The organism is Variovorax sp. SPNA7 (genome assembly GCF_033807855.1).
GTDB classification, from domain to species: Bacteria; Pseudomonadota; Gammaproteobacteria; order Burkholderiales; family Burkholderiaceae_C; genus Variovorax; species Variovorax beijingensis.
The window spans coordinates 5,587,765-5,640,732 of sequence record NZ_CP138513.1 but is presented as its reverse complement, the minus strand read 5'-3'; the positions used below and the strand labels follow the sequence as shown (position 1 = coordinate 5,640,732).

At 67.6% G+C, this 52,968-nt stretch carries 62 protein-coding genes and 1 tRNA gene (2 of these 63 cut by a window edge); 43 read left to right on the top strand and 20 right to left on the bottom strand.

The window, feature by feature from the left end; translation table 11 throughout:
- The 6 genes from RZE77_RS26510 to pyrF all read left to right on the top strand — a co-directional run.
- Window positions 1–668, top strand: the 3' portion of a protein-coding gene (locus tag RZE77_RS26510) for a DeoR/GlpR family DNA-binding transcription regulator (protein ID WP_319439952.1). It extends 97 nt beyond the left edge of the window; only the last 668 of its 765 coding nucleotides appear in the window; its start codon lies off the left edge, out of view; it ends in the stop codon at window positions 666–668.
- A gap of 77 nt (window positions 669–745) precedes the next feature.
- Window positions 746–1,762 (top strand): DMT family transporter, encoded by a 1,017-nt coding sequence (locus RZE77_RS26505; protein WP_319439951.1) that lies wholly within the window; start codon window positions 746–748, stop codon window positions 1,760–1,762.
- Window positions 1,755–2,474, top strand: coding sequence for a tRNA (adenosine(37)-N6)-threonylcarbamoyltransferase complex dimerization subunit type 1 TsaB (tsaB, locus tag RZE77_RS26500; RefSeq protein WP_319439950.1), 720 nt, complete (start codon window positions 1,755–1,757; stop codon window positions 2,472–2,474). Before RZE77_RS26505 ends, tsaB begins: the two co-directional genes overlap by 8 nt.
- Window positions 2,471–3,013 (top strand): ribosomal protein S18-alanine N-acetyltransferase, encoded by a 543-nt coding sequence (gene rimI, locus RZE77_RS26495; RefSeq protein ID WP_319439949.1) that lies wholly within the window; start codon window positions 2,471–2,473, stop codon window positions 3,011–3,013. Before tsaB ends, rimI begins: the two co-directional genes overlap by 4 nt.
- A complete protein-coding gene (locus tag RZE77_RS26490) occupies window positions 3,010–3,798 on the top strand; it encodes a uracil-DNA glycosylase family protein (protein WP_319439948.1) in 789 nt (262 codons plus the stop codon). Before rimI ends, RZE77_RS26490 begins: the two co-directional genes overlap by 4 nt.
- Before the next feature lie 33 nt (window positions 3,799–3,831).
- Window positions 3,832–4,656 (top strand): orotidine-5'-phosphate decarboxylase, encoded by an 825-nt coding sequence (pyrF, locus tag RZE77_RS26485; protein ID WP_319439947.1) that lies wholly within the window; start codon window positions 3,832–3,834, stop codon window positions 4,654–4,656.
- Window positions 4,657–4,668: 12 nt separating this feature from the next.
- Here pyrF and RZE77_RS26480 read toward each other — a convergent pair whose 3' ends face one another.
- Complete coding sequence (locus RZE77_RS26480; RefSeq protein ID WP_021012950.1) at window positions 4,669–5,403, bottom strand: helix-turn-helix domain-containing protein; 735 nt, start codon at window positions 5,401–5,403, stop codon at window positions 4,669–4,671.
- 138 nt (window positions 5,404–5,541) lie between these two features.
- On the opposite strand from RZE77_RS26480, the gene RZE77_RS26475 reads away from it, so the two are divergent.
- The 7 genes from RZE77_RS26475 (at window position 5,542) to RZE77_RS26445 (ending at window position 11,909) form a co-directional block, all read left to right on the top strand.
- Window positions 5,542–6,402, top strand: coding sequence for a hypothetical protein (locus RZE77_RS26475; protein ID WP_319439946.1), 861 nt, complete (start codon window positions 5,542–5,544; stop codon window positions 6,400–6,402).
- A gap of 14 nt (window positions 6,403–6,416) precedes the next feature.
- Window positions 6,417–8,375 carry an MFS transporter gene (locus RZE77_RS26470; RefSeq protein WP_319439945.1) on the top strand — a complete coding sequence of 653 codons (1,959 nt, stop codon included), beginning with the start codon at window positions 6,417–6,419 and terminating at the stop codon, window positions 8,373–8,375.
- A 126-nt stretch (window positions 8,376–8,501) separates the two neighbouring features.
- The gene (locus RZE77_RS26465; protein ID WP_319439944.1) at window positions 8,502–9,005 is read left to right on the top strand and encodes a YiaA/YiaB family inner membrane protein; all 504 of its coding nucleotides are present in this window, start codon (window positions 8,502–8,504) and stop codon (window positions 9,003–9,005) included.
- Between the two features lie 41 nt (window positions 9,006–9,046).
- A complete protein-coding gene (locus tag RZE77_RS26460) occupies window positions 9,047–9,505 on the top strand; it encodes a hypothetical protein (protein WP_319439943.1) in 459 nt (152 codons plus the stop codon).
- The gene (locus RZE77_RS26455; RefSeq protein ID WP_319439942.1) at window positions 9,502–10,299 is read left to right on the top strand and encodes a DUF2145 domain-containing protein; all 798 of its coding nucleotides are present in this window, start codon (window positions 9,502–9,504) and stop codon (window positions 10,297–10,299) included. Before RZE77_RS26460 ends, RZE77_RS26455 begins: the two co-directional genes overlap by 4 nt.
- 28 nt (window positions 10,300–10,327) lie before the next feature.
- A complete protein-coding gene (locus RZE77_RS26450; RefSeq protein WP_319439941.1) occupies window positions 10,328–11,440 on the top strand; it encodes a serine endopeptidase in 1,113 nt (370 codons plus the stop codon).
- A gap of 91 nt (window positions 11,441–11,531) precedes the next feature.
- The gene (locus RZE77_RS26445; protein WP_015867813.1) at window positions 11,532–11,909 is read left to right on the top strand and encodes a DUF3597 domain-containing protein; all 378 of its coding nucleotides are present in this window, start codon (window positions 11,532–11,534) and stop codon (window positions 11,907–11,909) included.
- A gap of 133 nt (window positions 11,910–12,042) precedes the next feature.
- Here RZE77_RS26445 and RZE77_RS26440 read toward each other — a convergent pair whose 3' ends face one another.
- From RZE77_RS26440 to queA, 4 genes are all read right to left on the bottom strand, one after another.
- A complete protein-coding gene (locus RZE77_RS26440) occupies window positions 12,043–12,825 on the bottom strand; it encodes an SDR family NAD(P)-dependent oxidoreductase (RefSeq protein ID WP_319439940.1) in 783 nt (260 codons plus the stop codon).
- A gap of 134 nt (window positions 12,826–12,959) precedes the next feature.
- Window positions 12,960–14,159, bottom strand: a complete 1,200-nt coding sequence (gene tgt, locus RZE77_RS26435; protein ID WP_319439939.1) for a tRNA guanosine(34) transglycosylase Tgt — start codon at window positions 14,157–14,159, stop codon at window positions 12,960–12,962.
- Complete coding sequence (locus RZE77_RS26430) at window positions 14,156–15,409, bottom strand: PQQ-dependent sugar dehydrogenase (RefSeq protein WP_319439938.1); 1,254 nt, start codon at window positions 15,407–15,409, stop codon at window positions 14,156–14,158. Before RZE77_RS26430 ends, tgt begins: the two co-directional genes overlap by 4 nt.
- A complete protein-coding gene (gene queA / locus RZE77_RS26425; protein WP_319439937.1) occupies window positions 15,406–16,449 on the bottom strand; it encodes a tRNA preQ1(34) S-adenosylmethionine ribosyltransferase-isomerase QueA in 1,044 nt (347 codons plus the stop codon). The genes RZE77_RS26430 and queA overlap by 4 nt, the downstream gene beginning before the upstream one ends.
- Window positions 16,450–16,533: 84 nt before the next feature.
- Between queA and recG the strand changes: the two genes are divergently transcribed.
- The 5 genes from recG (at window position 16,534) to RZE77_RS26400 (ending at window position 21,852) form a co-directional block, all read left to right on the top strand.
- Entirely contained in the window at window positions 16,534–18,663 is a 2,130-nt protein-coding gene (gene recG, locus RZE77_RS26420) for an ATP-dependent DNA helicase RecG (RefSeq protein ID WP_319439936.1), read from the top strand.
- A 101-nt stretch (window positions 18,664–18,764) separates the two neighbouring features.
- A complete protein-coding gene (locus RZE77_RS26415) occupies window positions 18,765–19,730 on the top strand; it encodes a LysR substrate-binding domain-containing protein (protein WP_124959023.1) in 966 nt (321 codons plus the stop codon).
- Between the two features lie 140 nt (window positions 19,731–19,870).
- Complete coding sequence (locus tag RZE77_RS26410; RefSeq protein WP_319439935.1) at window positions 19,871–20,446, top strand: Dps family protein; 576 nt, start codon at window positions 19,871–19,873, stop codon at window positions 20,444–20,446.
- 58 nt (window positions 20,447–20,504) lie between these two features.
- Window positions 20,505–21,365: a 4-hydroxybenzoate octaprenyltransferase gene (ubiA, locus tag RZE77_RS26405; RefSeq protein WP_319439934.1), complete on the top strand. Its 861-nt coding sequence runs from the start codon at window positions 20,505–20,507 to the stop codon at window positions 21,363–21,365.
- Between the two features lie 19 nt (window positions 21,366–21,384).
- The gene (locus RZE77_RS26400) at window positions 21,385–21,852 is read left to right on the top strand and encodes a MaoC/PaaZ C-terminal domain-containing protein (protein ID WP_319439933.1); all 468 of its coding nucleotides are present in this window, start codon (window positions 21,385–21,387) and stop codon (window positions 21,850–21,852) included.
- A gap of 6 nt (window positions 21,853–21,858) precedes the next feature.
- Here RZE77_RS26400 and proC read toward each other — a convergent pair whose 3' ends face one another.
- Complete coding sequence (proC, locus tag RZE77_RS26395; RefSeq protein WP_319439932.1) at window positions 21,859–22,716, bottom strand: pyrroline-5-carboxylate reductase; 858 nt, start codon at window positions 22,714–22,716, stop codon at window positions 21,859–21,861.
- On the bottom strand, window positions 22,713–23,855 hold the full coding sequence (locus RZE77_RS26390; protein WP_319439931.1) for an esterase-like activity of phytase family protein: 1,143 nt from the start codon (window positions 23,853–23,855) through the stop codon (window positions 22,713–22,715). The genes proC and RZE77_RS26390 overlap by 4 nt, the downstream gene beginning before the upstream one ends.
- Window positions 23,856–24,116: 261 nt before the next feature.
- Here RZE77_RS26390 and rplN point away from each other — a divergent pair, with 261 nt between their 5' ends.
- From rplN to RZE77_RS26300, 18 genes are all read left to right on the top strand, one after another.
- On the top strand, window positions 24,117–24,485 hold the full coding sequence (gene rplN / locus RZE77_RS26385; RefSeq protein ID WP_009124801.1) for a 50S ribosomal protein L14: 369 nt from the start codon (window positions 24,117–24,119) through the stop codon (window positions 24,483–24,485).
- A gap of 13 nt (window positions 24,486–24,498) precedes the next feature.
- Window positions 24,499–24,831: a 50S ribosomal protein L24 gene (gene rplX / locus RZE77_RS26380; protein WP_319439930.1), complete on the top strand. Its 333-nt coding sequence runs from the start codon at window positions 24,499–24,501 to the stop codon at window positions 24,829–24,831.
- 11 nt (window positions 24,832–24,842) lie between these two features.
- Entirely contained in the window at window positions 24,843–25,382 is a 540-nt protein-coding gene (gene rplE / locus RZE77_RS26375; protein WP_013544114.1) for a 50S ribosomal protein L5, read from the top strand.
- 8 nt (window positions 25,383–25,390) lie between these two features.
- On the top strand, window positions 25,391–25,696 hold the full coding sequence (gene rpsN, locus RZE77_RS26370; RefSeq protein ID WP_021012929.1) for a 30S ribosomal protein S14: 306 nt from the start codon (window positions 25,391–25,393) through the stop codon (window positions 25,694–25,696).
- 20 nt (window positions 25,697–25,716) lie between these two features.
- The gene (rpsH, locus tag RZE77_RS26365; RefSeq protein ID WP_021012928.1) at window positions 25,717–26,112 is read left to right on the top strand and encodes a 30S ribosomal protein S8; all 396 of its coding nucleotides are present in this window, start codon (window positions 25,717–25,719) and stop codon (window positions 26,110–26,112) included.
- Window positions 26,113–26,136: 24 nt separating this feature from the next.
- Complete coding sequence (gene rplF, locus RZE77_RS26360) at window positions 26,137–26,670, top strand: 50S ribosomal protein L6 (RefSeq protein WP_013544111.1); 534 nt, start codon at window positions 26,137–26,139, stop codon at window positions 26,668–26,670.
- Window positions 26,671–26,684: 14 nt separating this feature from the next.
- Window positions 26,685–27,050: a 50S ribosomal protein L18 gene (gene rplR, locus RZE77_RS26355; protein ID WP_021012927.1), complete on the top strand. Its 366-nt coding sequence runs from the start codon at window positions 26,685–26,687 to the stop codon at window positions 27,048–27,050.
- Window positions 27,051–27,068: 18 nt separating this feature from the next.
- On the top strand, window positions 27,069–27,587 hold the full coding sequence (gene rpsE / locus RZE77_RS26350; protein ID WP_015867795.1) for a 30S ribosomal protein S5: 519 nt from the start codon (window positions 27,069–27,071) through the stop codon (window positions 27,585–27,587).
- Between the two features lie 35 nt (window positions 27,588–27,622).
- The gene (gene rpmD / locus RZE77_RS26345) at window positions 27,623–27,808 is read left to right on the top strand and encodes a 50S ribosomal protein L30 (protein ID WP_009124818.1); all 186 of its coding nucleotides are present in this window, start codon (window positions 27,623–27,625) and stop codon (window positions 27,806–27,808) included.
- Between the two features lie 11 nt (window positions 27,809–27,819).
- Window positions 27,820–28,251, top strand: a complete 432-nt coding sequence (rplO, locus tag RZE77_RS26340) for a 50S ribosomal protein L15 (RefSeq protein WP_015867794.1) — start codon at window positions 27,820–27,822, stop codon at window positions 28,249–28,251.
- A gap of 26 nt (window positions 28,252–28,277) precedes the next feature.
- Window positions 28,278–29,591, top strand: coding sequence for a preprotein translocase subunit SecY (gene secY, locus RZE77_RS26335; RefSeq protein ID WP_319439929.1), 1,314 nt, complete (start codon window positions 28,278–28,280; stop codon window positions 29,589–29,591).
- Between the two features lie 74 nt (window positions 29,592–29,665).
- Window positions 29,666–29,779: a 50S ribosomal protein L36 gene (gene rpmJ, locus RZE77_RS26330; RefSeq protein ID WP_013544106.1), complete on the top strand. Its 114-nt coding sequence runs from the start codon at window positions 29,666–29,668 to the stop codon at window positions 29,777–29,779.
- Between the two features lie 23 nt (window positions 29,780–29,802).
- A complete protein-coding gene (gene rpsM, locus RZE77_RS26325; protein ID WP_013544105.1) occupies window positions 29,803–30,168 on the top strand; it encodes a 30S ribosomal protein S13 in 366 nt (121 codons plus the stop codon).
- A 12-nt stretch (window positions 30,169–30,180) separates the two neighbouring features.
- A complete protein-coding gene (gene rpsK / locus RZE77_RS26320) occupies window positions 30,181–30,585 on the top strand; it encodes a 30S ribosomal protein S11 (protein ID WP_009124825.1) in 405 nt (134 codons plus the stop codon).
- Between the two features lie 130 nt (window positions 30,586–30,715).
- Window positions 30,716–31,339, top strand: coding sequence for a 30S ribosomal protein S4 (rpsD, locus tag RZE77_RS26315; RefSeq protein ID WP_013544104.1), 624 nt, complete (start codon window positions 30,716–30,718; stop codon window positions 31,337–31,339).
- Between the two features lie 128 nt (window positions 31,340–31,467).
- Complete coding sequence (locus RZE77_RS26310) at window positions 31,468–32,457, top strand: DNA-directed RNA polymerase subunit alpha (protein WP_009124827.1); 990 nt, start codon at window positions 31,468–31,470, stop codon at window positions 32,455–32,457.
- Between the two features lie 81 nt (window positions 32,458–32,538).
- On the top strand, window positions 32,539–32,937 hold the full coding sequence (gene rplQ / locus RZE77_RS26305) for a 50S ribosomal protein L17 (RefSeq protein ID WP_015867792.1): 399 nt from the start codon (window positions 32,539–32,541) through the stop codon (window positions 32,935–32,937).
- An 18-nt stretch (window positions 32,938–32,955) separates the two neighbouring features.
- Window positions 32,956–33,032 (top strand) — tRNA-Met (locus RZE77_RS26300).
- Between the two features lie 143 nt (window positions 33,033–33,175).
- Here RZE77_RS26300 and RZE77_RS26295 read toward each other — a convergent pair.
- The 6 genes from RZE77_RS26295 to RZE77_RS26270 all read right to left on the bottom strand — a co-directional run bounded on the left by RZE77_RS26295 (window position 33,176) and on the right by RZE77_RS26270 (window position 40,168).
- Window positions 33,176–33,574 (bottom strand): RidA family protein, encoded by a 399-nt coding sequence (locus RZE77_RS26295; protein ID WP_015867791.1) that lies wholly within the window; start codon window positions 33,572–33,574, stop codon window positions 33,176–33,178.
- Window positions 33,571–35,202: an AMP-binding protein gene (locus RZE77_RS26290; RefSeq protein ID WP_319439928.1), complete on the bottom strand. Its 1,632-nt coding sequence runs from the start codon at window positions 35,200–35,202 to the stop codon at window positions 33,571–33,573. The genes RZE77_RS26295 and RZE77_RS26290 overlap by 4 nt, the downstream gene beginning before the upstream one ends.
- Before the next feature lie 5 nt (window positions 35,203–35,207).
- The gene (locus RZE77_RS26285; protein WP_319439927.1) at window positions 35,208–36,401 is read right to left on the bottom strand and encodes an acyl-CoA dehydrogenase family protein; all 1,194 of its coding nucleotides are present in this window, start codon (window positions 36,399–36,401) and stop codon (window positions 35,208–35,210) included.
- A gap of 4 nt (window positions 36,402–36,405) precedes the next feature.
- On the bottom strand, window positions 36,406–37,260 hold the full coding sequence (locus RZE77_RS26280; protein ID WP_018905174.1) for an enoyl-CoA hydratase family protein: 855 nt from the start codon (window positions 37,258–37,260) through the stop codon (window positions 36,406–36,408).
- Window positions 37,257–37,733, bottom strand: coding sequence for a MarR family winged helix-turn-helix transcriptional regulator (locus tag RZE77_RS26275; protein WP_015867787.1), 477 nt, complete (start codon window positions 37,731–37,733; stop codon window positions 37,257–37,259). The genes RZE77_RS26280 and RZE77_RS26275 overlap by 4 nt, the downstream gene beginning before the upstream one ends.
- An 86-nt stretch (window positions 37,734–37,819) precedes the next feature.
- Complete coding sequence (locus RZE77_RS26270) at window positions 37,820–40,168, bottom strand: bifunctional salicylyl-CoA 5-hydroxylase/oxidoreductase (RefSeq protein WP_319439926.1); 2,349 nt, start codon at window positions 40,166–40,168, stop codon at window positions 37,820–37,822.
- 155 nt (window positions 40,169–40,323) lie between these two features.
- Here RZE77_RS26270 and RZE77_RS26265 point away from each other — a divergent pair, with 155 nt between their 5' ends.
- Both RZE77_RS26265 and RZE77_RS26260 read left to right on the top strand, forming a co-directional pair.
- Complete coding sequence (locus RZE77_RS26265; protein WP_319439925.1) at window positions 40,324–41,592, top strand: cyclopropane-fatty-acyl-phospholipid synthase family protein; 1,269 nt, start codon at window positions 40,324–40,326, stop codon at window positions 41,590–41,592.
- Window positions 41,593–41,604: 12 nt separating this feature from the next.
- Window positions 41,605–41,928 carry a DUF1840 domain-containing protein gene (locus tag RZE77_RS26260; protein WP_145739360.1) on the top strand — a complete coding sequence of 108 codons (324 nt, stop codon included), beginning with the start codon at window positions 41,605–41,607 and terminating at the stop codon, window positions 41,926–41,928.
- Between the two features lie 112 nt (window positions 41,929–42,040).
- On the opposite strand, the gene RZE77_RS26255 is transcribed toward RZE77_RS26260, so the two are convergent.
- Both RZE77_RS26255 and RZE77_RS26250 read right to left on the bottom strand, forming a co-directional pair.
- Window positions 42,041–43,060, bottom strand: a complete 1,020-nt coding sequence (locus RZE77_RS26255; RefSeq protein ID WP_319439924.1) for a Bug family tripartite tricarboxylate transporter substrate binding protein — start codon at window positions 43,058–43,060, stop codon at window positions 42,041–42,043.
- Between the two features lie 64 nt (window positions 43,061–43,124).
- Window positions 43,125–44,051 (bottom strand): LysR family transcriptional regulator, encoded by a 927-nt coding sequence (locus tag RZE77_RS26250; protein ID WP_062364132.1) that lies wholly within the window; start codon window positions 44,049–44,051, stop codon window positions 43,125–43,127.
- Window positions 44,052–44,165: 114 nt separating this feature from the next.
- Here RZE77_RS26250 and RZE77_RS26245 point away from each other — a divergent pair, with 114 nt between their 5' ends.
- On the top strand, window positions 44,166–44,927 hold the full coding sequence (locus RZE77_RS26245) for an SDR family oxidoreductase (protein WP_319439923.1): 762 nt from the start codon (window positions 44,166–44,168) through the stop codon (window positions 44,925–44,927).
- 3 nt (window positions 44,928–44,930) lie between these two features.
- Here the strand turns inward: RZE77_RS26245 and RZE77_RS26240 are convergent, their stop codons facing one another.
- The 5 genes from RZE77_RS26240 to RZE77_RS26220 form a co-directional block, all read right to left on the bottom strand.
- On the bottom strand, window positions 44,931–45,353 hold the full coding sequence (locus RZE77_RS26240; protein WP_319439922.1) for a MarR family winged helix-turn-helix transcriptional regulator: 423 nt from the start codon (window positions 45,351–45,353) through the stop codon (window positions 44,931–44,933).
- A gap of 12 nt (window positions 45,354–45,365) precedes the next feature.
- Window positions 45,366–46,328 carry an alpha-ketoacid dehydrogenase subunit beta gene (locus tag RZE77_RS26235; RefSeq protein ID WP_319439921.1) on the bottom strand — a complete coding sequence of 321 codons (963 nt, stop codon included), beginning with the start codon at window positions 46,326–46,328 and terminating at the stop codon, window positions 45,366–45,368.
- On the bottom strand, window positions 46,319–47,410 hold the full coding sequence (locus RZE77_RS26230) for a thiamine pyrophosphate-dependent dehydrogenase E1 component subunit alpha (protein WP_319439920.1): 1,092 nt from the start codon (window positions 47,408–47,410) through the stop codon (window positions 46,319–46,321). Before RZE77_RS26230 ends, RZE77_RS26235 begins: the two co-directional genes overlap by 10 nt.
- A 174-nt stretch (window positions 47,411–47,584) precedes the next feature.
- Window positions 47,585–48,451: a LysR family transcriptional regulator gene (locus tag RZE77_RS26225; RefSeq protein ID WP_319439919.1), complete on the bottom strand. Its 867-nt coding sequence runs from the start codon at window positions 48,449–48,451 to the stop codon at window positions 47,585–47,587.
- A 67-nt stretch (window positions 48,452–48,518) separates the two neighbouring features.
- Window positions 48,519–48,959: a VOC family protein gene (locus RZE77_RS26220; RefSeq protein ID WP_405546624.1), complete on the bottom strand. Its 441-nt coding sequence runs from the start codon at window positions 48,957–48,959 to the stop codon at window positions 48,519–48,521.
- A gap of 242 nt (window positions 48,960–49,201) precedes the next feature.
- On the opposite strand from RZE77_RS26220, the gene xylF reads away from it, so the two are divergent.
- The 4 genes from xylF to RZE77_RS26200 all read left to right on the top strand — a co-directional run.
- On the top strand, window positions 49,202–50,224 hold the full coding sequence (gene xylF, locus RZE77_RS26215) for a D-xylose ABC transporter substrate-binding protein (RefSeq protein WP_319439917.1): 1,023 nt from the start codon (window positions 49,202–49,204) through the stop codon (window positions 50,222–50,224).
- 116 nt (window positions 50,225–50,340) lie between these two features.
- On the top strand, window positions 50,341–51,531 hold the full coding sequence (locus RZE77_RS26210) for a sugar ABC transporter permease (protein ID WP_319439916.1): 1,191 nt from the start codon (window positions 50,341–50,343) through the stop codon (window positions 51,529–51,531).
- Window positions 51,532–51,742: 211 nt separating this feature from the next.
- Window positions 51,743–52,519: an ATP-binding cassette domain-containing protein gene (locus tag RZE77_RS26205; RefSeq protein WP_018905159.1), complete on the top strand. Its 777-nt coding sequence runs from the start codon at window positions 51,743–51,745 to the stop codon at window positions 52,517–52,519.
- A gap of 19 nt (window positions 52,520–52,538) precedes the next feature.
- Window positions 52,539–52,968 carry the beginning of an ROK family transcriptional regulator gene (locus RZE77_RS26200; RefSeq protein ID WP_319439915.1) on the top strand. 737 nt of this gene lie beyond the right edge of the window, so the window shows 430 of its 1,167 coding nt (coding positions 1–430); the start codon lies at window positions 52,539–52,541; the stop codon falls past the right edge of the window.

The following is a 52,968-nucleotide window of genomic DNA, read 5'->3' as shown; positions in this document are numbered from 1 at the left end:
AAGACACCATCCGGCGCGACCTGCGCGAGCTGGCCGCCGAGGGGTTGTTGCAGCGCGTGCACGGCGGCGCGCTGCCGGTCGCCAGGGCCGAAGCCGACTTCGCGGGCCGCCTGCAGCTCGCAACCGCGGAGAAGGTGGCCATCGGCCGCGCCGCGGCACGGCTGGTGCGGCCCGGACAGGTGGTCCTGATCGATGGCGGCACCACGGCCGTGCAAATGGCGCGGCACCTGCCGGCCGGCCTGCGCGCCACCGTGGTCACGCACAGCCCGTCGGTGGCGGTCGAGCTGGCGGGCCATGCCGGCATCGAGGTGGTGCTGATCGGCGGGCGGCTGTTCAGGCATTCGATGGTGGCGGTGGGCGCCGCGGCCATGGACGCCATCTCGCGCGTCCACGCCGACACCTGCTTCCTGGGCGTGACCGGCGTGCATGCCGAGGCGGGCCTCACCACCGGCGACGTCGAGGAGGCCGCGATCAAGCGCGCGCTCATGGCGGCCGCGGCCGAGACGGTGGTGCTGGCCTCGTCGGAAAAGATCGGCGCGGCCTCGGCCTGGGTCATCCAGCCGGTCTCGGCCGCCACCAGCCTGCTGGTGTCGCCGGAGGCATCCGCCGCCGCGCTGGCACCGTTGCGCAAGGCCGGGCTCGCCATCCTGCGCAGCGACGGCGGCTGAGCGCGCCCGCCCGCCTGCCGATTCGATTCATTCGCCCCTGGCCGGCGCGGCCGCGGCCTGCCCTGGATAATCGGGGGATGCCCGCCCCGCCCCGTTTCTCGCCCCGCACGATCGGCATCGGCGCGGCCGTGGTCACCGTGCTGGTCTGGACCGCCTTCATCGTGATCGCCCGGGCTTCGGCCGCACGCTCGCTCACCCCGTTGGACCTGGCGCTCGCGCGCATCTGCGGTGCCAGCCTGGTGCTGGTGCCCTGGGGCGCCTGGATGGTCATGAAGGGCCTGCGGCAGAAAGACGGCGCCGCGTCGTCGTTGTTCGGGCTGTCGCCGCTGTCGCTGCGCCTCACGGCCGGCGCAGGCATCTTCGGCGGCGTGGCCTACGCCCTGCTGGCCTACAGCGGCTTCTTCTTCGCGCCCGCGGGCCATGCCGCGGTGCTGATGCCCGGCAGCCTGCCGCTGTGGACCACGCTGCTGGCCGCGCTGGTGCTGCGCGACCGCATCACGCCGGGCCGCGCCTTCGGCCTCGCGCTGATCGTGGCCGGCGACCTGGTGGTCGGCGGGCGCAGCCTGCTGCATGCCTTCGATGGCGGCGAGGTCTGGAAGGGCGACCTGTTCTTCATGGCCGCGGCCTTCTGCTGGGCCTGCTACAGCGTGGTGGCGCGCCGCCACGGGCTGGACGCCGTGCGCGCGACCATCGCCATCACCGTGTTCGCGCTGCTGGCCTACGTTCCGGTCTACGGCCTGCTGGTGGCGGGCGGCGCCGTCGTGAGCCACATCGGCACCGCGCCCTGGGGCGAGGTGGCGTTCCAGATGCTGTTCCAGGGCGTCGGCTCGGTCGTCGTCTCGGGCATCACCTTCACGAAGATGATCCAGTACTTCGGGCCGGTGCGCAGCACCATGATCACGGCCCTGGTGCCCGGCCTCTCGGCCTTCGGCGCGGTGATCTGGCTCGACGAGCCGCTTTACTGGAACCTGATCGCCGGCCTGCTGCTGGTGACCGCCGGCATCCTGTTCGGCGTGCAGAAAACATCGGCCGGCGGCCGCGCCGCCCCGCGGCCCGCAGTGCCGGCCACCGCCACGGGGTGCCGCGATGCCTAAGCTTTTGGCTTTCGACACCAGCACCGAGCACCTGTCGGTGGCGGTGCGCCACGGCGAGCGCCTGGTCACGCACAGCGGGGTTGGCGGCGCGCAGGCGTCGAGCACGCTGATCCCGCTCATCCTGCAACTGCTGGCCGAGGCCGGGCTCGAACTGGCCGCGCTCGATGCCATCGCCTTCGGCCGCGGGCCGGGCTCCTTCACGGGCCTGCGCACCGCCTGCTCGGTGGCGCAGGGCCTGGCTTTCGGCGCCGGCGTGCCGCTGCTGCCGGTCGACACGCTGCTGGCCGTGGCCGAGGAGGCGCGCCATGCCTTCGGCGCACGCCAGGTGGTGGCGGTGCTCGACGCGCGCATGGACCAGCTCTATGCGGCGCACTACGACTTCGACGGTGCGGGCGTGCCGGGCGGCGCGGACGGCGAGCCGCTGCTGCTCGCGCCCGAGGCGCTCGAAGTGCCCGCCGGCTGGTCCCTTGCCGGCAACGCCTTTGCCGCCTACGGCGCCCGCCTGGCCCCGGCCGCGGCGCGCCACGAAGTGCTGCCCACGGCCACCGCCATGCTGCGGCTGGCGCCCGCGCTGCTGGCCGCGGGACGCACGGTGGATGCGGCACATGCCTGGCCGCTCTATGTTCGCGATAAAGTGGCGCAAACCACCGATGAGCGCGCTGCCATCAAGGCGGCCGCGCTGGCGGTTCCACCTGTTGCCAACTCACCATGAGCGCCGTCCTCCAGCCCGTCGAAGCCCGCCTCGAGCCGCTCACCGTCGAGCGGCTCGATGCCGTCTGCGCGGTCGAGCAGACGGCCTACAGCCATCCGTGGACGCGGGCCAACTTCATCGATTCGATGGCGGTCGGCTACCACTGCCAATGCCTGCTGGCCCCGGTTTCGCGGCCCGACCTGGGCACGCCGCTCACCAGCCTCGGCGAGACGCTGATCGGCTACTTCGTCGCCATGAAGGGCGTGGACGAGGTGCACCTGCTCAACATCACCGTGGCGCCGGTCTTCCAGCGCCAGGGCTGGGCGCCGCTGATGCTCGAGGCGCTGACCGGCTGGTCGCGCGCGCAGGGCGCGCAGTGGCTCTGGCTCGAGGTGCGCCAGAGCAACCGGCGCGCGCTCGACATCTACATGCGCCAGGGTTTCCGCAGCGTCGGCGTGCGCAAGGGCTACTACCCGGCGCACGAAGGCAAGCGCGAGGACGCGGTCGTCATGAGCCTGCGATTGAACGAATCAGGCTCTGCCTGGGGAGCCTTGCGATGAACGCGGTACAGACACTGAAGCTCGACGCCCGCCGGCGCGCGATGCTCGACGAGATGGGCGTGAAGGTCTGGTGGCCGATGCCCGAAGTTGCCGAAGCGGCGCCCGCGGCCATGGAAGCGGCTGCGGTGGCCGAGCCGCCGCCCGCCCCCGCCGTCCGCGAGCGCGCGCCCTCCGTGGCCGAGGTGCCGGCCGCCCCGGCCGCAAGGCCCGCAGCCGCACCGGCCCCCGCGGCGCGCCCCACCGCGCCCGCGCTGCTCGCACAGGGCGCCGCCGTGCTGGTCGATACGCCGCGCCGCCTCTACGCCGAGGCCGCCGCCGAAGCGGCGCAAGGCGGCTGGCTGGTGGTGGCCGACATGCCGCCCGAAGCCGACGGCCGCCACGGCGAGCCCTTTGCGGGCGATGCCGGCAAGCTGCTCGACAACATGCTGCGCGCGCTCCAACTGCACGACGGCAGGACGCCGGTGTACCTGATGCGCACGCACCGCGGCGTGGGCGCCGGCCAGCCCGGCAGCCCGCGTCCGATGGACGAGGCGTTCGCGGAACATGCCGCCGCGCTGGCGCCGAGCCTGGTGCTCGCCATGGGCCCGCTGGCCGCCCAGAGCCTGATGCAAAGCACCGATCCGCTCGGCAAGCTGCGCGGCCGCGCGGTGCCGCTGCCCTCGGCCAGCGGCGTGCCGGTGGTGGCCACCTACCACCCCGCGTACCTGCTGCGAAACCCCGCCGACAAGGCCCGCGCCTGGGCCGATCTCTGCCTGGCCGCTGAACAGCAAACACCGTCGAACTAGGGGCCGGCGGGCGGGTCCTTAAAATCGGACTCCATGACTTTCCTCGACAAGCTGGCCACCGCACAGCAAACAAACGGTTCGTTGCTCTGCGTGGGGCTCGATCCGGAGCCAGCCAAGTTCCCGGGGCAGCTCAAGGGCGACGCCAGCCGCATCTATGACTTCTGCGCGCGCATCGTCGATGCGACGGCCGGGCTGGTCATCGCCTTCAAGCCGCAGATCGCCTATTTCGCGGCCCACCGCGCCGAAGCCCAGCTCGAACAACTGATGGAGCACATGCGCCGCAATGCGCCCGGCGTGCCCGTGATCCTGGACGCCAAGCGCGGCGACATCGGCTCCACGGCCGAGCAGTACGCCATCGAGGCCTTCGAGCGCTACGGCGCCGACGCCGTGACCCTGTCGCCCTTCATGGGCTTCGACTCGGTGGCGCCCTACCTCAAGCACCAGGGCAAGGGCGCCTTCCTGCTCTGCCGCACCAGCAACCCCGGCGGCTCCGACCTGCAGGGCCAGCGCCTGGCGGGCATCGAGGGCCAGCCCTTCCTCTACGAGCACGTCGCCCGGCTGGCGCAGGGCCCGTGGAACCTCAACGGCCAGCTCGGCCTCGTGGTGGGCGCGACCTACCCGGCCGAGATCGAGCGCGTGCGCGAGCTCGCGCCGACGGTGCCGCTGCTGATTCCGGGCGTCGGCGCCCAGGGCGGCGATGCGGTGGCCACGGTGCGCGCCGGCTGGCGCCCCGATGCGCCGATCATCGTGAACTCGTCGCGCGCCATCATCTACGCCTCCTCGGGCGACGACTTTGCTGCTGCGGCGGAGAACGCCGCACGTAGCACCCGCGACGCGCTCGAAGCTGCGAAGCCCTGAGAACGGCGAGGCTCAGGCGCGGCGCAGGCGCGTGAAGGCCTCGAACTCCCAATTGCGCATGCCCAGCAGCAAGGTGTAGCCCTCGCGGTCCTTCGCGGCCAGCTTCTGGTCGGTCTGGTGCTGCTGCGCAAAGTCCTGTGCCACGCGCTGCAGGCGTTCGAGGAACGCGGGCGCGAGCGAGCGGCTGATCTGCCCGTGCACCAGCAGCAGCCCCTCGGCCGGGCCGTCGAAGCCGCCGGCGTAGTAGTCGAGCACCACGTTCTCGCGGAAGAACTCCATCACCGGGCCGTGCGGCCGCCAGCGGAAGGTCTTGGCCAGCTTCAGCCGGTAGCGGTTCAGCGGACGCAACTCGATGATGCCGATGCGGTCCAGCTGCGCCAGGCAGCCGATGCACTCGGCCTCGCTGATCCGGTAGGCCGCCACGATCTGCTCCAGCGTCCACTGGCTCAGCACGCTGATGGCCACCAGCAGCAGCTTCTTGTCCTTGACCACCGCCTTTTCCTGCTCCTGCGTGAGCTCCTTCAAGAGCGGCTGGGCGTCGGCCACGCGGCGCGCCAGCTCGGCGAAGTCGATCTTGAGCGCGCGGCAGATCGCGTCGACCCGCGACAGCGGCATGTCGCTCTTGGCCAGCATGCGCTTCACGCTGGATTCGGCCATGTCGAGCGAGCGCGCCAGGTCGGCGTAGGTCATGCGGGCGCTCTTGAGTTCGTTCTTGAGGGCTTGGACGAGGTCGACGGTGGTGCTCATGAGGGTGGTGATGCGGAAGGAGGTATTAGAAAAAGATACCGAAAGGTGTGAATTAGTGCCTCGTATCGATTCTCGATGCCTGTGGAGCGACTGGCAACTAAATTCCGCGGCTCCTGCCACCCACCACCGAGGACCGCCATGCCTTTGCCCACCCTCAGCCGCCGCGAGCGCGGATTGCTCTTCACCTTCGTGCTGCTCGCGCTGGTGGCCCTGTTCGGACCCGCGCTGCCGGCGGCCGAGGTGGCCATTGCCGCGGTGTTCGCCGACGACCGCAGCTGGCACGGCCTGCCCAACGCGATGGACGTGCTGAGCAACCTGCCGTTCCTGCTGATCGGCTTCTGGGGCCTGTATCGGCTCAATCGGATCGACCGCGCCCACCAGGAGGCGCTGGCGCAGTTCCCGCTGGCGCCGCCGGCCAACGATCCGCCGGACAACACGCTCGACTGCGCCTGGCTTTTCTTTGCCGGGCTGGTCGCCACTGCCGCGGGATCGGCCTTCTTCCACCTGGTGCCCGACGGCGCCCGGCTCGCGGCCGACCGTGCCGGCATGGCGGTGGCCTTCGCGGGGCTGATCGGCATCGCGGTCTGCGAGCGCGTGAGCCAGCGCGCCGGCTGGCCGGCCGCCTGGTTCGTGCTGATGGCCGGGCTGCTCTCGGCCGAGGTGTTCCAGGAAAGCGGCAACGTGCTGCCCTGGGTCATCGTGCAGTTCGGCGGCATGGCGCTGGTGCTCACGCTCGCGCTGGCCACGCCGATGCGCGGCGCGGTCGGGCTCAAGCTGGGCTGGGTGATCTGCTTCTATGCCCTGGCCAAGGTCTTCGAGCTGGCGGACCACGCGATCTACGAGGCAACGCAGCACGTGGTTTCGGGCCACACCCTCAAGCACCTGACCGCATCGCTGGCAGGTCTGCCGGTGCTGGCGGCGCTGCGCAAGCTCGACATGAACTGGCGCGCGACCCTGCTGCGGCACAATCCCGACGCAGCCGCCGCCCTGACGGCATGAGGAGAATTCTTCGAATGACAACCCCCGCCGCTGCTGCCACTGCCGCCACCGCGCCCCACGAGGCGAACGCCCACGCCAACCAGTTCGCCCTTCTCAAGCAGCGGCGCTTCGCGCCTTTCTTCTGGACCCAGTTCGCGGGCGCGGCGAACGACAACCTCTTCAAGTTCGCCTTCACCGTGATGGTGACCTACCAGCTCCAGCTGAGCTGGATGCCGCCGGCCATGGCGGGGCTGGCCATCGGCGCGCTGTTCATCCTGCCGTTCCTGCTGTTCTCGGCCACGGCGGGGCAGCTCACCGACAAGTTCGACAAGACGAAGATGATCCGCTTCGTCAAGAACCTCGAGATCGCGATCATGCTGATTGCGGCCTGGGGCTTCGTGCGCGCCGATGCGGTGGTGCTGCTGGGCTGCGTGTTCCTCATGGGCCTGCATTCCACGCTGTTCGGGCCGGTCAAGTTCGCCTACCTGCCGCAGGTGCTCGACGCGCGCGAGCTCACGGGCGGCAACGGCATGGTCGAGATGGGCACTTTCGTCGCCATCCTGCTCGGGCAGGTGGCGGGCGGGCTGCTGGTGGCGCTGCCGCAGGTCGGCCACACCACGGTGGCGGTGGCCTGCGTGCTGCTGGCACTGGCAGGGCGCGGCGTGGCGCAGGCCATTCCGCAGGCGCCCGCCACCGACCCGGGCCTGGTGATCAACTGGAACCCGTTCAGCGAGACCTGGCGCAACCTCAAGCTCGCGCACGGCAACATCGTGGTGTTCCGCTCGCTCTTGGGCATCTCGTGGATGTGGTTCTTCGGCGCGGTGTTCCTGAGCCAGTTCCCCAGCTTCGCGAAGGAAGTGCTGCATGGCGACGAGCAGGTGGCATCGCTGCTGCTGGTGGTGTTCTCGGTGGGCATCGGCGTGGGCTCGCTGCTGTGCGAGACGCTGAGCCGCCGGCAGGTGGAGATCGGCCTGGTGCCGCTGGGCGCGATCGGCATGAGCGTGTTCGCCATCGACCTGTACTTTGCGTCGCGTGCGCTGCCGCCGTCCGCCGGCATGGGACTGGGCGCCTTCATGGGCCAGGCCGCGCACTGGCGCGTGATGGCCGACCTGGCGCTGCTGTCGCTCTTCGCGGGGCTCTACAGCGTGCCGATGTACGCGCTGATCCAGCTGCGCAGCCAGCCCACGCACCGCGCACGCATCATCGCGGCCAACAACATCCTCAATGCGCTGTTCATGATCGGCAGCTCGGTCATCGCGGGCGCCTTGCTCGGCGCCGGCTTCACGATTCCGCAGATCTTCCTGTTCACGGGCATTGCCAACGCGGTGGTGGCGTTCTACATCTTCATGCTGGTGCCCGAGTACCTGCTGCGCTTCATCGCGTGGATGCTGTCGCACTTCGTCTACCGCTTCGAGATCAAGGGCGACGAGCACATTCCCACCGAAGGCGCCGCGGTGCTGGTGTGCAACCACGTGAGCTTCATCGACGCGATATTGCTGATGGCCGCAAGCCCGCGCCCGATCCGCTTCATCATGGACCACCGGATCTTCAAGGTGCCGGTGCTCGGCTGGCTGTTCAAGCTGGCCAAGGCGATTCCGATCGCGCCGCAGAAGGAAGACCCGGCGGCCTACGAAGCGGCCTTTGCCAGGGCGCTGGGCGTGCTGCGCGAAGGCGACCTGCTGGCCATTTTTCCGGAGGGCGCGATCACGCGCGACGGCCAGCTGCAGCCCTTCAAGGGCGGCGTGATGAAGATCATCGAAAGCGCGCGCGCCGAAGGCATCGAGCCACCGGTGATCCCGATGGCGCTGACCAATCTCTGGGGCTCGTACTTCAGCCGCATCGAGCTGCGCGGCGGCGAGAACGTGGCCATGGCCAAGCCCTTCCGCCGCGGCTTCTTCAGCCGCGTGGGGCTCAACGTCGGCCATGCCGTGCCGCCGCCCGAGGTGCGGCCCGAGGCGCTGCAGCAGCGCGTGAGCGGGCTGCTGGCCGCCTGAGGCGCCAGAAAAGTATCTTTTCCAGATACCAGGAGCGGCTCAAACCGGAACTGGTCGAAGCATTCGAGCCCCGCGGTGCGGGAGCGAACCATCATTCGCTCACCTTCACTACGCCGCGAGGCACTCATGCAAACCTTCCCTTCCACCACCGTTTCGATCCAGCGCGACACGCGGGCCTGGCAGTTCCAGGTCTGGGCTTCGTTCGCGACCGCCGTGTTCCTGTGCGCCACCGGCCTGAGCTGGCTGCCGGGCGAGGCGCTGGACCGTGCGTTCATGGTGATGGGTTATGTGTTCTGCCTGAGCACCGCCTTCATGCTGGCCAAGTTCGTGCGCGACAGCCAGCCAGCGACCGCCGGCGGCACGGCGAGCCGCGACGTGCCGATGTGGCGCCTGGTGGTCTGGGGCAGCTTCTTCACTGCGATGGGCCTGACCGGCTGGGGCCTGGTCCGCATGGAGATCAACGACGCCTACAAGGCCTTCCTGGGTGTGAGCTGGCTGTTCCTGATCAGCTCGGCCTTCACGCTGGCCAAGACCCTGCGCGACCGCCACGAAGCCGACCTGATCGACGCGCGCCTGCAAGGCCGCCGCGCCGCCCGCCAGGAAGCCGCTGCCGCCGGCTCGGCCGAATGAGCGCCGCCTTCTTCTTCATCATCCATCCACGAAAGACCGTCATGAAAAAATCCGTTGCCGCGCTTCTGGTTGCCGCCTGCACCGCCTTCGCGGGCGCCGCGCTGCCCCTTCATGCCCAGGCGCAGAGCGAGGCTTCGGCCGCGCTCTCGCTGCTGCCGGTGGCCTCGGTCGTGGGTGCCGCTTCGGCGATGGGCGCCTCCGCGGCGGCCGTGGTCGCGCTGCCTGCCGCGCTTTCGGTGGGTGGCTCGATGCTCACGGTGGTGGCGGTCGAGGCCTCGGCCGATGGCACCGTCTACCTGCTGGAGCGTGCCTCGGACGGTGCGCGCGCCAGCGTCAAGGTGATGGGGCGCGCCGCCAACGGCGTGTCGGCGGCGGTGGGCACGGGCGTCCTGGTCAGCGTGATCGGCAGCGGCGTCGTGCTGTCGGCCGCGGGCGAGGTGCTGGCCTTCGTGCCCAATGCCATCGGCCGCGCGCTGCTGCACAACGAGAGGCTGTCGTGAAGCGCGCGGTCTTTCCTGCGCTCCTGCTGGCGCTCGTGGCGGCGCTGCCGCTGCAGGCGCAGGCCGGCCGCTCCTGCGAGCAGGCCAGGCCGACCGCCGAGCTGATCGTCAAGGGCATGCAGCTGGCCGAGCGCACCTCGCACCAGCTCGATGCCAGCGGCGCGCGCGTCGTGCTGCTGGCGCGCGCCGGGCAGGACCTGGGCAAGTACGGCCTGCGCTATTCGCACCTGGGCATCGCCTACAAGACCGACGAGGGTCCATGGCGCGTGGTGCACAAGCTCAACCAGTGCGGCACCTCGGTGGCCGCGGTCTACCGCCAGGGGCTCGGCGAATTCTTCCTCGACGACCTCTGGCGCTACGAAGCCGCCTGGGTCGTGCCCACGCCCGCCGTGCAGGCGCAGCTGCTGGCCGCGCTCCACGAGCCGCCCGCGCGCATCGTGCGGCTGAACATCGCGCCCTACAGCATCGTGAGCTACGCCTGGGGCCAGAAGTACCAGCAGTCGAACCAGTGGGCGGTCGAGACGCTGGCCGCGGCCATGGAGCCCGCCACCATCGGCAGCCGCACGCAGGCGCAGGCGTGGATGCAGTTCAAGGGCTACGAGCCGACCGCGCTCAGGCTCGGCCCGCTCACTCGCCTGGGCGGCCGCGTGGGCTCGGCCAACGTGGCCTTCGACGACCATCCGAACGAGAAGCGGTTCTCGGACCGCATCGAGACGGTGACGGTCGACTCGGTGTTCGCATGGATGCCGCGCGCGGGGCTCGGCGCGGCGCCGGTGGCGTTCAAGCTGCAATAAGAAATCTCTCTCCTACCGAAAGAATGAAATGAGCAAGTCACTGCGTCTGTCCGAAAAATGGTTTCGCCGCGGGCTCTGGCTCGTGGCGCTGGCGTTCGCGAGCTTCCTGATCGGGCTCGGCGGCGCCATCGTGGACGACCTGCCGCAGGTCGAGCGGGCGCTCGAGCTCGACGACTTCATCGATCGCCCCGCGGCCGAGCCGCTGCGCAGCACGATCAAGGCATCGGAGGCCGCCGAGCTGCAGGCGACGCGACAGCTGGAGCAGGTCCGCCTGCAGCAGAGCGCCGCGCGGCAGGCCAGTGCCAACGCGCGCGAGACTTTCGGCAACTGGATCGCCACGCGGCGTGCAACCGCGCAGCCCGACCAGGACACGGAGCTGATCGCACGCACCAAGGCGCTCGATGCCTTCAAGCAGAAGGAAGACGAGGTCCAGCACCTGGTGAATGCGCAGCAGCAGATCGTGCTCGACGCGCGCCAGGCCGAGCAGCGCGCCCGCGAGGCGCTGTCGCTGCTGGAACGCGATGCGCGCGAAAAGCTCGACGCCGAGTACCGCCGCGTCGAACTGCGCGTGTTCGCCTACCGCCTTGCGCTCACGCTGCCGCTGCTGGTCGTGGCCGGCTGGTTGTTCGCAAAGAAGCGCAAGAGCACCTACTGGCCCTTCGTCTGGGGTTTCATCTTCTTTGCGCTGTTCGCCTTCTTCGTCGAGCTGGTGCCCTACCTGCCGAGCTACGGCGGCTATGTGCGCTACGTGGTGGGCATTCTGGTCACGGTGCTCGTCGGGCGCTATGCGATCGTGGCGCTCAACGCCTACCTCGCGCGCCAGAAGCTCGCCGAGCAGCAGCCCGACCAGGTGCGGCGCGAGGAGCTCAGCTACGACGTCGCGCTCGCGCGGCTCGGCAAGGGCGTGTGCCCCGGCTGCGAACGCCCGGTGGACCTGAAGAACGACGAGATCGACTTCTGCCCGCACTGCGGCATCGGCCTGTTCGACCACTGCGGCCAGTGCGAGACGCGCAAGAGCGCGTTCTCGAAGTTCTGCCATGCCTGCGGCACCGCCGCGGCCGCAACGCAGGCGCCGCACACATCTGTGACCGGCACTGCGCAATCGGTCACGCCGGGCGCGCCGGTTCAGCCGGCCACGTAGCGAAAGCGCCGCACGGTCGTGCTACAACCCCGGGCTGCGTCACGCAACGCCGTGCCGCGGGTTTTCCCATTCACATTGACGGAGCACACCCATGAGCATTTTCGGCAAGATTTTTTCCAAGATTTTTCCGTCGGCCAACGCCGCTGAAGTCGTCGCCGCACCGCCGGCGGCTGCACCCGGCGCGCCGGCCGCTGTCGCACCGCCGCCTGCGATCCCACTGGGCGACGTGCCCGCCGTCCTGGACGCAATGCCTGGTGCCGCCGGCCTGAACTGGCGCACCTCGATCGTCGACCTGCTCAAGTTGCTGGGCCTGGACAGCAGCCTCGCCGCGCGCAAGGAACTGGCTAGCGAAATTCTCTACAGCAACGGCGAACCGGGTTCGGCCGAATGGAACATCGGCCTGCACAAGCAGGTGATGACTCGCATCGCCGCCAATGGCGGCACGCTGCCAGCCGAACTGCGCGACTAAATAAAGGCGGCTTCTGCCGAAAAAGGAATTTCCAGGAACACCGCGGAACCGGCTTCGCCGGGCCGCTGGTGTTGCCCCCGGTAGGGGGTTGGCGTAGCGACACGAAGTGCGCGAAGACTGGGGGCGAGCCTATTTATGTCCAGCCCGCATCCACCACGTAGTCCTGCGCGGTGCACATCTTCGAATCGTCGGCGGCCAGGAACAGCGCCATCGCGGCGATGTCTTCCGCCATCACGCGCCCCGGCAGGCATTGCGCCGCATCGATCTCCGCGGCGGACTCGGGCTTGACCCACAGCCTGATCTGCCGCTCGGTCATCACCCAGCCCGGCACGATCGAATTGACGCGGATGTTCTCTTTGCCCAGGTCGCGCGCCAGCGAGCGCGTGAGGCCGCGCGCGGCCGCCTTGCAGGCCTGGTAGACCGGGTAGCCGCGGCCCTTGATCATCCAGCTGATCGAGCCGAAGTTGATGATCGAGCCGCCGCCCAGCGCGCGCATGTCGTCGGCCACGGCCTGCGCGGCAAAGAACTGGTGCTTGAAGTTGACGGCCACGAGGCGGTCGAAGTCATCGCTGGTGACATCGGCCATCTCGTGGCGGCGGTCGTTGGCGGCATTGTTGAGCAGCACGCCGACCGGGCCGAATTGCGCGCGCACCGCGGCAATGGTGGCCGCGAGCGCCGCCGTGTCGGTCACGTCGCATGCGATGAACAGTGCGGGTGCGTCGCCCTGCAGCTGCGCCGCGAGCGCGCTGCCGGCGGCCGTGTCGAGGTCGCAGAAGCCGACCTTCGCGCCCTGCGCATGGAAGGCCCGCACCAGCGCCTCGCCGATGCCGCTCGCACCGCCGGAGATGAAGACGGTGCGGCCGGCCAGCGAGGGATAGCGGGCGGTGTAGGACGAAAGTGATGATGCGTCGGTCATGTGAATACGGCAGCGGCGATGGACACGGTCGGCAAGCGTACCGGATGGGCGTGCCCCTGCCGTGCGAGGGGACGCCGCCCGGCGCATGGTTTCCGGCGAATGGCCGGTGCGGGCGTGCGTGGCACGCGCCCGCGTCAGACGCCGCGCGCGCGCTCCGACTTGAAGCGCGCGCGGAATTCCGTGAAGGTGCCCGCCTCGAGCGATTCGCGGATCTCGCGCATCAGGTTCAGGTAGTAGTGCAGGTTGTGGATGGTGGCGAGCATCGGCCCGAGCATCTCGGCGCAGCGGTCGAGGTGGTGCAGGTAGGCGCGGCTGAAGCCCTCGCGCCCGCCATCGTTCCACGAAACGCCCGAGGTGCCCGCGCAGGCATGGCAGGTGCAGCTCGGGTCGATGGGCTGCGGATCGTTCTTGTGGCGCGCATTGCGCATCTTCAGGTCGCCGAAGCGCGTGAACAACGTGCCGTTGCGCGCATTGCGCGTGGGCATCACGCAGTCGAACATGTCGACGCCGTCGGCCACGCCCTGCACCAGGTCTTCCGGCGTGCCCACGCCCATCAGGTAGCGCGGCTTGTTCGCGGGCAGCCGGTGCGGCGTGTGGCCCATGATGTGCAGCATCTCCTCCTTGGGCTCGCCCACGCTCACGCCGCCGATGGCGTAGCCCGGAAAGTCCATGTCGACCAGCGCCGCGAGCGATTCCTCGCGCAGGTTCTCGAACATGCCGCCCTGCACGATGCCGAACAGCGCGTTCGGGTTCTGAAGCCGCGCGAACTCGTGCTGGCAGCGCTTGGCCCAGCGCAGGCTCAGCTCCATCGAGATGCGCGCCTCGGCCTCGGTCGTGATGTGGCCCTTGGTGTCGTAGGGCGTGCACTCGTCGAACTGCATCACGATGTCGCTGTTGAGGATGGTCTGGATCTGCATCGAGACCTCGGGCGTGAGGAACAGCTTGTCGCCGTTGACGGGCGAGGCGAACTTCACGCCCTCCTCGCTGATCTTGCGCATCGCGCCCAGCGACCAGACCTGGAAGCCGCCCGAGTCGGTGAGGATCGGCTTGTTCCATTTCTCGAACTGGTGCAGCCCGCCGAAGCTGGCCATCACGTCGAGGCCGGGGCGCATCCACAGGTGGAAGGTGTTGCCCAGGATGATCTGCGCGCCCATTTCCTCGAGGCTGCGCGGCATCACGCCCTTGACGGTGCCATAGGTGCCCACGGGCATGAAGATCGGCGTCTGCACCACGCCATGGTTGAGCGTGAGCGTGCCGCGGCGCGCGTGGCTCGCGGGATCGGTCTTGAGAAGTTCGAACTTCAGGCGCGGCAGGGAGGACGTGGTGTCGGTCATTTCTGGGGGGCGGCGCCGGTGTCCGGCAGCAGCATCAGGATGGTACGGTTGAAGTCTTCGACGGCGAGCAGGCGGCCCTGCCGGTCGACGGTGATGCCGGTGGGCCGGCCCATCGGGCGCACGCCGGCCTTGGGGCTCCAGCCGGCGAGCCATTCGATCGGCTTGCCCGACGGCAGGCCGCGTGCATCGAGCTTGTAGCCCACCACGCGGTGGCCGGGCGGCTGGTGGCCGCGCCAGGCGACGAGCAGCTGGCCCGCGAAGCGGCTGTCCGCGGGCCCGGTGATCATCTGCAGCGGCGCGGCGTGCGCAGGCCAGAGCATCAGCGGCGCCTCGGTGGCCTTGCAGCCCTGCCGGTTCTCGTAGCCGCGCGCGGGCCGCCGGTTGCCCACGCAATAGGGCCAGCCGTAGTCGCGCCCGGCCTGCAGCCGGTTCAGCTCTTCGGGCGGCTGGCCCACGTCTTCGTAGTCGATGGAATTCTCGCCTTGCAGCACGGTGCCCTTGGCGGGGCCGTCCGGCAGCACGGTCAAGGCGACCGAGTTGCGCAGGCCGGTGGCAAAGGGCTTGAAGCTCTGCAGCCTGTGGTCCGGCCCGGCGAGCACGGCCTCGTACACTGCGGCGCGCGGCTTCGGCCCGGCCAGGTCGGGGCAGGGCAGCGGGTATTGCTTCAACGACGCATCGCGGCAGGCATCGGAGTCGGAGCCGACGTTGACGTAGAGCCGCCCGCCCGGTCCGAAGGCCAGTTCCTTGAGCGGATGCGTGCCGTCGCCCGGCAGGCCGTCGATCACCGTTTCTCGCTGCAGCGCGCCGCCGGGCGAAGAAGGAACCGGCGTGCGCCAGATCGTGCCCGACTCGCCGATGTAGATCTTGCCGTCGGGTCCGGCGACGAGACCCAGGGGCCGGTCGAGCTGCTCGGCCAGCACGCTCAAGCGCGCACGCCGCGGCGCGGGGCCCTCGGTGGGCAGCACCATCTCGAGCAGGCGGCCGCGGCGTGGCTCCCACGAGCCCATGTCGACGACCCAGTAGCGGCCCGGCGCCACCTCGAGGATGCGCCGGGGCGCACGCAGGCCCTGGGCCTCGTCGGCCAGCAGCGCGACGCAGGTGCCTGCGGGGCTGCCGATGTCGAGCCGCGCATAGCCGCCGCACAGGCCCTGCGGCGTGTAGCCGCGCGCATGGCCGGCCAGGGGCAGCAGCAGCGCGCATCCGGATGCGAGCGCGGCCAGCGAAGAGCGGATGGCGCTGCTGGTTTTCACCTGGGAGCGCGCGCCAGCAGCATGGCGTCGCCGTAGCTGAAGAAGCGGTAGTGCTGCGCGATGGCGTGGGCATAGAGCGCCATCACGTGTTCATAGCCCGCAAAGGCCGAGACCAGCATCATCAGCGTGCTCTTCGGCAAATGGAAGTTGGTGACCAGCAGGTCGACGTGCTCGAACACGAAGCCCGGCGTGATGAAGATGCGCGTGTCGCCCGTGGCCTCGCCGCTCCTGGCCCACGATTCGAGCGTGCGCACGGTGGTGGTGCCGACCGCGACCACCCGGCCGCCGCGGGCCTTGCAGTCGGCAATCGCGCGCTGCGTGGCCTCGGGCACTTCGTAGCGCTCGGCGTGCATCGTGTGCTCTGCAATGTTCTCGGTCTTGACCGGCTGGAAGGTGCCGGCGCCCACGTGCAGCGTGACGCTGGCGCGCTGCACGCCGCGCGCTTCGAGTTCGGCCAGCAGGCCTTCGTCGAAATGCAGCGCGGCGGTCGGCGCAGCCACGGCGCCGGGCACGCGCGCGAACACGGTCTGGTAGCGGCGCTCGTCGTCGGCCGAATCGCCGTGCGTGATGTAGGGCGGCAGCGGCACGTGGCCGCAGCGGGCCATCAGCGCGTAGGGGTCTTCGCCGGCGTCGCTCTCGAAAGCGAAGCGGAACAGCGCGCCGTCTTCCTCCGGCCAGCGGCCCAGCAGCGTGGCGCGAAAGCCGCCGACCATCTGCAGCGTGGTGCCCACGGGCGGCTTCTTGCTGACCTTCATGTGCGCCACCACTTCGTTACCTTGCAGCACGCGTTCGACCAGCAGTTCGAGCTTGCCGCCGGTCGGCTTCTCGCCGAACAGGCGCGCCTTGACCACGCGCGTGTCGTTGAAGACCAGCAGGTCGCCCGCGCGCAGCAGCGAGGGCAGGCTCTTGAAGATGCGGTCGGCCGGGGTGCTGCCGGTGCCGTCGAGCAGACGGGAGGACGTGCGTTCGGGGGCCGGGTGTTGCGCCACCAGCTCGGGCGGCAAGTCGAAATCGAAATCGGAAAGCGTGAAGGCGCGCATGGTGCTTGAGGGCCGGACGGGCCCGTGCCAAGGAGGCATGGAAGATGAGTGAGACGTGTGGCCGGAGCCGGGCAGAATTGTCCCATGCCCGCTTCCGCGAAGTCCGTGCCGCCCGAAAAGACCACAAGCCCGCCCGCTGCCGCCCCGGCCGCGCCCGGTGCCGGGCTGAGCGCCGTGCAGCGCGCGCTGCGCAAGCTCGGCCTGGTGCGCGACATCGACTTCGCGCTCTACCTGCCGATGCGCTACGAGGACGAGACGCGCATCGTGCGCCTGGCCGACACGCGCGACGGCGACATGGCGCAGGTCGAGGGCGTGGTGACCGAATGCGAGGTGGTGTTCCGCCCGCGCCGGCAGCTGATTGCCACCATCGACGACGGCAGCGACACCTGCCAGCTGCGCTTCTTCAATTTCTATCCCTCGCAGCAGAAGCAGCTGGCCGTCGGCGCGCGCGTGCGCGTGCGGGGCGAAATGCGCGGCGGCTTCGTCGGGCGGCAGATGATGCATCCCACCGTCAAGGCGGCCGGCACGGCATTGCCGCAGGCACTGACGCCGGTCTACTCGACCATTGCCGGGCTGCCGCAGCCGGTGCTCCGGCGCGAGGTGCGCTCGGGCCTGGCGCGCGCAGTGCTCGACGAGACGATTCCCGTGCAGATCGGATGGCGCGGCGCCTGGGACCTGCGCAGTTCACTGACCTTCCTGCACTACCCGACGCCCGACGTGGCCATGGCCACGCTCGAAGACCACAGCCATCCGGCATGGCAGCGCATCAAGGCGGAAGAACTGCTCGCGCAGCAGCTCTCGCAATTGCAGGCGCGGCTGGAGCGCGCGGCGCAGCGGGCGCCGATGCTGCCTTCCTCGGCCGAGCCGCAGGCGAGCTCGCTGCATGCGCAGCTGCTCGCGGTGCTGCCCTTCGGCCTGACCGGCGCGCAGCAGCGCGTGGGCGAGGAAATCACGCGCGACCTCGGCCGCGAGATCCCGATGCACCGGCTGCTGCAGGGCGACGTGGGCTCGGGCAAGACGGTGGTGGCGGCGCTTGCGGCGGCGCGCTGCATCGACGCGGGCTTCCAGTGCGCGCTGATGGCGCCGACCGAAATCCTCGCGGCCCAGCACTTCGGCAAGCTGGTCGGCTGGCTCGATCCACTGCTGGCCGAGCGCGGCCTGCGCGTGGCCTGGCTCACCGGCAGCCAGAAGAAGAAGGAGCGCGACGCGATGTCGGCCGCGGTCGAGAGCGGCGAGGCCGCGCTGGTCATCGGCACCCATGCCGTGATCTCGGAGAAGGTGCGCTTCAAGAACCTCGCATTGGCGATCATCGACGAGCAGCACCGCTTCGGCGTGGCGCAGCGGCTCGCGCTGCGCGGCAAGGCCGTCGGCCACCTCGAGCCGCATTTGCTGATGATGAGCGCCACCCCGATCCCGCGCACGCTGGCGATGAGCTACTACGCCGACCTGGACGTTTCCACGCTCGACGAGCTGCCGCCGGGCCGCACGCCCATCGTCACCAAGCTGGTGGCCGACCACCGGCGCGACGAGGTGATCGACCGCATCCAGGCGCAGATCGCGCAGGGCCGGCAGGTCTACTGGGTCTGCCCGCTGATCGAGGAGAGCGAAGCGGTCGACCTGCGCAATGCCACCGAGACGCGCGACGAGCTCGCGGATGCGCTCGGCACGGCCGTCAATGTCGGGCTGCTGCATTCGCGCATGCCCACGGCCGAGAAACAGGCGGTGATGGCGGCCTTCACGGCCAACGAGATCCAGGTGCTGGTGAGCACCACGGTGATCGAGGTGGGCGTGGACGTGCCGAACGCCTCGCTGATGGTGATCGAGCACGCCGAGCGCTTCGGGCTCTCGCAGTTGCACCAGCTGCGCGGCCGCGTGGGGCGCGGCGCCGCAGCTTCGGCCTGCGTGCTGCTCTACGCGCCGGGCGACAGCGGCCGCGTCGGCGAAGCGGCCCGCGCCCGGCTCAAGGCCATGGCCGAAACCGGCGACGGCTTCGAGATTGCGCGTCGCGACCTCGAGATCCGCGGCCCCGGCGAATTCCTGGGCGCGCGCCAGTCGGGCGCGCCGCTGCTGCGCTTTGCCGACCTCAGCACCGACACGATGCTGCTCGCCTGGGCGCGCGAACTCGCGCCGCTGATGCTCGACAAGCACCCCGACCTGGCCCAGCGCCACATCGACCGCTGGCTCGGCACCAAGGCGGAGTACCTGAAGGCATAGGCCTGTTCGCTGCGCCAGCGACGACCGGTGGCGCTCCTCGGCCGAAAGGCAACCCCATGCAGCGCTTGGTCAGGAACGCTTGCGCATAATTGACGCAAGCTATGACTCTCACCGAACTCAAATACATCGTCGCAGTAGCCCGCGAACGGCACTTCGGCAAGGCCGCCGAGGCCTGCTACGTCTCCCAACCCACTCTCTCGGTGGCCATCAAGAAGCTCGAGGACGAACTCGAGGTCAAGCTCTTCGAGCGCAGCGCGGGCGAAGTCACCGTCACGCCACTCGGCGAGCAGATCGTGCAGCAGGCGCAGAGCGTGCTCGACCAGGCCGCCAGCATCAAGGAGATCGCCAAGCGCGGGAAGGACCCGCTGGCCGGCCCGCTGAACCTCGGCGTGATCTACACCATCGGCCCGTACCTGCTGCCCGACCTGGTGCGCCAGGTGATTGCGCGCACGCCGCAGATGCCGCTGGTGCTGCAGGAGAACTTCACCGCCAAGCTGCTCGAGATGCTGCGTGCCGGCGAGATCGACTGCGCGATCATGGCCGAGCCTTTCCCCGACACCGGCCTGGCCATGGCGCCGCTCTACGACGAGCCCTTCATGGCGGCGCTGCCCGTGAAGCACAAGTTCGCCGACCGCGAGTCGATCACTTCGGAAGAGCTGCAGAACGAAACCATGCTGCTGCTGGGCACCGGCCATTGCTTTCGCGACCATGTGCTCGAGGTCTGCCCCGAGTTCGCGCGCTTCTCGAGCAATGCCGAGGGCATCCGCAAGAGCTTCGAGGGCTCGTCGCTCGAGACCATCAAGCACATGGTGGCGTCGGGCATGGGCGTGACGCTGGTGCCGCGCCTGTCGGTGCCGGCCGAAGCGCTCAAGCCCAAGGTCAAGGGGCGCAAGGAGCCCGAGCAGATGGTGCGCTACCTGCCGGTGCGCGACGCGCAGGACCGCGATCCGCCGACGCGGCGCGTGGTGCTGGCCTGGCGCCGCACCTTCACGCGCTACGAGGCGATCGCGGCGCTGCGCAACGCAATCTATGCGTGCGAGCTGCCGGGCGTGAAGCGGCTGTCGTAGGAGGAAAGACGCGAACTTGGCCTACGCGGCGGCCGTTCGAATTCGTTGATCGCCGGGATAGAGTGGCGCTGTTGCGAAGCCGCGGGTCGGCTTTCAGAATAACGGTGTCTCCGCAAAACCTGAAGAAAGAGTTTCCAGCCATGGCCAAAGCATCGAAGAAAACATCGTCGCCCTCGTCGTCCGGCAAGGTGCCCAAGAAGGGCGGTGCCGTGGTGGCGCAGGAATCCGGCAGCCGCAATGCGCCCCTCATCAACATCGGCATCGAGCGGCAGGACCGCGCCGCCATTGCCGAAGGCCTGAGCCGCGTGCTGGCCGACACCTACACGCTCTACCTCACGACCCACAACTTCCACTGGAACGTGACGGGGCCGCACTTCAACTCGCTGCATGCGATGTTCATGGGCCAGTACACCGAGCTCTGGGGCGCCACCGACATCATTGCCGAGCGCATCCGTGCGTTGGGCCACTATGCGCCGGGCTCCTATGCCGAGTTCAGCAAGATCGCCACCGTGCCCGACGTGCCCCCGACCCCGCCCAAGGCGATGGAGATGGTGCGCATCCTGGTCAAGGGCCATGAAACCGTGTCGCGCATCGCGCGCGAATTCATCCCCGTGGCCGAAGAGGCCGGTGATGACCCGACGGCCGACATGCTGACCGCGCGCTGCACGGTGCACGACCAGACCGCCTGGATGCTGCGCTCGCTGCTCGAGGACTGATCGCCCGAGCACGGGAACCCAGGAGCGGCACAATGGCCGCTCTTTTTTTGCCCGCCGCATGCTTGCCCGCCGTTTTGCGCTCTATCTCGACCTGATCCGCTGGAACCGCCCCGCCGGCTGGCTGCTGCTGCTGTGGCCCACGCTGGGCGCGCTCTGGTTCGCAGCCGAGGGCTGGCCCGGCTGGCACCTGCTGGGCGTGTTCGTGCTGGGCACCATCCTGATGCGCAGCGCAGGCTGCTGCGTCAACGACGTGGCCGACCGCGACTTCGACCGCCACGTGAAGCGGACCGCCCAGCGGCCGGTGACCAGCGGCGCGGTGTCGGTCAGGGAGGCGCTGGTGCTGGGCGCGGTGCTGGCGTTGCCGGCCTTCGGGCTGGTGCTCACGACCAACCGGCTCACCATCCTGTGGTCGTTCGCGGCGCTGGCCATCACTTTGGCCTATCCCTTCGCCAAGCGCTTCGTATCGGTTCCGCAGGCGGTGCTCGGCATTGCCTTCAGCTTCGGCATTCCGATGGCTTTTGCGGCGGTGCAAGCCACCGTGCCCGTGTTCGCCGCCTGGCTGCTGGCCGGCAACCTGTTCTGGGTGCTGGCCTACGACACCGAGTACGCGATGGTCGACCGCGACGACGACCTGAAGATCGGCATGAAGACCTCCGCCATCACCTTCGGCCGCTTCGACGTGGCGGCGGTGATGCTGAGCTACGCGATCTTCCTGGCGGTCTGGAGCTGGGCCGGTGCGAGCCGGTCGCTGGGTGCCCCGTTCTTCGCGGGGATCGCCGTGGCCGCGGGACAGGCCGCCTGGCACTGGCGGCTGATCCGCGAGCGCACGCGCGACGGCTGCTTCAAGGCCTTCCGGCTGAACCACTGGCTCGGCTTCACCGTGTTTGCCGGCATCGCGGCGGGCTACGCCATTCGCTAGCTAGACAGACAGGACGCACATGCTCGACCGCCTGACGCAGAAGATCGGCCAGGAAGGCCTGTCCGGATGGCACCTCATCACGCAGGAGATGGTCGACCGGTACGCGGCGCTCTCGGGCGACGGCGAGGGCGAATGGATCCACCTCGATCCGCAGCGCGCCGCCCGCGAGGCGGACTACGGCGGAACGATCGTGCCGGGTTTCTTCCAGGTGTCGCACCTGATCCGGCTGACCGGCGAGGCCATGCGGACGCTGCTGCCCTTCGATGCGAACCACGCGTTGAACTATGGATTCGACCGCTTGCGCTTCGTCAGGCCGATGCCGGTCGGCGCGCGCTTCCGGGCGCGTGTGCGCATTCTCGAGGTGACGCCCAAGCCCGGCGAGAGCTTCCTGCTGAAGGAGGCGGTGCTGCTCGAACTCGAGGACGGCACCGTCACGCTGGCGGCCGAGTGGCTGGTCTTCCTCGGGCCGCGCGCACTGGCGGCCTGAAGAGGCTCAGGCGCGGCCGAATTCGTCGCCCAGTTCGGCGGCGCGCTTCTGCGCCGCGCGGATGGCGGCCTTGAACTTCGCCTTGACGTCGGCGCCCTCGAGCGAGGTGATCGCCGCATGGGTGGTGCCGCCCTTCGACGTCACGCGCTCGCGCAGCACCGATGGCGGCTCGGTGGCGCTGTGCGCGAGCGCCGAGGCGCCGGTGAAGGTGCCGATGGCCAGGCGCTGCGCCTGCTCGAGCGGCAGGCCCATCTCGACGCCGGCTTCGGTCATCGCTTCGATGAAATAGAACACATAGGCCGGGCCGGAGCCTGACATGGCCGTCACCGCGTCGAGCGCGGCTTCGTCGTCGACCCAGAGCAGCTCGCCGGTCGGCGCCAGCAGCTGCCCGACCAGCGCGCGGTCGGCGGCGTCCACCGCGGCCCGCGCATAGAGGCCGGTCATGCCCTGGCCCACCAGCGCCGGCGTGTTGGGCATGGCGCGCACCACGCGTTCGCTGCCGAGCCAGCGCGCGATGCTGCCCGACGGAATGCCGGCCGCCACGCTCAGGTGCAGTGCGTTGGCCGCGAACGCGCGCACCGGGGCGGCGGCGTCCGCAAAAGTCTGCGGCTTGACCGCCCACACCACCACGGCGCAGCGCGAAAGGGCGTCGCCGGCTTCGGCATGGGCGGCAATGCCGAAGGCTTGCGCGAGCTTGGTGCGGGCTTCCTCGAAGGGCTCGACCACCTCGAAGGTGCCGGCGGGCGTACCCTGCTTGATGAGGCCGCCGATGATGGCGCTGGCCATGTTGCCGCCGCCGATGAAGGCGATCGGAGGCAGCGGCGGCGGTGCGGTGCGGGGCAGGAAGGTGACGGCGATGGTCATGGTCGGTCGGTGTATTCGAATGCCGCGAACTGGGTTGTCTGCAGCGGGTTGAAATTGTCGTCGCTCACGACCACCAGCATGCGCTTGCCGTCCGGCAGCGGCGGTCCCCAGCACATGCCCTCGGTGTTGTCGAGGCGCGAAAGGCCGAGCGAGGCGAAGTCGGCGACCAGGGTCTTCGCCGCGGCGCGGTGGTTGCCTGCATCGAGTGCATCGATGGCCAGCACGTCGGTGGCGTTGCGGGTATCGATCTCGTAGAGGCGCAGCGAGTTTCCGGCGCCGGTCGCATAGGCGCGCTCCAGCACCAGCATGCGGTCGGCGTCGAGCATCAGGATCTCGCTGATGCCGTTGTCGGCATGGCTGCCGGGAACGAGCGGCCGCAGCGGGATCGCATCGGGAACATAGGCGATCTGGCGCGTGGCCCGGCCGGTCTCCAGGTCGATCCGGGTCAGCCGGCAGGGACCGCCCGGCGCACGCGTGGTCGGAACCGGGCCGTCCTGGAGCATCGCGCTTTCCATTCCAAGCCAGGCGTGGCGGCCGTCGGGCGTCAGCGCCAGGCCCTCGAGGCCCAGGTTGTCGCGCGGGCCGCGGCGCTGCGCCGGATCGGGGTTGAACATGGCCGGCAGCGCGAACTCGCGCAGCAGGCGGCCGTCGCGCGCCGACTCGTACAAGGCCGGGCCGAACCCCCGCCCGACGTCGCCTTCGCTTGTCCAGAGCAGGGTTCCGGCACCTGGGCGCAGGCGCAGCGATTCGGGGTCCGGAACCGGGGTGCCGGGGTCGGCGCGGCGCCGAGCGGGCCAGGGGCCGCCGCCCGGGCGTTGCAGCTGCACGACACTCCTGGGCTCGGGCGGCTGCGCCCAGGGAGGCGCCCATTGCGCCACATAGAAACGCGAAGGATCAAGGTCTGACCGATCATCACTGAGCAGCAGGTACTCACTTCCTTCTGCGTCATAGTCGATGCCCGAGAGGCCGCCGGCGGTCGTGCCCTGTATATTCAGCCGGTGCGGCCAGTGCTCCTCGGCAAGGCGGCGCAGCCGCTCTGGCCCCGCCGACGGAATGGCCGGGCTGCGGCAGCCGCCCAATCCCAGCCCTGCGAGCCCCGCCGCCATGGCACCTGCGCCCGCCAGCAGCCGGCGGCGCATGGGCGATGTAGGGGCGGATCGAGGGTCTGGAACAGGGGGGCGCACGCCGCCAAGTCTAGTTCCAGTGCATTTCGATCTCAGAAGGCAGTTGACATGCCTTGGCCTGCGTGCAACAATCGCAGGCTTCGCTTCAAAAAAGGCGAAGCTTTCAGCCCAAAGCGGAAGTGCCTCGAGTGGTTCGAGGTGCAGACGACGGGCCCAAGACTGACCGCAGCGTTTCCCTCCCGGAGGCGCATCGGTACAAGTTGGGAACTACTAGCAATGATCCAAACTGAATCCCGGCTCGAAGTGGCCGACAACACAGGCGCGAAGTCCGTCCTGTGTATCAAGGTGCTCGGTGGCTCCAAGCGGCGTTATGCCAGCGTGGGCGACGTCATCAAGGTGAGCATCAAGGAAGCCGCTCCGCGTGGTCGCGTCAAAAAGGGCGAGATCTACAGCGCAGTGGTGGTCCGCACCGCCAAGGGCATCCGTCGCGCCGACGGTTCGCTCGTCAAATTCGATGGCAACGCAGCCGTGTTGCTCAACGCCAAGCTGGAGCCGATCGGCACCCGCATCTTCGGACCGGTGACGCGCGAGCTGCGCACCGAGAAGTTCATGAAGATCGTGTCGCTGGCCCCCGAAGTTCTCTAAGGACAACAACGCCATGAACAAGATTCGCAAAGGCGACCAGGTCATCGTGTTGGCCGGGCGCGACAAAGGCAAGCGCGGCACCGTCTCGCTGCGCAAGGATGATTCGCGCCTCGTCGTCGAGGGCGTGAACATCGTCAAGAAGCACGCCAAGCCGAACCCCCTCAAGGGTACGACCGGCGGCATCGTCGAGAAGACCATGCCCATCCACCAATCCAACGTGGCGATCTTCAATGCCGCGACCGGCAAGGCCGATCGCGTGGGCATCAAGATCACCCAGGGTGCTGACGGCAAGCGCGTGGCTGTTCGCGTCTTCAAGTCCAGCGGCGACGAAATCAAGTTCGCCTAAGAGGTACTCACATGGCACGTCTCCAACAACACTATCGCGAAAAGATCGCGAAAGACCTGACGGAAAAGTTCGGCTACAAGTCGCCGATGCAGGTCCCCCGCCTCACCAAGATCACGCTCAACATGGGCGTGGGTGAAGCTGTCGCCGACAAGAAGGTCCTGGACAACGCAGTTGCCGACCTGACCAAGATCGCCGGCCAGAAGCCCGTGGTCACCAAGTCGAAGAAGGCCATCGCCGGTTTCAAGATCCGCGAAAACCAGCCGATCGGCTGCATGGTCACGCTGCGTGGCGTGCAGATGTATGAGTTCCTGGACCGTTTCGTGACCATCGCGCTGCCGCGTGTTCGCGACTTCCGCGGCATTTCCGGCCGTGCGTTCGACGGCCGTGGCAACTACAACATCGGCGTCAAGGAACAGATCATTTTCCCCGAGATCGAATACGACAAGGTCGATGCCCTGCGCGGTCTCAACATCAGCATCACGACGACGGCCAAGACCGACGAAGAAGCCAAGGCGCTTCTCGCTGGTTTCCGTTTCCCGTTCAAGAACTGAGGCGAACCGTGGCTAAACAATCCCTGATCCAACGCGAACTCAAGCGCGACAAGCTGGTCGCCAAGTACGCTGCGAAGCACGCGGAACTGAAGGCAATTTCCAACGACGTGAAGAAGAGCGACGAAGAGCGCGCTGCTGCCCGCCTGGGCCTGCAGAAGCTCCCGCGCAACGCGAACCCCACGCGCCAGCGCAACCGTTGCGAAATCACCGGTCGCCCCCGTGGCACCTTCCGTCAATTCGGTCTGGCCCGCGCCAAGATCCGCGAACTGGCCTTCAATGGCGACATCCCCGGTGTCACCAAGGCCAGCTGGTAAGCCAGGCAGGAGCAAACAACATGAGCATGAGTGATCCCATTGCCGACCTGCTGACGCGTATCCGTAACGCGCAGATGGTGGCGAAGCCCACTGTGTCGGTCCCGTCTTCCAAGGTGAAGATCGCGATCTCGCAGGTCCTGAAGGACGAAGGCTATATCGACGGTTTCCAGGTCAAGACCGAAGACGGCAAGTCCGAACTCGTCATTACCCTGAAGTACTACGCTGGCCGCCCGGTCATCGAGCGCATCGAGCGCGTGAGCCGTCCCGGCCTGCGCGTCTACAAGGCCAGTGCTTCCATTCCGCAAGTCCAGAACGGCCTCGGCGTCGCGATCGTCACGACCCCCAAGGGCGTGATGACCGACCGCAAGGCGCGCGCTACCGGTGTCGGTGGCGAAGTGCTGTGCTACGTCGCCTAACCGAGACATCGAGGAGTAACTGAAATGTCCCGAGTAGGAAAAATGCCGATCACCATCCCCGCAGGCGTGGATGTGTCGATCAAGGAAGACCAGATCAGCGTCAAGGGCACGGGCGGCACGCTCAACCTCGCGCGCAATCCCCTGGTCAAGGTCGTCAGCAACGACGGCAAGCTGAATTTCGAGCCCGCCAACGAGTCGCGTGAAGCGAATGCGATGAGCGGCACGATCCGTCAGCTGGTGAACAACATGGTGGTTGGCGTGACCAAGGGCTTCGAGAAGAAGCTCAACCTGGTCGGCGTCGGCTACAAGGCTGCAGCGTCCAACAACAAGTTGAACCTGCAAGTCGGCTATTCGCACCCGGTCAACATCGACATGCCGCAAGGCATCACGGTGGCCACTGCGACCCCGACCGAAATCGTGATCAAGGGTGCTGACCGTCAGCGCGTTGGTCAAATCGCCGCTGAGATCCGCGCTGTTCGTCCGCCTGAGCCCTACAAGGGCAAGGGCATCCGTTATTCGGACGAGAAGATCGTGATCAAAGAGACCAAGAAGAAGTAAGGGGCAGCAAAATGATGTTGACCAAAAAAGCACAGCGTCTTCGCCGCTCGCGCCAGACCCGCATCCGCATCGCGACGCAGGGTGTGGCCCGTCTGACGGTGAACCGCACCAACCTGCACATCTATGCCACCGTCATCTCCGACGACGGCACCAAGGTGATCGCCACCGCATCGACGGCCGAAGCCGAAGTGCGCGCTGCACTCGGCGGTTCGGGCAAGGGCGGCAATGCCGCCGCTGCAACGGCCATCGGCAAGCGCATCGCTGAAAAGGCGAAGGCTGCCGGCGTCGAGAAGGTCGCCTTCGACCGCGCTGGTTTCGCGTACCACGGCCGCGTCAAGGCGCTGGCCGACGCTGCCCGCGAAGCCGGCCTGCAGTTCTAAACGGACACGAGATTCAAAATGGCAAAGATTCAAGCAAGAACGCAGAACGAAGGCCCTGAAGACGGTTTGCGCGAGAAGATGATCGCGATCAACCGCGTCACCAAGGTGGTGAAGGGTGGTCGTATCCTCGGTTTCGCAGCACTCACCGTCGTGGGCGACGGCGACGGCCGCGTCGGCATGGGCAAGGGCAAGTCCAAGGAAGTGCCTGCTGCCGTGCAGAAGGCGATGGAAGAAGCCCGTCGCAACCTGGCCAAGATCTCGATCAAGAACGGCACGCTGCATCACCGCGTGACGGGCCATTGGGGCGCTGCCTCGGTGGTCATGATCCCGGCCCCGAAGGGTACCGGCATCATCGCCGGCGGTCCGATGCGCGCCGTGTTCGAAGTCATGGGCATCACCGACATCGTGGCCAAGAGCCATGGTTCGTCGAACCCCTACAACATGGTTCGCGCCACGCTCGACGGGTTGAAGAACTCGACGACCGCGTCCGAAGTGGCTGCCAAGCGCGGCCTGACCGTCGAAGAAATCTTCGCCTGAGCGCAAGCTCTCGCAAGGCTGAAGGAAGCATTCAAATGACGACGCAACAACAAACCCTCAAGGTGCAATTGGTCAAGAGCCCGATTGGCACCAAGGAATCGCATCGCGCGACCGTGCGTGGCCTCGGCCTGCGCAAGCTCAACAGCGTGAGCGAGCTGCAGGACACCCCGGCGGTGCGCGGCATGATCAACAAGATCAGTTATCTGGTCAAAGTTCTGTAAGAGAGACTGATATGGAACTCAATGGCATCAAGCCGGCAGCTGGCGCCAAGCACGCCAAGCGCCGTGTCGGCCGCGGTATCGGCTCCGGTATCGGCAAGACCGCAGGCCGCGGTCACAAGGGTCAGAAGTCGCGCGCAGGCGGTTTCCACAAGGTCGGCTTCGAAGGCGGTCAAATGCCGCTGCAGCGTCGCCTGCCCAAGCGTGGCTTCAAGTCGCACCTGCTGAAGTTCAACGCCGAAGTCACGCTGACTGCCCTCGAGCAGCTCGGCCTAGCCGAAGTGGACATCCTGGCGCTCAAGCAAGCCGGCCTCGTGGGCCAGCTCGCCAAGGTCGTCAAGATCGTCAAGACCGGTGAACTCACCAAGGCCGTCAAGCTGACGGGCGTGGGTGCAACCGCTGGTGCCAAGGCTGCGATCGAAGCAGCCGGCGGCAGCGTCGCCTGATCACACTGGACTGAAAGAAGTTCTTCGTGGCAACTAACGCGGCAACGATCGCAAAGACAGGCAAGTTCGGCGACCTGCGTCGCCGGCTCGTCTTCTTGCTGCTCGCGCTCGTGGTCTATCGGATCGGCGCGCACATTCCTGTGCCGGGCATCAACCCGGACCAGCTGGCAGCGTTGTTCCAGGGCCAGCAGGGCGGCATCCTGAGCCTGTTCAACATGTTCTCGGGCGGGGCGCTGTCGCGCTTCACCGTGTTCGCGTTGGGGATCATGCCGTACATCTCGGCGTCGATCATCATGCAGTTGATGACCTACGTGGTTCCGACCTTCGAGCAATTGAAGAAGGAAGGCGAGGCCGGCCGCCGCAAGATCACGCAGTACACGCGCTATGGCGCGCTCGGCTTGGCGCTGTTCCAGTCGTTCAGCATTGCAGTGGCGCTCGAGTCCTCGGCCGGACTGGTGAACTCCCCCGGCCTCGGCTTCCGCCTGACCGCCATGGTGAGCCTCACGGCAGGTTCGATGTTCCTGATGTGGCTCGGCGAGCAGATCACCGAACGCGGCCTGGGCAACGGCATCTCGATCCTGATCTTTGCAGGTATCGCGGCCGGCCTGCCCGCAGCCATCGGCGGCCTCGCTTCGCTGGTGACCACCGGTGCGATGAACCCGATCATTGCGCTGTTCATCATCGCGATCGTGGTGCTGGTCACCTACTTCGTGGTGTTCGTCGAACGCGGCCAGCGCAAGATCCTCGTGAACTATGCGCGGCGCCAGGTCGGCAACAAGGTCTACGGCGGCCAGTCGTCGCACCTGCCCTTGAAGCTGAACATGGCCGGTGTGATTCCGCCGATCTTCGCCTCGTCGATCATCCTGCTGCCCGCAACGGTGGTCGGCTGGTTCAGCACCGGCGAGGGTGGTTTCGGCTGGATCAAGGACATTGCCGGCGCACTGCGTCCGGGCGAGCCGATCTACGTGCTGCTGTACGCTGCTGCGATCGTTTTCTTCTGCTTCTTCTACACGGCACTCGTGTTCAACAGCAAGGAAACGGCCGACAACCTGAAGAAGAGCGGTGCATTCATTCCGGGCATTCGTCCGGGTGACCAGACCGCTCGCTATATCGACAAGATTCTGGTTCGCCTGACGTTGGCCGGCGCGGTGTACATCACCTTCGTCTGCCTGCTGCCCGAGTTCCTGATCCTGAAGTACAACGTACCGTTCTACTTCGGTGGTACCTCCCTGCTGATCATCGTGGTCGTCACGATGGACTTCATGGCCCAGGTGCAAAACTACATGATGTCCCAGCAGTACGAATCACTGCTGAAGAAGGCCAACTTCAAGACATCGTAGGGCTGTGAGTTTCAGTATTGAGAATTTGGGTGTGGGCGGTGTACCGCCACGTTAAACAGTTTTAGGAGAATGAAATGAGAGTTTCGGCTTCGGTCAAAACCATCTGCCGTAATTGCAAGGTCATCCGCCGTAAAGGTGTGGTGCGTGTGATTTGCACCGACCCGCGCCACAAGCAGCGCCAGGGTTGATTGAAGAGTATTAGAGGACGCACATGGCACGTATTGCTGGCATCAACATTCCGCCGCACAAGCACGCTGAAATCGGCCTGACCGCCATCTTCGGCATCGGTCGCACCCGCGCCCGTCAGATCTGCGAAGCGAGCGGCATCGAATATTCGAAGAAGATCAAGGACCTGACTGACGCCGATCTCGAAAAGATCCGCGACCAGATCGCCTTGTTCACCATCGAAGGCGATCTGCGTCGCGAGACGACGATGAACATCAAGCGTTTGATGGACATCGGCTGCTATCGCGGCTTCCGTCACCGTCGCGGCCTGCCGATGCGCGGCCAGCGCACGCGCACCAACGCCCGCACCCGCAAGGGTCCGCGCAAGGCTGCGCAGTCCCTGAAGAAATAAGGATAGACCAGCATGGCTAAAGCACCTGCAAACAACGCCGCACAGCGCGTTCGCAAGAAGGTTCGCAAGAACGTTGCGGACGGCATCGCCCACGTGCATGCCTCGTTCAACAACACCATCATCACGATCACCGATCGCCAGGGCAACGCCCTGTCGTGGGCTTCGTCGGGTGGCCAGGGCTTCAAGGGCTCGCGCAAGTCGACGCCGTTCGCTGCGCAGGTGGCTTCCGAAGTGGCCGGCCGTGCTGCTGTCGAACAAGGCATCAAGAACCTCGACGTCGAGATCAAGGGCCCCGGCCCCGGTCGCGAATCGTCGGTGCGCGCACTGGCTGCGCTCGGCATCCGGATCAATTCCATTGCCGACGTGACGCCCGTTCCGCACAACGGCTGCCGTCCCCAGAAGCGTCGCCGCATCTGATCGTCAGTCCGCAAGGCGCAGCCGGCTTTTGAGCGGCTGCGCATTTGTTTTTTTACTAAGCCCACCGCCATCCGCGTCCTCGCCGATGGCTCCCGCAGGCAACTGCGGCAGATGACACAAAGGAAAAATCGTGGCACGCTACCTCGGCCCCAAGGCCAAACTTTCCCGCCGTGAAGGCACCGACCTGTTCCTCAAGAGCGCTCGCCGCTCCATCCAGGACAAGGCCAAGTTCGATTCCAAGCCCGGCCAGCATGGCCGCACTTCGGGTCAGCGTACCTCCGACTACGGCCTGCAGCTGCGCGAAAAGCAGAAGGTCAAGCGCATGTACGGCGTGCTCGAGAAGCAGTTCCGCCGCTACTTCGAAGAAGCCGACCGCCGCCGTGGCAACACCGGCGCCAACCTGCTGTTCATCCTCGAGTCGCGCCTGGACAACGTCGTCTACCGCATGGGCTTCGGCTCGACGCGCGCCGAGGCACGCCAGCTCGTGTCGCACAAGGCGATCACGGTGAATGGCCAATCGGTCAACATCCCGTCGTACCTGGTGAAGACCGGCGACGTGATCGCCGTTCGCGACAAGTCGAAGAAGCAGACCCGCATTGCCGAAGCGCTCCAGCTCGCCCAGCAAGTCGGTATCCCGGCCTGGGTCGAAGTGAACGCCGACAAGGCCGAAGGTACCTTCAAGAAGGTGCCGGATCGCGACGAATTCGCAGCCGACATCAACGAATCGCTGATCGTCGAACTGTACTCGCGCTAAACAGACGATAACGGGCCGCGCTTCGCGGCCCGATTTTGATTTTTTTGTTCCCATCGGGAGGCACTCTCGACGGGTGCTTCACCAGCCTTACCGGTGTAACGAGCCGGGGGTATTGAGAGGAAGTCTGCATGCAAACCACCCTGCTGAAACCCAAGACCATCCAGGTCGAGCAACTTGCCGCCAACAAGGCCAAGGTCACGCTCGAGCCTTTCGAGCGCGGCTACGGCCACACGCTCGGCAACGCGCTGCGCCGCGTCCTGCTGTCGTCGATGGTCGGTTATTCGGCCACTGAAGTCACGATCGCCGGCGTCCTGCACGAGTACTCGTCGATCGACGGCGTGCAGGAAGATGTCGTCAACATCCTGCTGAATCTCAAGGGCGTGGTGTTCAAGCTCCACAACCGCGACGAAGTCACGCTGAGCCTGCGCAAGGACGGCGAAGGCCCGGTGCTGGCGTCGGACATCCAGACCCCGCACGACGTCGAGATCATCAACCCCGACCACGTGATCGCGCACCTGTCGCAAGGCGGCAAGCTCGACATGCAGATCAAGGTCGAAAAGGGCCGTGGCTACGTGCCCGGCACGATGCGCCGCTATGCCGACGAGCCGACCAAGTCGATCGGCCGCATCGTCCTGGACGCCTCGTTCTCGCCCGTCAAGCGCGTGAGCTACACGGTCGAAAGCGCCCGTGTCGAACAGCGTACCGACCTGGACAAGCTGCTGGTCGAAATCGAAACCAACGGTGCGATCACCGCCGAAGACGCCGTGCGCGCCTCGGCTAAAATCCTGGTCGAACAGCTGGCCGTGTTCGCGCAGCTCGAAGGCGGCGAACTGGCTGCATTCGATGCGCCGGCACCGCGCAGCGCACAGCAATTCGATCCGATCCTGCTGCGCCCTGTCGACGAGCTCGAGCTCACCGTGCGTTCGGCCAACTGCCTGAAGGCCGAAAACATCTACTACATCGGCGACCTGATCCAGCGCACCGAGAACGAGCTGCTCAAGACCCCGAACCTGGGTCGCAAGTCGCTCAACGAAATCAAGGAAGTGCTTGCCTCGCGCGGCCTGACCTTGGGTATGAAGCTTGAAAGCTGGCCGCCGGCCGGTCTCGACAAGCGTTGATTTTTGAATTGAGCCCCTGAGGGCTCGTGCCCGGGCAGTACCTGATACGGCTGCCTGTTTAATAAAGTAAAGGAAAGCACCATGCGTCACGGACACGGACTCCGCAAACTCAACCGCACCAGCTCGCACCGCCTTGCGATGCTGCAGAACATGATGAATTCGCTCATCGAGCACGAAGTCATCAAGACCACGGTCCCCAAGGCCAAGGAACTGCGCCGCGTCATCGAACCGATGATCACGCTTGCCAAGAAGCCCACGGTTGCCAACAAGCGCCTGGCTTTCGACCGCCTGCGCGACCGCGACAGCGTCGTCAAGCTCTTCGGCGAACTCGGCCCGCGCTTCGCAGCGCGTCCGGGCGGCTACACCCGCATCCTGAAGATGGGTTTCCGCGTTGGCGACAATGCACCCATGGCACTGGTCGAACTGGTCGACCGTCCTGAAATTAAAGAAGAAGCCGCCGAGCAAGGCGCTGCTGAATAAGGTATAATTCCATCTTGCCGCGCGATGGAGCAGCCTGGTAGCTCGTTGGGCTCATAACCCAAAGGTCGCAAGTTCAAATCTTGCTCGCGCAACCAATTTAAAAGGCCCTTTGAATTTTCAAAGGGCCTTTTTCTTTGGCCGAAGATCTTCGGAGCGGCGAATCCGTCCATCCATAAAAAATGCCCTCGCGATGAGGGCATTCCTGTTTGTGCTGCGCGGGCGGCTCCTGCGCGTTCCGTCAGTCCGGAATGACCGCCGTGACCTCGATTTCGACCTTGGCGCGGTGCTCGACCAGCGCCGCCACCTGCACGCAGGTCATGGCTGGGAAATTGCGCCCCATCGCATCGCGGTACACCGGGCCGAGCTCGCCGAGGCGGCGGCTGTATTCGTCGCGGTCGGTCACGTACCAGGTCATGCGCACCATGTGTTCGGGGCCGGCGCCGGCTTCGCGCAGCACTTCGGCGATGTTGCGCAGCGCCAGGCCGCACTGCTCGATGAAGTCGTCCGACTCGAACTGCTGCTGCGCATTCCAGCCGATCTGGCCGCCGACGAACACCATGGTGCCGCGCGCGGCCACGCCATTCGCATAGCCCTTGGGGGGCAACCAGCCCGGGGGCTGCAAGAGTTTGTTCATCATGATGTGGTGTTGTCGTCGTTGAGTTGTCTCAGTTTGAATCGCTGGAGCTTGCCGGTCTCGGTGCGCGGCAGCACCGTCACGAACTCGATCTCCCGCGGGTATTTGAACGGCGCGATGGTGGCCTTCACATGGTCCTGCAGCGCCTTGACGAGCACCGCATCGCCTTCATGGCCGGGCTTCAGCACGCAGAAGGCCTTCACGATCATGCCGCGGTCGGCGTCGGGCTTGCCGATCACGCCGCACTCGGCCACGGCCGGGTGCTTGAGCAGCGCATCCTCGACCTCGGGCCCGCCGACGTTGTAGCCGGCCGTGATGATCATGTCGTCGGCACGCGCTTGGTAGAAGAAATAGCCGTCGTCGTCCTGCACGAACGAATCGCCGGGGTAGTTCCAGCCGTTCTTCACGTAGTCGGCCTGGCGCGGGTCGTCAAGGTAGCGGCAGCCGACCGGGCCCTGCAGCGCCAGCTTGCCGATCGTGCCGCGCGGCACTTCGTTGCCCTGGTCGTCCACCACCCTGGCGGTGAAGCCGGGCACCACCTTGCCGACCGCGCCGCGGCGCACCTGGTCGCCGGCGGCGGAGATGTAGATGTGGAACACCTCGGTGCCGCCGATGCCGTCGAGCATCTCGATGCCGGTGGCTTCCTTCCACAGCTGCCGCGTGGCGTCGGGCAGCGCCTCGCCCGCGCTCACGCAGATGCGCAGGCTCGGCGCGCCGTGCTGGCGCACGAAGGGCGCCATCTGGCGATAGAAGGTGGGTGCCGTGTAGCAGATGGTCGCGCCGACCTCGTTGATGAGCTTCACGAGGCCTTCGGGCGTGAACGGCGCATCGGCAAAGTACACCGAGGCGCCGGCCCACATCGGGAACACCAGCAGCCCGCCGAGCCCGAAGGTGAAGGCCAGCGGTGGCGAGCCGATCACGATGTCGTCGCTGCGCGCCTGCAGCACATGGCGCGGCCAGGTCTCGCACATCGCGAGCACGTCGCGGTGCGTGGTGACCGGTGCCTTGGGCTTGCCCGTGGTGCCGGAGGTGAACGCGAGCAGGGCGATGTCGTCCGATGCCGTGGGGCAGGCGGTGAACACGCCGCTCTTGCCCGCCGCGCGTGCCGACAGCGAATCGGGCGCATCCGGCTTGTTGAACGCGATCACCGATGCGAGCACGGGATGCTCCCGCTGCGCCAGCACGAGCTCGTCGAGCAGCCGTCCGTCGCACAGCGCCGCCACGGGACGTGCCTTCTCGATGATCTCGCCGAGTTCCTTGGCGCGCAGCAGCGGCATGGTGGCCACCGCGATCAACCCGGCCTTGACCACCGCGAGCCACGACAGCGCCATGGCCACCGAGTTGCCGCCGCGCAGCAGCACGCGGTTGCCGGGCACGAGGCCGAGGTCCTCGGTCAGCACCTGCGCGATGCGGTTGACTTCGACGGCGGCCTGCGAATAGGTCAGCGTGCCGGCGGGCGAACGCAGCATCGGCTTGTCGCCGAAGCCCTTGGCGGGCGCCTTGTCCAGGAGCTCCTCGACGAGGTTCAGCTGGTCGGGCAGCTGCAGCTCCGGAAGGTCGTAGCGGAAGACCGGAAGCTGCTCGGCGGGCGGCAGGCGGTCGTGAACGAAGCGGTCGACTTGGGCAGACACGATGTTTATCCCCGCAAAACGGATTTGCCGATGATCAGTTGTTGAACCTCCGTCGCGCCTTCGTAGATGCGCAGCGAGCGGATGTCGCGGTAGAGGCTTTCAATCTTCGTGCCAACCTTCACGCCGAGGCCGCCGTGCATCTGCAGCGCCATGTCGATCACGCGGCTCGCGTTCTCGGTGGCGCACATCTTGGCCATGGCGGCGGCGGCCGACACGTCGCCCACCGCGGGTGCGCCGCGCCGTTCGGCGTCGTCGCGCATCCATGCGGCGCGGTAGGTGAGCAATGCGGCGCTGTCGATCAATGCGGCCATCTCGCCGAGCTTGGCCTGCGTGAGCTGGAAATCGGCGAGCGTCTGGCCGAACATGCGCCGGCCTTTCGAATGCGCGATGGCTTCGGCGAGCGCGCGGCGCCCCATGCCCAATGCCGCCGCTGCAACGGATGCGCGGAAGATGTCGAGCGTGCGCATCGCGAGCTTGAAGCCGCCATTGAGTTCGCCGAGCTGCGCCGTGCGCGGCACGATGCAGTCCTGGAAGCGCAGCGTGGCGAGCGGATGCGGCGCCATGACGTCGATGTGCTCGGAGGTATCGAGGCCGGCTGCCGTCGCATCGACGATGAACGCCGTGATGCCGCGCGTGCCGCCTGCGGGATCGGTCTTGGCGAACAGGCAGTAGAAATCGGCGATGCCGCCGTTGCTGATCCAGGTCTTCTCGCCATTGAGGCGCCAGCCGTCGCCCGTGGTTTCGGCGCGCATCGCCATGGCCGCCACGTCGGAGCCCGCGTCGGGTTCGCTCAGCGCAAAGGCCGCGATCTTCTCGCCTTTGCCCACGGCCGTGAGGTAGCGCGATTGCTGCTCGGGCGTGCCCGCGAGCGTGATCGCGCCGCTGCCCAGCCCCTGCATCGCAAACGCGAAGTCGGCCAGCGGCGAGTGGTAGCCGAGCGTTTCGCGCAGCAGCACGAGCGCGCGCGAATCGAGGCGCTCGAGCGCGCCGCCTGCGCTGCCGGGCACGGCATAGCGCAGCCAACCGCCGTCGCCGAGGCGGCGCACCCATTCGCGGCAGGCCGCGCGGTCGTCGCGCTCGTCGACTTCCTGCGCGGCGCACCAGGGCAGCAGCTCGCTTGCGAGCGCGCGATGCGCGTCGTCGAAGAACGGCAGCGCGAGGTGCGCTGTCGAGGGCGGTGCGGGGATCCTCGTCATCATGACTTCAGTCTCCGCCGAACACGGGCTTGCGCTTGGCCGCAAACGCTTCGTAGGCGCGCTTGAAATCCTCGGTCTGCATGCAGATGGCCTGTGCCTGCGCTTCGGCCTCGATGGCCTGGTCGATGGTCATCGACCACTCCTGCGAGAGCATGGTCTTGGTCATGCCGTGCGCGAAACTCGGGCCTTCGGCCAGTTCGCGCGCCACCTTGGTGGCCGCTTCGAGCAGTGCATCGCTTTCGTGCAGCGCATTGAAGAAGCCCCAGGCCTGGCCTTCCTGCGCCGTCATCGCGCGGCCGGTAAAGAGGAGTTCCGAGGCGCGGCCCTGGCCGATCACGCGCGGCAGCAGCGCGCAGGCACCCATGTCGGCGCCGGCAAGGCCGACGCGCGTGAACAGGAAGGCGGTGCGCGTGGCGGGCGAGCCGTAGCGCAGGTCGCAGGCCAGCGCGATCATCGCGCCGGCGCCGGCGCACACGCCGTCGATCGCGCCGACGATCGGCTGCGGGCAGTGGCGGATGGCCTTGACCAGGTCGCCGGTCATGCGCGTGAACTCGAGCAGCTCGGGCATGCGCATGCCGGTGAGCGGGCCGATGATCTCGTGCACGTCGCCGCCCGAGCAGAAGTTGCCGCCGGCGCCGGTGACCACGATGGCCTTCACGTCGGTTGCATAAGTCAAGGCGCGGAACAGGTCGCGCAGCTCGGCATACGAATCGAAGGTCAGCGGGTTCTTGCGCTCGGGGCGGTTCAGCGTGATGGTGCCGACGCCCGCTTCATAGTGCCATGCGAAGTGCTTCGCTGCGTAAGGCGCCTTGGCCTCGAATTGCGCGTGCATGGGATTGCCCGCGCCGATGTAGTGCTTCATTCGGCCTCCGCCATCTGGCTGTGTGAGTGTTGCTTGACCTTGCCGAGCAGCTTGTGCAGCTGCGCGATCTCCTTGGCGCTGAGCGCCGCGAAGGCATCGACGATCCAGTCTTCGTGCTGCTGCGCCATCTCGTTGAAGAGCTTGCGTCCGCGCGCCGTGAGCCGCACGCGCCAGGCGCGGCGGTCGCCCTCGACGTTGATGCGCTCGACCAGCCCTTCGGTCACGAGCTGGTCGGTGATGCCGGTGACGTTGCCGCCGGTCACCATCATGCGGCGCGACAGCTCGTTCATCTTCAGGCCGTCGGGCGAGCGCTCGAGCTGGGACATCAGGTCGAAGCGCGGCAACGTGGTGGCGAACTGCGAGCGCAGTTCGTTGCGCACCTGCTTCTCGATCAGCTGGGTGCAGGTGAGCAGCCGCAGCCAGAGGCGCAGGGCCTCGGGGTGCTCGCTGTGGGCGCGTGCTTCGAGGTCCATGTCAGTGGCGCCCGGCCGCCCGAAGGCACTGACGCGCCCCCCCGGGGGGCAGCGATACGCGAAGCGATGAGCGTGGGGGTTTCATTTCAGTGCGTCTCCTCGTTGTTGGAGGCAGCCAATGCGGCGTTCGCAGCGGCAGCGATCTGCTGCTGCTTGGCGATCTCGCGGTACATCTGGTCGCGCCCGCTCAGGTACTGCTTCGGCCAGTCGACATCGCGGCTTTGCAGCTTGGCGGCTTCGTGCAGAGTCCATGCAGGGTCGGCAAGGTGCGGGCGCGCGATGGCGCAGAGGTCGGCGCGGCCGGCCGCGATGATGCTGTTGGCCTGGTCGGCGTCGGTGATGGCGCCGACCGCGATGGTCGAGATGCCGACCTCGTTGCGGATGCGGTCCGAGAACGGCGTCTGGTACATGCGGCCGTACACCGGCTTGGCGGTGCGCGTTGTCTGGCCGGAAGACACGTCGATGAAATCGGCGCCGGCTTCCTTGAAGAGGCGCGCCACCACCACGGCATCGGCATCGGTGTTGCCGCCGGGTGCCCAGTCGTGCGCCGAGATGCGCACGCTCATCGGCTTGTCGGCGGGCCAGGCGGCGCGCATCGCGCGGAACACCTCGAGCGGATAGCGGCAGCGCGCTTCGATGCCGCCGCCGTACTCGTCGGTGCGCAGGTTGGTGAGCGGGCTGATGAAGGCCGACAGCAGGTAGCCGTGCGCGCAGTGCAGCTCGAGCCAGTCGAAGCCGCATTCGGCAGCGCGGCGCGTGGACGCCACGAACTGGTCGCGCATGGCGTCCATCTGCTCGTGCGTCATCGCGGCCGGCAGCTGGTTCTGTTCGCCGTAGGCCACCGCGCTGGCGGCCAGCAGCGGCCAGTTGCCGCTTTCGAGCGGCTCGTCGGTGCCTTCCCAGCCCACGCGGGTCGAGCCCTTGGGGCCGCTGTGGCCGAGCTGCATGGCGATCTTCGCGCTCGACTGCGTGTGCACGAAGTCGACGATGCGCTTGAACGCGGCCTGCTGCGTGTCGTTGTACAGGCCCGTGCAGCCGGGGGTGATGCGGCCTTCGGGCGTCGGGCTCGTCATCTCGACGAACACCATCGCGGCGCCACCGAGTGCGCGGGCGCCCAGGTGCACCAGCAGGAAGTCCTGCGGCACGCCGTCGACCGCGCTGTAGGTGGCCATCGGCGACACCAGGATGCGGTTCTTCAGCGCGAGGCCGCGCACCTGCAGCGGCATCAGCATGGGCGCAACAGGCTTGCCGCCGGCGAGCCAGCGCTCGTAGCCGCCGAGCCATTGCGTGTCGCGCACGCGCAGGTTCTCGTGGCTGATGCGCTGCGAGCGCGTGAGCAGCGAATAGGCGAACTGCTCGATCTGCATGCCGGTGTAGCGCGGCACGTTCTCGAACCATTCGGTGGAGTTGCGCGCGGCATTCTGGATCTTGAGCACCTCGACGCTGCGGCGCGCCTCGTAGCCTTCGAGCACGTGGTCGACGGTGCCGCCTTGCGCGAATTCGTTGGCCAGGTCGATTGCGTCTTCCAGCGCGAGCTTGGTGCCCGAGCCGATCGAGAAGTGCGCCGTGTGCGCTGCGTCGCCCATCAGCACCACGGGCACAGAGCGCCCCTGCACATCGATGCGGTGCGTCCAGCGCTCGCACACCACGCGCGGAAAGCGGATCCAGTTGGCCGAGCCGCGCAGGTGCGTGGCATTGCTGATGAGCGCATGGCCGCCCAGGTACTTGGCGAACAGCTTCTCGCAGAAGGCGATGGCCTCGGGCTGCTCCATCTGGTCGAGGCCGTGGGCTTTCCACACCGCCTCGGGCGTTTCGACGATGAAGGTCGAGGTCTTGTCGTCGAACTGGTAGGCATGGGCCTGGAACCAGCCGTGCTCGGTCTGTTCGAAGGCGAAGGTGAAGGCGTCGAAGGTCTGGTGCGTGCCCAGCCACACGAAGCGGCAGTTGCGCAGGTCGATGTCGGGCTTGAACACGTCGGCATAGCGCTGGCGAATGCGGCTGTTGAGGCCGTCGCTGGCAATCACCAGGTCGGCGTTGTACTGGGCGGCGATCGCCTGGTCGTCGGTGGCGTCGGTCTCGAAGACCAGCTGCACGCCCAGCGCGAGGCAGCGCTCCTGCAGGATGTTCAGCAGGCGCTTGCGGCCGATGCCGCAGAAGCCGTGGCCGCCCGAGCGCACCTGCCGGCCCTTGAAGAACACCTGGATGTCGTCCCAGTGGTGGAACTCGCTGCCGATCAGCGCGGCGGTCTCGGCGTCGGCCGCGCGCAGGTTGGCGAGCGTCTGATCGCTGAGCACCACGCCCCAGCCGAAGGTGTCGAAGGGGCGGTTGCGCTCAACCACGGTGATCTCGAGGGCGGGGTTGCGCGCCTTCATCAGCAGCGCGAAGTACAGGCCCGCGGGGCCGCCGCCGATGCACAGGATGCGTTGAAGGTCCATGGCGGGTGCGGCAGGGAAGCCGGCGGTTAGGCTATTCATGATTGAATAGTTTAAGCATAAACAATCTGCTGTCAACGGGGCCATCCCCGGCGGGGTACCCCGGGTGCCGCGGGCGTCATGCAAAAAACTGAAAAACTCAATACCATCGCTTCACCATGCAAAGCTTGATACCCAAGATCGAGTCGCAGCTTGCGTCGCTGCCCGTGCCCATCGCGCTGGAACTGCCTGATGGCCGAAGAGTTGCCAAGCCGGGGTCGCGTGTCACCCTGGCGTTCAGCGAATGGTCGGCGCTGGCCAAGCTGGCGGCGCACCAGGTGGGGGCCATCGGCGAGGCCTATGTGGAAGGCCGGGTCCAGATCGAAGGCGCGATGCGCGACCTGATCGACGCCACGGTCGGCATGCTGCCAGGCAACCCGGCGGAGACCAACACCGCCTGGTGGAGCCGCCTGATGCGGCTGGCCAAGTCGCACAACTCGCATTCGCTGCACAAGGATGCCGAGCAGATCCAGTTCCACTACGACGTTTCCGACGACTTCTACGCGCTGTGGCTCGATCCGCGCCGGGTGTATTCGTGCGCCTATTTCCGCACCCCCGGGCTGACGCTGGCCCAGGCCCAGGAGGCCAAGCTGGACCACATCTGCCGCAAGCTGCTGCTGCAGCCGGGCGAGCGCTTCCTGGACATCGGTTCCGGCTGGGGCGGGCTGCTGCTGTGGGCGGCGGAGCATTACGGCGTCGACGCCACCGGCATCACGCTGTCGAAGAACCAGCATGCGCACGTGCAGCGCCTGATCGAGGAAAAGGGCCTGCAGGGCCGCGTGCGGGTGGAGCTGCGCGACTACCGAGAACTTTCCGCCGATGCGCCCTTCGACAAGATCTCCTCGGTCGGCATGTTCGAGCACGTGGGCGCGGCCAACATGCCCACCTATTTCCGCAAGATCCATTCGCTGCTCAAGCCCGGCGGCCTGGTGCTGAACCACGGCATCACCTCGGGCCAGCTCGACTACCGCCAGCTGGGCGCGGGCATGGGCGACTTCATCGAGAAGTACATCTTCCCGGGCGGCGAACTGCTGCACGTGACGCACGTGCTGCGCGAGACGGCGGCCGCGGGCCTGGAGATGGTCGATACCGAGAGCCTGCGCCCGCACTACGCGCGCACGCTGTGGGCCTGGTCGGACGCGCTGGAGTCGCAGCTGGACACTGCGCGCGAGGTGCTCGCGCGCGCGGGCGGGCGCCAGGGCGAGAATGCCGAACGCATCCTGCGGGCCTACCGCCTCTACTTGGCGGGCTCGGCCATGAGCTTCGAGCAGGGCTGGATCTCACTGCACCAGATGCTTTCGACCAAGCCCGACGGCCGGGTCGAGCATGGTGTTTTGCGCGGTTCGCAATCGGTGTACCCTTTTGCCCGTGACTACATCTACAAGTGAGTGAGAACAACCATGCTGTACCGATTCCAGTCCCGGGCCTCCCCTGACTTCGTGATGCTGGAGGTGCATGCCCGCCAGCTGTTCGACATCGTCGGCAAGGCGCCCGCGCCGCAGGGCATCATCACGCTCGAGCAGATTCCCGGCGCCATTGCGGCGCTCGAATCCGCGCTGGCGCGCGAGGCCAGCAACCCGCACAACCACGACGACTACGCCGTCGAAGGCCATGCCAACGAGGCCGAGAAGCAGCACGTGGGCCTGCACCAGCGCGCAGCCCCGCTGCTCCACATGCTCAGGGACTCCCTGGCCGACAAAAAAGACGTGACCTGGAAGACCTGAGCGCCTGTCTTTTCACTTCAAGAAGCGCCGCGGAACCGGCTTCGCCGGGCCGCAGGCGCTGCCCCCGGCAAGGGGGAGAGAGAAGCGACACGAAGTGCGCGAAGCCTGGGGGTCAGTCCACCTTTGCGCCGGAGTCCTTCACCACCTTCGCCCACTTCACGTGCTCGCTGGCAATCAGCTTGGTGAAGTCGGCCGGCGAATTGCCGCTCGGGATGGCACCCTGGGCGAGCATCTTTTCCTTGATGGCGGGCGTGCCGAGCGACTTGGCCACTTCCTGCTGGATCCGGTTCACGATCTCGGGCGAGGTGCCGGCCGGCGCCAGCAGGCCGAACCACGAGCTCGCCTCGAAGCCCTTGAGCGCCGGGCCGCCCGCTTCCTCGACCGTCGGAATGTCGGGCAGTGCCGGCGAACGCCTGGCGCTGGTCACGGCCAGCGCCGTGAGCTTGCCGGCCTTGATCTGCGCCATCGACGAGGGCAGGTTGTCGAACATCAGGTCGGCATTGCCGCCCACCAGGTCCAGCAGCGCCGGGCCCGAGCCCTTGTACGGGATGTGGGCCATGAAGGTGCCGGTCATGCTCTTGAAGAGCTCGCCCGCCAGGTGGATCGAGGTGCCGCTGCCGCTCGAGGCCATGTTGAGCTTGCCCGGGTTGGCCTTGGCGTACTTGATGAAGTCCTGCACGTTGTGGACGTTCAGCGCCTTGGCCTTGTCGGCGTTCATTTCCATGACGTTCGGCACGGCCGCCACCAGCGTGATCGGCACGAAGTCCTTGATCGGATCGAACGGCAGCTTGGGATAGAGCGCGCGGTTGATGCCGTGCGTGCCGACCGTGCCCATCAGGAGCGTGTAGCCGTCGTTCGGCGCGCGCGCCACGATCTCGGCGCCCACGTTGCCGCCCGCGCCTGCGCGGTTGTCGACGATGAACTGCTGGCCGAAGGCCTTCGACAGCTCGGGCGCGACGGCGCGCGCCAGGATGTCGGTGGTGCCGCCGGCCGCAAAGGGCACGACGATGCGCACCGGCTTGTTCGGCCAGGCGGTCTGGGCCCAGGAAGGAGTGGCCGCGAGGGCGATGGCGGCGGCGGAAACGGCCAGTGCGGCGCGGCGGTTTGTCTTGAAATTTGAAGAAGAGGTCATGCGGGCGTTTGTACAGGGGAACCGCCGCGCGCATGGCGGGTAAAAACCCCGTGGGAGCGCTGGTCTATGCCACCTGCATCCGCTCGGCGAAGCGCTCGCTGCGAAAACGCTCGAGCACGAAGTCGATGAACACGCGCGTCTTCGCGGGCAGCAGCTTCTTGCTCGGGTAGTAGAGCCAGACCGCGCCCGCGTCGAAGTGCCATTCGGGCAGCAGGCGCACCAGCTCGCCGCTGCGCAGGCCGCGCTCGACGAAGGGCATCGGCAGCATGGCGACGCCCAGGCCCATCAGCGCGGCATGCGCAATGGCTTCGGGGTCGTTGAAGATCGCGCGCGGCCGCGGCAGCTCCACCGTGGCCTGGTCGCCGCCCGCGTGCTGCAGCGTCCAGCTGCGAAGCCGGCCGGTGGGCGAGGAGCGGCGCAGCAGGGCGTCGAGCTGCGCCAGTTCCGCGGGCTGCGCCGGCAGTGCGCGGCCGGCCAGGTAGGCCGGTGCGGCCACCGCCACCACATGGATGCGCGCCAGTTCGCGCGCCACCACGCCGGGCGACAGCTCGATGCCGCCGCCGATGGCCGCGTCGAAGCCTTCGCCCACCAGGTCCACCTGCTGGTTGTCGAAGTGCCAGTCGGGCAGGATGGACGGATAGCGGGCCAGGAAGTCGCCCATCATCGGCAGCACGTGCTCGCGGCCGAAAGCCTGTCCCATGCTCACCTTGAGCGTGCCGGCGGGCTGGCCGTCGTCCTTCGAGAGGCCGGCCACTGCGTCCTGCAACGTGGCGAGCGCCCCGCCGATCTGGCCCAGGAAACGCTCGCCGCCCTCCGTCAGCGTGAGGCGGCGGGTGCTGCGCTGGAACAGCCGCACGCCCAGCCGCGCTTCGAGCCGCGCGACATTCTTGCTGACCGCGGCCGGCGTGAGCCCGAGCCGGCGGGCCGCGGCCGAGAAGCTGCCGCTTTCGGCGCTCTGCACGAAGGACTGGAGGTGATTGAGCGGTTCCATGGCGCATTTTCAACCAAGAGTTGAATCTGATTGGACCGATTGATGGCTACCGCAAAGGTAATGGAATCCCGACACTGAAGCTCTTCCACCTCACAACCGACAGGAAACATCACCATGGCTCTCAGCAAATCCACTTCCCCCGTGCTCGCGGGCAAGGTCGCTTTCGTCACCGGCGGTTCGCGCGGCATCGGCGCCGCCATCGTGCGCCGCCTGGCCGAGGACGGCGCCGCCGTTGCCTTCAGCTATGCCAGCTCGAGCGCGCCGGCCGACGAACTCGTGCGCAGCCTCGAGGCCGAAGGCGGCCGCGCGCTGGCGCTGAAGATCGACAGCGCCGATGCCGCCGCGCTCACCGCCGGCATCGACGAGGCCGCGCGCAAGCTCGGCCGCATCGACGTGCTGGTCAACAACGCCGGCATCTTCCTGCCCGGCACGCTGGAGGACTTCTCGCTCGAGGATTTCGACCGGACGCTGGACATCAACGTGCGCGCCGTGTTCGTCGCAGCCAAGGCCGCCGTGCGCCACATGGGCGAGGGCGGCCGCATCATCAACATCGGCAGCACCAATGCCGAGCGCATGCCCTGGCCCGGCGGCAGCGCCTATGCCATGAGCAAGTCGGCGCTCAAGGGCCTGGTGCAGGGCCTGTCGCGCGACCTCGGCCCGCGCGGCATCACGGTCAACAACGTGCAGCCCGGCCCGGTCAACACCGACATGAACCCGGTCGACGGCCCCAACGCCGCCGCGATGCACGGCCTGATGGCGCTGGCCCGCCATGCGCGCCCCGAGGAAATCGCCGGCATGGTGGCGTACCTCGCAAGCCCCGAAGCCGCTTTTGTGACCGGCGCCAGCCTCAACATCGACGGCGGTTTCGCCGCTTGATGGCTATCCGGCGCGCTGGACGGCGGCAATGAGCTTGTCCAGGGTCGCATCGAGGCGGGCGAGCTCGTCGGCCGCGATGCCCTCGAACAGCACGGCCTCGCGCTGCCGGCCCAGCACGCCGACGGTTTCGTGCAGCGCCTTGCCCGCCGCGGTGAGGTAGAGCCGGCTGCGGCGCCGGTCGGTGGGATCGCCCAGGGGCTGCACGCGCTTGTGGCGCTTCAGGCCGGCCAGGGCGCGGCTCACCGCCATCTTGTCGAGCCCGGTGAGGTCGGCGATCTGCGTGGCATTGAGCCCCGGCTGCGCGCCGAGCACCGCCATGGCGCGCCATTCGTTGAGCGTGAGGTGATGCTCGCGGCCCACCTTCTCGTGAAAGGGCCGCGCCGTGAGGTTGACCACCCGCACCAGCTTGAAGAACAGCGGGTCCATGGCGCGGTGGGTTCAGCCCAGCAGTTTTCTCACGGCGGCCGCGATGGCTTCGGGGCCGACGCGCGATTGCGCCTCCAGCACCGGCGCATAGCCGACCGGAATGCGCGGCGCGCCGAGCCGCGCCACGCGGCAGCCCGTGGCCTCCGCGGCGCTGGCGGCAATCTCGGCGCCGAAGCCGGCCACCTGCACCGCCTCGTGCACCACCAGCAGCCGCTGGGTGCGCGCGCACGACGCGAGCACCGTCTCGCGGTCCCAGGGCCAGAGCGCGCGCAGGTCGATCAGGTCGACCGCGATGCCTTCGGCCGCCAGCGCATCGCAGGCCGCCGCGCAGGCCTGCATCTGCCGGCTCCAGCTCACGAGCGTGAGCGCATTGCCTTCGCGCACGCGCCGCGCCTTGCCGAGCGGCACGGCGATGTCTTCGTCGACCTCGCCGCGCAGGCCCCACAGCGTCTTGTGCTCGATGTAGACCACCGGGTCGCCGCACGCGAGCGCGGCGCGCAAGAGGCCGTAGTTGTCCTGCGGCGTCGACGGGCTCACCACCACCACGCCCGGCAGGTGCGCGAACCAGGCCTCGAGCGACTGCGAATGCTGCGCGGCCGAGGCGTCCCAGATGCCGCCGGGCATGCGCGCCACCAGCGGCACGCGGCCCTGGCCGCCGAACATGAAGCGGTTCTTGGCGGCCTGGTTCACCAGCTCGTCCATGCCGCAGAGCGCGAAGTCGACCACGCGCATCTCGACCACGGGCCGCAGGCCCGCGAGCGCCATGCCCACGCCGGCACCCATGATCGCGGCCTCGCTGATCGGCGTGTCGATCACGCGCTCGGCGCCGAAGGCCTGCTGCAGGCCCTTGTACTGGCCGAAGATGCCGCCGCGGCCCACGTCCTCGCCGAGCACCACCACGCGCGGGTCGGCCTGCATCTCGCGCTGGATTGCGAGCACGGCGGCTTCGGAATAGCTCAGATCCTTCAATACCATTGGCCTGCCCCGGTGGTCTGTACGTCGGTGAAGGCAGCGCTGGCGTCGGGCCAGGGCGCCGCCTCGGCGATGGCCAGCGCGGTATCGACCTCGTCGCGCGCGGCATTCTCGATGGCATCCAGCGTCGCGGCGGCCACGCCCATGTCCAGCAGGTGCCCGCGCGCCCGCGCGATCGGATCGGTTTCGAGCGCGGCGGCCAGTTCGGCCGGATCGCGGTAGGCCGCGAGGTCGACCGACACATGCCCCTTCACGCGGTAGGTCAGCGCATGCAGCAGCCGCGGTCCGCCGCCGCCGCGCACTTCGGCAACCAGCCGCGCGGCGGTTTCGTGCACCGCGAACACGTCGTTGCCGTCCACCTGCGTGGCCGCGATGTCCATCGAGGCGGCGCGCACCGAGGCGCCCTCGCCCGCCGTCATCGGGCCGCTCGCGGTGGTGGCGCTCCAGCGGTTGTCCTCGCAGACGAAGAGCACCGGCAGGCCGTACACGCGCGCCCAGTTCAGCGCTTCGAGAAAAGGGCCGCGGTTGATGGCGCCGTCGCCGAAGAAGCAGACCGTGATGTCGCCACTTGCACCATGGCCCCCTGGCCCCGGCAAGCCGTGGCCTCCCCCCGAGGGGGGCAAGGCGGCTTGGGAGCGGCCCGGCGCCGCCTTCAGCAGCTTCTGCGCATGCGCCGCACCCACCGCAATCGGCAGCCCCGCGGCCACCACGCCGTTCGCACCCAGCATGCCGACCGAGAAGTCCGCGATGTGCATCGAGCCGCCCTTGCCGCCGTTGAAGCCGGTGGCCTTGCCGAACAGCTCGCACATCATGCGGGCGAGGTCGGCGCCCTTGGCCAGCGTGTGGCCGTGGCCGCGGTGCGTGGAGGTGAGGTAGTCGCTCGTGCGCAGATGCGCGCAGACGCCCGCGGGCACCGCCTCCTGGCCGGTCGAGAGGTGCAGCGGCCCGCGCACCTTGGCGGCACCGGCGGCCTGCTGGCCATAGGCGCTCACGCCGCCCTGGCTCGCTGTTTCGGCGGCGTTTTCGAAGGCGCGGATGCGCACCATGGCACGGTACAGCGCCGTGCCTGAATTGCTCGGGTCCATCGTGTCTCCAGCGCCCTTGACGGGGCGTTCCGGCAAAAATCGTATCAAGCGTGACGACATCGCCTCACAGGGCTTACCCCTGCGAGCGCCTGATGTGCCGCACCGGCTGCGCGAGGTGCTGGGCGCGCCGGCCTGCGAAGCGCTGGTGGCAGCAGGCCGCTACCGGCGCGATGTCTATTGAGCGGCTTCCCGCAGGCACTGCGCAAACTGCGCGGCGGCAGGCGGGCTGGCGCGCGGCTTGCGCAGCAGGAGGCCCACCTCGCGGTGGAACGTGAGCTCGCCGAGCGAGAGCATGCGAACACCCGCGGGCAGCGGAAGGTGCGCCTCGACCAGCGGAACAAGCGCAACGCCCAGCCCCTTGGACGCCATGTGGATGAGCCCTGCGATCTCGTCCAGTTCGATCGAATCGTTGACCGCGATGCCTTCGCGCCGGAGGAATCTTTCCACCATGCGGCCGCCGAAGGACGCGCGGTCGTAGCGCAGGAAGGGCTGCTCCTGGAGCAGCGCGCGCCAGTCCTTTCCCGGCAGTTTTTTGGGCGCGATGAGCACGTACGGTTCCTGCACCAGTGGCTGCCACGCCAGCTCCGGAAGAATGCCGAACGGCGGCCGGATGATCACCGCCGCATCGATCGTGCCTGCATCGAGCTCGTCCATCAGCCGCATCGACACGCCGGGCGACACATGGACGCGCAGCAGCGGCTGCTGCTTGCGCAGCCTTGCAAGCGCCCGCGCAACGAGCGTCGATTGCGCCGAGGCAATGGCGCCGATCCGCAGCAGTCCGCCGCCCGCGGCGTCGTCGGGAAGCTCGCCGAGCTTGGCATAGAGCGCGCAGATCTCCTCCGCGCGCGCCAGCGTCGTCTGGCCGGCCGCATTCAAGGTGGCGGAGCGCCCGGTCCGCTCGAACAGCGCGAACCCCAGGGCTTCCTCGAGCCGCTTGACCTGGCTGCTGACCGCCGACTGCGTCAGGCCGATCCGCTCCCCCGCGGCGGCGAAAGTGCCGTGGCGGCAGACGGCGATGAAGGTTCTGAGCTCGTTGATCATGAACCGAGCATCTCAAGAATCGATGCAAGGTTCAATGAATCATCACGATGGGCTGTCGTTGGCGCCCTCAGACGGCGAACAGCGAATCCAGGTTCGCGAACGACTTCATCTCGATGGCATTGCCCGACGGATCGAGAAAGAACATCGTGGCCTGTTCGCCCGGCTCGCCCTTGAAGCGGATGTAGGGCTCGATCACGAAGCGGGTCTGGCGCGCGACCAGCTTGTCGGCCAGCGCCTGCCATTGGTCCATCGGGAGGATGGCGCCGAAGTGGCGCACCGGCACCTCGTGGCCGTCGACTGCGCTGCTGGCCTTGTGGCCGCATTCATCGGGCGCCAGGTGCGCCACGATCTGGTGGCCGTGGAAGTCGAAGTCGACCCATTCGGGCGCGCTGCGGCCCTCGGGGCAGCCGAGCAGGTCGCCATAGAAGGCGCGGGCTTCGGCAATGTCGCGAACGGGGAAAGCCAGGTGGAACGGGATTCTCGCGGGGGATGCATTCATGGCGGCCATCGGTCTGTGAGTTCAGGATGGCCGGACTTTAAGCAGTGCCCTTCATAACCGAAAACGATATATTTTCTTGCTGAACATCGATTTTCTCGATGCTCGATTCGCTCGGGATGCAAGCGCATTCCCCCGGGAATTCCCGGGTGCCCAGCGCGCGGCCGCGATGGGATAGTTAGTTCGCCCTTCAAACTAACTAATTTCTTACACGGCATTTCTTGCCGGGCACACCCTTCCAAGGAGAGACATCCATGCAACTCAAGCACACCCTGGCCGCGATGGCCTTTGGCCTTTCTGCCGTGGGCGCAGTGGCCCAGACCGTGGTCGGCGTGAGCTGGTCCAACTTCCAGGAAGAGCGCTGGAAGACCGACGAGGCCGCGATCAAGGCCCAGCTCGAGAAGCTCGGTGCCAAGTACATCAGCGCCGACGCGGGCGGCTCGCCCGAAAAGCAGCTGGGCGACATCGAGGGGCTGATGTCGAAGGGCGCCAAGGCGCTCATCGTGCTGGCGATGGACAAGGACGCGATTCTTCCGGCCGTCACCAAGGCCACGCGCCAGAAGGTGCCCGTGGTGGCCTACGACCGGCTGATCGAGGCACCGGGCGTCTTCTACATCACCTTCGACAACGTCGAGGTCGGCCGCATGGAGGCGCGCGAGGTCTTCAAGGTCAAGCCCAAGGGCAACTACGTGATCATCAAGGGCTCGCCGAGCGACCCGAACGCCGACTTCCTGCGCGCGGGCCAGCAGGAGGTGCTGGACGCCGCCGTCAAGAAGGGCGACATCAAGATCGTCGGCGACGAATACACCGAAGGCTGGAAGCCCGAGGTGGCGCAGAAGAACATGGAGCAGATCCTCACCAAGAACGCCAACAAGGTCGACGCGGTGGTGGCGGCCAACGACGGCACGGCCGGCGGCGCGGTGGCCGCGCTCACGGCCAAGGGCCTGCGCGGCATTCCGGTGTCGGGGCAGGACGCCGACTTCGCGGCGCTCAACCGCATTGCGCTGGGCACGCAGACCGCGACCGTCTTCAAGGACTCGCGCGAACTCGGCCGCGAAGCCGCCAGCGCCGCCATCGCGCTGTCGCAGGGCAAGCCGGTCGAGAAGGCCGCGCCGTGGAATGCCGGGCCGAAGAAGATCTCGCTGTCGTCGCGCCTGCTCACGCCGGTGCCGGTCACGCGCGACAACCTCGACGTGGTCGTGAAGGCCGGCTGGATCAAGAAGGACGAGCTCTGCAAGGGTGTCCCGGCGGCCAGCGCACCCGCGGCCTGCAAGTAGCAGAGCGAGCCGCAAGCAGCGCCACCAATCCGCGCCGCACTGCCGCGTCCGGCCGGCCCATGGGCCCGCCCGGACCGCCGCCGCGCATGTGTTGTTCCTTCGAGAGGATCTGAAAAATGAGCAATCCAACGCCAGGCTGGTGGCGGCGCACGGGCGTCGACCTGCGGCTCCTGCTGATGAGCGTGCTGCTGATCGCCATGGGGGTGGTCTTCAACGTGATGTCGGGCGGCGTGTTCCTGTCGCCCGAGAACCTCTACAACGTGGCGCAGCAGACGGCGGTGGTGGGCATCGTGTCGACGGTGATGGTGCTGGTGATCGTGGCGCGCCACATCGACCTGTCGGTCGGCTCGGTCATGGGCTTCGTGGGCGTGCTGATCGCGTACCTGCAATACACCTCGGGCTGGTCGTGGCCCGCGGCCTGCCTCGCGGGGCTCGCGGTGGCGCTGCTGGTGTCGATCTACCAGGGCTGGCTCACGGCGATGCTGGGCGTGCCCTCGTTCGTGGTCACGCTCGGCGGGCTGATGTCGTTCCGCGGCGCGGCCTTCCTGGTGGCCGACGGCAAGACGCAGCCCGTGAACGACGAGTTCTTCCAACGCCTGGGCGGCGGCTACGACGGCGGCATCGGCACCACCATGACCTGGGTGCTCGCGGCTTTCGTGGCGCTGGTGCTGTTCGCGCGCATGCTGCAGAAGCGCCGCGCGCGCGCGCACCACGAAATGCCCAACGAGCCGCTCTGGCTGGAGCTGCTGCTCACGGCGGTGCCGGCGGCCGTGGTGTTCGTCTTCGCGGCGGTCATGAACAACTACCAGATCGCCTCGAAGGACGCGCCGCAGGGCCTGCCGATCCCGGTGCTGATCTGGGCCGTGGTGGCGATCGTGCTGTCGTTCATCGTGCACCGCACGCGCTTCGGCCGCTACGTGTTCGCGATGGGCGGCAACCCCGATGCGGCGGCGCTGGTGGGCATTCCGGTCAAGCGCGTCACGCTGATGCTGTTCGCGCTGCTCGCGGTGCTGGTGACGGTGGCGGCCATCGTGTCGATCGCGCGGCTCAACGCGGGCACCAACTCGCTCGGCACGGGCATGGAGCTGTACGTGATCGCGGCCGCGGTGATCGGCGGCACGGCGCTCGCGGGCGGCACCGGTTCGATCTTCGGCTCGGTGCTGGGCGCGCTGATCATGCAGTCGCTCGACAGCGGCATGCTGCTGCTCGACGTGCCGATCGGCAAGCGCATGGTGATCATCGGGCAGGTGCTGATCGTGGCGGTGGTGTTCGACGTGCTGTATCGGCGCAAGTTCGGGGAGAACTAGAGATGAAAGTGCGTTGGACAGAGCGTTGGTTGACCAGCGATACACCCAGAGCGTGCCCAGTGCACAGGACATCGGGTGCTCCCCGCAGCGAAATAAAGGAGGAGCCGAAGGCGGGGGACATTCGCGGAGGGGAGTACCCGGTGGCCTGTGCACACGCCCTGAACATCGGAGCCCCGCACGCAAAAAGCGGCACACCGCAAAAGGAATCCAAATGACCACGGTCGACACCTCGCAGCCCCTGGTCGAGCTGAAGGAGATCCGCAAGGCCTTCGGCGGCGTGAAGGCCGTGGACGGCGTGAGCATCAACCTCCATCCCGGCGAAGTCGTCGCCGTGCTCGGCCACAACGGCGCGGGCAAGTCCACGCTCATGAAGATGCTCGCGGGCGCCTACCCGGTCGATTCGGGCGACACGCTGATCGCGGGCGAGAAGGTCCACATCCGCACGCCCGCCGAGGCGCAGGCGCTCGGCATCGAGACCATCTACCAGACCCTCGCGCTGGCCGACAACCTCGACTCCGTATCGAACCTCTTTCTCGGCCGCGAGAAGATGACGCGCTGGAACACGCTCGACGATCATTTCATGGAAGTGCAGGCGCGCAAGGTGTTCCAGCGCCTGAACAAGAACTTCACCAACATCCGTATTCCGGTGCGACGCCTCTCGGGCGGGCAGCGGCAGGTGGTGGCGATCTCGCGTGCGCTGTACTTCAACGCGCGCATCCTGATCATGGACGAGCCCTGCGCCGCGCTCGGCCCTGAAGAAACCGCGATGGTCGGCGGCCTCGTGAAGCAGCTCAAGGCCGATGGCGTCGGCATCTTCCTGATCACGCACGACATGCCCGACGTGTTCTCGCTGAGCGACCGCGTCGCGGTCATGAAGAACGGCAAGCTCGTGGGCACCTACCGCACCGCGGACGTCACCGAGGACGAAGTGCTCGGCATGATCATCGCCGGCAAGCGCCCCGAGGGAAAAGAGCAGGCCCACAGGTGAACCAAGGCAGGGTGGCCCCGTGACCATCGGCGACCAGCAGCTGCTCAAGCGCATGAACCGCAGCGTGCTGCTGCGCCTCCTGCGTGCGCGCCCGGGCCTGTCGCGTGCCCGGCTCGCGAGCGAGAGCGGCCTCACCAAGTCGACCGTGAGCCTGCTGGTGCGCGAGCTGCTCGACGAGGGCTGGCTCAGCGAAGCGGGCACCACCGTTGCCGATGGCCTGGGGCGCCCTTCCACGCCGCTGCAGATCAACGTCGGCGTGCGCGCGCTGATGGGTGTCGAGATCGCGGTCGAAACCGTGCGCCTGGTCTGCGTCTCGCTGCAGGGCGAGGTGCTGCATGCCGACACGCAGGCGCTGGCCGACAGCGCACCGGCCGGCGCCTGCGCGCAGGTCGCACGCATGGCCGCGGCCGCGCACGGGCAGCTCAACGCACTGGGGCTGCGGCTGTCGA

Bases quoted from the DNA above. Each gene is read 5' to 3' on its own strand.
- RZE77_RS26265 (WP_319439925.1), top strand. From the start codon at position 40,324: ATGCAAAGCTTGATACCCAAGATCGAGTCGCAGCTTGCGTCGCTGCCC.
- rpsH (WP_021012928.1), top strand. From the start codon at position 25,717: ATGAGCATGAGTGATCCCATTGCCGACCTGCTGACGCGTATCCGTAAC.
- RZE77_RS26210 (WP_319439916.1), top strand. From the start codon at position 50,341: ATGAGCAATCCAACGCCAGGCTGGTGGCGGCGCACGGGCGTCGACCTG.
- queA (WP_319439937.1), bottom strand. From the start codon at position 16,449: ATGCGCGCCTTCACGCTTTCCGATTTCGATTTCGACTTGCCGCCCGAG.
- rplR (WP_021012927.1), top strand. From the start codon at position 26,685: ATGTTGACCAAAAAAGCACAGCGTCTTCGCCGCTCGCGCCAGACCCGC.
- RZE77_RS26410 (WP_319439935.1), top strand. From the start codon at position 19,871: ATGGCCAAAGCATCGAAGAAAACATCGTCGCCCTCGTCGTCCGGCAAG.
- RZE77_RS26225 (WP_319439919.1), bottom strand. From the start codon at position 48,451: ATGATCAACGAGCTCAGAACCTTCATCGCCGTCTGCCGCCACGGCACT.
- RZE77_RS26450 (WP_319439941.1), top strand. From the start codon at position 10,328: ATGAGCAAGTCACTGCGTCTGTCCGAAAAATGGTTTCGCCGCGGGCTC.
- RZE77_RS26505 (WP_319439951.1), top strand. From the start codon at position 746: ATGCCCGCCCCGCCCCGTTTCTCGCCCCGCACGATCGGCATCGGCGCG.
- rplF (WP_013544111.1), top strand. From the start codon at position 26,137: ATGTCCCGAGTAGGAAAAATGCCGATCACCATCCCCGCAGGCGTGGAT.
- RZE77_RS26440 (WP_319439940.1), bottom strand. From the start codon at position 12,825: ATGACCGACGCATCATCACTTTCGTCCTACACCGCCCGCTATCCCTCG.
- rplO (WP_015867794.1), top strand. From the start codon at position 27,820: ATGGAACTCAATGGCATCAAGCCGGCAGCTGGCGCCAAGCACGCCAAG.
- RZE77_RS26445 (WP_015867813.1), top strand. From the start codon at position 11,532: ATGAGCATTTTCGGCAAGATTTTTTCCAAGATTTTTCCGTCGGCCAAC.
- RZE77_RS26470 (WP_319439945.1), top strand. From the start codon at position 6,417: ATGACAACCCCCGCCGCTGCTGCCACTGCCGCCACCGCGCCCCACGAG.
- RZE77_RS26260 (WP_145739360.1), top strand. From the start codon at position 41,605: ATGCTGTACCGATTCCAGTCCCGGGCCTCCCCTGACTTCGTGATGCTG.
- RZE77_RS26235 (WP_319439921.1), bottom strand. From the start codon at position 46,328: ATGGTATTGAAGGATCTGAGCTATTCCGAAGCCGCCGTGCTCGCAATC.
- proC (WP_319439932.1), bottom strand. From the start codon at position 22,716: ATGACCATCGCCGTCACCTTCCTGCCCCGCACCGCACCGCCGCCGCTG.
- RZE77_RS26275 (WP_015867787.1), bottom strand. From the start codon at position 37,733: ATGGACCTCGAAGCACGCGCCCACAGCGAGCACCCCGAGGCCCTGCGC.
- RZE77_RS26245 (WP_319439923.1), top strand. From the start codon at position 44,166: ATGGCTCTCAGCAAATCCACTTCCCCCGTGCTCGCGGGCAAGGTCGCT.
- xylF (WP_319439917.1), top strand. From the start codon at position 49,202: ATGCAACTCAAGCACACCCTGGCCGCGATGGCCTTTGGCCTTTCTGCC.
- rplQ (WP_015867792.1), top strand. From the start codon at position 32,539: ATGCGTCACGGACACGGACTCCGCAAACTCAACCGCACCAGCTCGCAC.
- rplE (WP_013544114.1), top strand. From the start codon at position 24,843: ATGGCACGTCTCCAACAACACTATCGCGAAAAGATCGCGAAAGACCTG.
- RZE77_RS26220 (WP_405546624.1), bottom strand. From the start codon at position 48,959: ATGGCCGCCATGAATGCATCCCCCGCGAGAATCCCGTTCCACCTGGCT.
- RZE77_RS26460 (WP_319439943.1), top strand. From the start codon at position 9,047: ATGAAAAAATCCGTTGCCGCGCTTCTGGTTGCCGCCTGCACCGCCTTC.
- rimI (WP_319439949.1), top strand. From the start codon at position 2,471: ATGAGCGCCGTCCTCCAGCCCGTCGAAGCCCGCCTCGAGCCGCTCACC.
- RZE77_RS26205 (WP_018905159.1), top strand. From the start codon at position 51,743: ATGACCACGGTCGACACCTCGCAGCCCCTGGTCGAGCTGAAGGAGATC.
- RZE77_RS26400 (WP_319439933.1), top strand. From the start codon at position 21,385: ATGCTCGACCGCCTGACGCAGAAGATCGGCCAGGAAGGCCTGTCCGGA.
- tgt (WP_319439939.1), bottom strand. From the start codon at position 14,159: ATGACCGACACCACGTCCTCCCTGCCGCGCCTGAAGTTCGAACTTCTC.
- RZE77_RS26280 (WP_018905174.1), bottom strand. From the start codon at position 37,260: ATGAAGCACTACATCGGCGCGGGCAATCCCATGCACGCGCAATTCGAG.
- rpsE (WP_015867795.1), top strand. From the start codon at position 27,069: ATGGCAAAGATTCAAGCAAGAACGCAGAACGAAGGCCCTGAAGACGGT.
- pyrF (WP_319439947.1), top strand. From the start codon at position 3,832: ATGACTTTCCTCGACAAGCTGGCCACCGCACAGCAAACAAACGGTTCG.
- RZE77_RS26295 (WP_015867791.1), bottom strand. From the start codon at position 33,574: ATGATGAACAAACTCTTGCAGCCCCCGGGCTGGTTGCCCCCCAAGGGC.
- RZE77_RS26480 (WP_021012950.1), bottom strand. From the start codon at position 5,403: ATGAGCACCACCGTCGACCTCGTCCAAGCCCTCAAGAACGAACTCAAG.
- ubiA (WP_319439934.1), top strand. From the start codon at position 20,505: ATGCTTGCCCGCCGTTTTGCGCTCTATCTCGACCTGATCCGCTGGAAC.
- rpmD (WP_009124818.1), top strand. From the start codon at position 27,623: ATGACGACGCAACAACAAACCCTCAAGGTGCAATTGGTCAAGAGCCCG.
- RZE77_RS26390 (WP_319439931.1), bottom strand. From the start codon at position 23,855: ATGCGCCGCCGGCTGCTGGCGGGCGCAGGTGCCATGGCGGCGGGGCTC.
- RZE77_RS26310 (WP_009124827.1), top strand. From the start codon at position 31,468: ATGCAAACCACCCTGCTGAAACCCAAGACCATCCAGGTCGAGCAACTT.
- RZE77_RS26465 (WP_319439944.1), top strand. From the start codon at position 8,502: ATGCAAACCTTCCCTTCCACCACCGTTTCGATCCAGCGCGACACGCGG.
- recG (WP_319439936.1), top strand. From the start codon at position 16,534: ATGCCCGCTTCCGCGAAGTCCGTGCCGCCCGAAAAGACCACAAGCCCG.
- rplN (WP_009124801.1), top strand. From the start codon at position 24,117: ATGATCCAAACTGAATCCCGGCTCGAAGTGGCCGACAACACAGGCGCG.
- RZE77_RS26240 (WP_319439922.1), bottom strand. From the start codon at position 45,353: ATGGACCCGCTGTTCTTCAAGCTGGTGCGGGTGGTCAACCTCACGGCG.
- RZE77_RS26285 (WP_319439927.1), bottom strand. From the start codon at position 36,401: ATGATGACGAGGATCCCCGCACCGCCCTCGACAGCGCACCTCGCGCTG.
- RZE77_RS26250 (WP_062364132.1), bottom strand. From the start codon at position 44,051: ATGGAACCGCTCAATCACCTCCAGTCCTTCGTGCAGAGCGCCGAAAGC.
- RZE77_RS26490 (WP_319439948.1), top strand. From the start codon at position 3,010: ATGAACGCGGTACAGACACTGAAGCTCGACGCCCGCCGGCGCGCGATG.
- rpsK (WP_009124825.1), top strand. From the start codon at position 30,181: ATGGCTAAAGCACCTGCAAACAACGCCGCACAGCGCGTTCGCAAGAAG.
- RZE77_RS26230 (WP_319439920.1), bottom strand. From the start codon at position 47,410: ATGGACCCGAGCAATTCAGGCACGGCGCTGTACCGTGCCATGGTGCGC.
- rpsM (WP_013544105.1), top strand. From the start codon at position 29,803: ATGGCACGTATTGCTGGCATCAACATTCCGCCGCACAAGCACGCTGAA.
- RZE77_RS26475 (WP_319439946.1), top strand. From the start codon at position 5,542: ATGCCTTTGCCCACCCTCAGCCGCCGCGAGCGCGGATTGCTCTTCACC.
- RZE77_RS26415 (WP_124959023.1), top strand. From the start codon at position 18,765: ATGACTCTCACCGAACTCAAATACATCGTCGCAGTAGCCCGCGAACGG.
- RZE77_RS26270 (WP_319439926.1), bottom strand. From the start codon at position 40,168: ATGGACCTTCAACGCATCCTGTGCATCGGCGGCGGCCCCGCGGGCCTG.
- tsaB (WP_319439950.1), top strand. From the start codon at position 1,755: ATGCCTAAGCTTTTGGCTTTCGACACCAGCACCGAGCACCTGTCGGTG.
- rplX (WP_319439930.1), top strand. From the start codon at position 24,499: ATGAACAAGATTCGCAAAGGCGACCAGGTCATCGTGTTGGCCGGGCGC.
- RZE77_RS26255 (WP_319439924.1), bottom strand. From the start codon at position 43,060: ATGACCTCTTCTTCAAATTTCAAGACAAACCGCCGCGCCGCACTGGCC.
- rpmJ (WP_013544106.1), top strand. From the start codon at position 29,666: ATGAGAGTTTCGGCTTCGGTCAAAACCATCTGCCGTAATTGCAAGGTC.